The organism is Bradyrhizobium sp. AZCC 2230, from assembly GCF_036924495.1.
In the GTDB taxonomy this organism is placed as follows: Bacteria; Pseudomonadota; Alphaproteobacteria; order Rhizobiales; family Xanthobacteraceae; genus Bradyrhizobium; species Bradyrhizobium rifense.
The window spans coordinates 2,274,670-2,331,726 of sequence record NZ_JAZHRS010000001.1 but is presented as its reverse complement, the minus strand read 5'-3'; the positions used below and the strand labels follow the sequence as shown (position 1 = coordinate 2,331,726).

Genomic DNA, 57,057 nt, shown 5'->3' with positions numbered 1-57,057 from the left:
GGCGGCACTAAGCACGTCAACGAAATCGGACTTTCAGCAGGCGTCGATCTTGCGGGTCGTTGATGGCGGCAAACGCGCGACGATCGGGAAATTGTTTCCGGGCATGCCATGGATCGCTAATGCACCCGTGTTCTTTGTCTTCCTCGGCGACGCCCGGCGGCTGCAACGCATTGGCGAGATGCGGGGCAAGCCAGTTAACAACGGAACGCTTGAAGGTTTCTTCAATGCCAGCGTCGACGCTGCGCTAGCGATGCAGACCATGATCCTCTGCGCCGAGGCGGAAGGCCTTGGCGTCTGTCCCATCAGCGTGATCCGCAACGAGGCGGATAGCGTCGCCGAGGTGCTGGGCTTGCCCGATCTGGTGTTTCCGGTGGCGGGACTTTCCCTCGGTTATCCGCAAGGCGATGGCTTTCTCAGCCTGCGGCTGCCGCGCCGAGCCACCGTCCATCGCGATAGCTACGACGACACGGCACTGGCCGCCGCAGTCGACGACTATGACCGCCGACGGAACGCGATTCACGCCATCCCGAAAGAGCAGCAGCGCGCCAACGCAGAGTTCGGTGAGGCCGCGTTCTATGGCTGGTCGGAAGACAAGGCGCGGCAAGCAGCCAAGGCCGAGGGTGCTGCTTTCCCGCCGTATCTGCGCTCACACGGTTTTAGTTTCGATTGAAGGGGCTGGATTCACGCAAAATCGGTAACTTCGTTCTCTTTGTCTCGACTTGTCATCCATCAGCAAAGGTCGCTTTATCATGTCAAAATCGTCGAATGCGTCCCGTACGTCGTTCTCGCGAAGGTTATTGCTCGGCCTGGTCGCTGCGCTTTTCGTCGTTCCGATGCTGGTTGGAAAAGTCCAGGCCGCGAGCATGGATGAGATCAAGAAGCGCGGCCTGATTGTTGCCACCGAAGACGACTTTCGTCCATTCGAGTTCATCAAGGACGGAAAGCCGACCGGCTTCGACAATGAACTAATCGAGGATCTGAAGAAATACGCGCCGTTCGAGATCAAGCAGCAAATCCTGCCCTGGACTGGAATTCTGGCCGGCGTCAGCACCGGCAAGTACGACGTCGCCATTACCGCGGCGATCATCACCAAGGAGCGCAAGAAGTCGCTCGATTTCACCAGCCCGATCGCCGATGCCACGCATTATTATGTCAAGCGCAAGGACGACAAGAGCATCTCAGCGATCAAGGACCTCAACGGCAAGATAGTTGGCGTCCAGGCCGGCAGCGCACTGCTCGCACGGCTTACCGAACTCAATGGCATGCTGGAGAAGGAGGGCGGCAAGCTCGGCAAGATCGTCGAATACACCTCTTATCCGGAAGCCTATCAGGATCTTGCACTCGGCCGGGTCGACTACGTCGTCAACACCATCATCAATATCAAGACGCTGGTGGCCGAAAAGCCGGCCGTATTCGAGGTCGGGCAGGCCGTATCCGGACCGTCGTTCCCGGCCTGGGCCGTCGCCAAGGACAATGCCGAGCTTGTGGAATTCCTGAACGGCTTCATCGCCAAGGAAAAGGAAAACGGCAGGTTCGCCGAACTGCAGAGGAAGTGGTTTGGCGAATCCTTTCCCAACCTTCCCGTGAAGTTCGAGCCTGAGTTCTAAGGGTTGGAGCGCACGAAAGCGATCCGCCATGACCGCGGGCGACGTCTTGGCCATTCTTCAGGGTGCTGTCACGACAGTGACACTGTCCGTGATCGGCATCCTGATCGGCCTGCCGATCGGGCTCGGCCTGGCATTGATACGCTGGGCCAATGTCCCGGTCGTGGCCAGGGTGGTTACCGTCTATGTCAGTTGCCTGCGCGCGACGCCGCTGGTCACGTTATTGCTCCTGTTGTTTTTCGCGTTGCCGAATATCGGAATTCCCATCGATCCGATCTCGGCGGCGATTCTCGCGCTCGTCATGAATACCTCCGCCTTCAATTGCGAGGTGTGGCGCGCATCATTGGCGAACTTTCCCAGAGATCAATACGAGGCGGCACAATCAGTCGGGATGGGGGCGGCTTTGAGGTTTCGCCGCATTGTGCTGCCGCAGATCGTCAGGGTCAGTCTGCCGGGGCTTGTCAATGAAATGTCACTCCTGATCAAGGTGACGCCGGTCCTTGCGGTGGTCGGTGTCGTCGATATCACACGGGCTGCGGTGCGGATCGGGGCGGAGACTTACGAACCTCTGCCTCCGTTTTTGGTGGCGGTCGCGCTCTACGCGCCGATCGTATTTGTGCTGGTCTATCTGCAGCGCTGGATCGAGCGCCGCCAGGTGGCCGCCGAGGCGGCGGCATGATCCACGATTTCGGCATCGTTTGGACCGAACGTGGCCTGTTGCTCAGCGGGCTCGCCAACACCACAATCCTGTCAGTGCTGGCGGGCGTTGCCGCGCTCCTGCTCGGGTTCGCGCTGACGCCAGCGCTGATGTCAAAATATCGGCCGGTGGCTTGGGCCGCGAGGTGCTTCGTCGACAGTATGCGGTGCGTGCCGTTCCTGCTGTTCGCCTATATCGTTTATTACGGCTTTCCGTCCTTCGGCGTCCGGCTGGACAACTGGACTTCGGGCCTGGTGGCTCTTACGATCTACAACGCAGCCTATATGGCCGAAATTCTGCGCGGCGCCTGGATGGCACAACCGCGGGAGCCGGTCGAGGCCGGCATTGCCTTTGGCTTCTCCGATATCAAGCTGTTCCGCCGCATCATTCTGCCGCCCTTGCTTCTCGCCGCCGGGCCTGTGATCGGCAACCAGGTCATCCAGATCATCAAGGACAGCGCCTTCCTGACCATCATCGCGCTGCCGGAACTCACCCATGCCGCGAGTTCGATCCAGTCACGTCACTATGTTCCGTTTGCGGCCTTTATCACCGCCGTGTTTCTCTATTGGGGTCTCTGCCTGCTGATCGAGGCCGGAGTCGGTGGAATTGGTCGTGCCGCAGATGTGCGGCGCTAGGGGAGGCCATGTCGGACGCGAGCAAGGTTTTGGACGTCGCCGGTGTGTCGAAGTCCTTCGGCGACACCGAGGTGTTGTCCGATGTCAGTTTCAAGGTCGACAAGGGCGAAACGGTGTGCGTGCTCGGTCCCTCGGGTTCCGGCAAGTCGACGCTGCTCCGCTGCATCAACTGGCTCGAGCGACCCAATGCCGGGCAGATTTACCTGAATGGCGCGCAGGTCGGCGTCAGCGGGGCCGGCGTCGTGATGGGCGATCGTGAGCTGTCGCAGATCAGAACCCGTATCGGCATGGTGTTCCAGCATTTCGCATTGTGGCCGCACCTGACCGTCCTGCAAAACCTGATGGAAGCGCCGGTCCAGGTGCAGCACCGGCCGAAGGCGGAAGTGCGCGACGAGGCACTCGCGCTGCTCGCAAAGGTCGGACTTCTTGAGAAGCAGAGCGCCTTTCCGGCAAAATTGTCCGGCGGACAAAAGCAGCGCGTCGGCATCGCCCGGGCGCTGGCGATGCGGCCGGACTTGCTGCTGTTCGACGAGCCGACCAGTGCGCTGGATCCCGAACTGGTCGGCGAAGTGCTCCTGGTGATGCGCGACCTGGCACGCGAGGGCCGGACCATGGTGATCGTAACGCACGAAATGGCGTTCGCGCGCGAAGCCGCAACGCGCATTCTGTTTCTCGACCGGGGCCATGTCATCGAGACCGGCCCGCCGGATCGCTTCTTTTCAAACCCGGAAACCGAACGGGCACGGCAGTTCGTGCAACGTTACGCCGGCGACGCCGCCCGGCGGCAGTGACGATCGGACAGGGAGTTCGGCAGCGATGAATGAATCACGGGTAGAAATCCCGGCCCGCCGCGGCAAGGCGGCGCTGGTTGCGGCCGGCCAGACAGTCACCGTCATCAATACGCATGGCGAACAGGTCGTCGACACCTGGGCGTTCAACCGCGCAGATCTCAGCGAGTTTATGTCGAATGAACACACCCGTGCCCACAGCCTTCATCTGATTCCAAGGCCCGGAGATGTGCTGCGAACCAACCACCGCCGTCCAATCATGACGCTGGTCGAGGACACATCGGGCGGCATTCACGACACGCTGATCGCGGCATGCGACAAACATCGCTACGCATTTCTCGGCGTCGAGGGCTACCACGACAACTGCACCGACAATTTATTTTCCGGAATGAAGGAACTAGGGCTCGTGCCGCCGGAGGTGCCGAGCCCGCTCAATCTGTTCATGAACATTCCATGGTCCACCGATGGTACGCTGGATTTCGCGGCGCCGCCGCGGCCGGTGCCCGGCGGATATGTCCGGCTGCGTGCCGAGATGGATCTGGTGATCGCATTTTCGGCCTGCCCGCAGGATATTCTTCCGATCAATGGCAAGGCGGGAAATCCCGTCGAGGCGCATTTCTGGATCGGCTGACGCATCAGCCGGCCAACCATTTTGAGTTGGGAGCAAGCGAATGATCGCCGCAGAGAAAAAGCGAGAGGCCGCGGAAGTCAATCGGCGTCGCTACGAAGAGCTTCGTGCCGCCGGACAGGAAACGACACCCAAAGCGCTTCCCGTGGCGACCGCGCTGGATGGCGCGCCCATCGATCCCGACGCCATCATCAGCCGTGAAGAGGTCGCTGCCGATTGGTACGCGATCGTCCGACTGCGGCGCGGCGAAGCGCTGCGGATCGTCGATTTGTCCGGCCTCTCCAGCGTTTCCATGATCGGCTGGCGTCAGGAAGACTCGTCCGAGCGGATCAATTGTGCTGATACCGTCAAGGTGCAATGGAGCACCGCCGTGTCGAAGGGGAGAGTGATCCTCACCGATATGGGGCGGGTTCTGGTCTCGCTGATCGAGGATACTAGCGGCGCGCACGACATCATGGTTGGCGGTTCGACGCCGGCAACAACGCTTGCCGCTTACGGCGAGGCCTCCCGCAACACCCAGGAGAATTTCATCGCCGGTGCCGCCAAGATCGGGCTGAGCGTACGGGACATTCCGCCCTGCGTGACGTTCTTCGCGCCGGTTTCACTCGACGATAGCGGCCGCTTCGTCTGGAACCAGCAGCGGAAGCGGCCGGGAGATTTCGTCGATTTGCGCGCGGAGATGAATGCAGTTCTGGTGCTGTCGAATTGCGCGCATCCGCTCGATCTTGCGCGGCCGTCGGTATCGCGGCCGGTGACGCTGGTTCGCCATCGCCTGCGGCCTGCCGGAGCGGATGATCCCTGCCGTACCGGTTCGCCCGAAGCCATGCGGGCTTTCGAATTCACCGACCGGCTATACACCTGAGGAGACTCCGATGACTGCCGACGTTTCCAGCTTACCGCGGGATGTCTCCACGGCGATCTATGTCAGCGATATCGCCGCGGAACGGCCCTGGTCGCGCGTGGTCAAGCGCGGGCAGACCTTGCGTATCGTCGACAGCGAGGGCCAGCAGGCGGTGGACGCCCTGCTGTACTGCGCCGAGGATACCGCGGAACGCTACAGCACGCAGGACACGCTGCGTACCCAGGGCTCTGCCTATGTCGAGCTTGGCACGCGACTGATCTCCAACCATGGCCGCGTGATGGCGCGGATCACGGCAGATACCTGCGGACGTCACGACAGTTCGGCCGGATGCTGCTCCTGCGAAAGTAACGCGGTACGTTTCGGCGAGGAGACCAAATACCAGCACGCCTGCCGCGAGAATTTCATCCTGGAACTGTCAAAATACGGCATGACCAAACGCGACATCGTCGCCAACCTGAACTTCTTCATGAACGTGCCGATCAATCCCGATGGCAAATTCACGGTGGTCGACGGTATCTCCGCGCCTGGAAATTATGTCGATATCACGATGGATCTCGACGTGATCTTCGTTATCTCGAACTGCCCGCAAGTCAACAACCCCTGCAACGGCTTCAATCCGACGCCGATCAGAGTGATCATCTGGGGCAAGGATTGATCTAACGAAGGGACCGCCGTGGCTCTGTATCAAAAGTTCTCGGATTTGACAGACATCAAGTGTGGGCTCCGCCGCGGTTCTTCAAAAGTACTGCCGCCGGACTCACTGATTTGCCATGTGAAGGCCGGCGCTTGATCAGTGGTCCAAGTGGTCGCAGAAACACTTTCTCCCTTTCGGTCGAGCGAGACGATTTACCGAAGCATGCCGAAGAATGAGTGGTCTCGGGTCGTTTCTGCCCTTGCCGTATCGGAATCCCGGGGTTTTGGCTCGACGACGACAGCTTCCGTTAACCGCGCAACTCGGAAATGGTCGTTTTTGAATGTTCCCGTAGTTTTGCGGGCGAGTCTATTAAGCGTTCAGCAGTTCTGCTGTTCCTAAAGTGGCGCCGGCGAAAACGATGAAACCATGTCGGTCTCGATTATCACGCGGCGTGATGTTATTGCTCCGAACTGCGAGAGGCGTCGGCGCGTCGATTTGTGCCACCATTGCGTTAACGTATGCCGTATCGCCCCTGCTATTTGGAGCCGACCCGGATGCCTTGCTGCGCGCGGGCGATGTGACTGTTTCCGTCATCTGCTTCGGCGCAATCGCATGCGCGATGATGGGTGGCGTCATGGGTTATCGCTCAAGTCTGCTTCTGCAGCAGGTCACATTGGCACGGGCTGAGTTATGGCGGATGTCCCGGACTGATCAGCTTACGGGGCTGCTGAATCGGCGCGGCTTTGATGAAGCCGCAATCTCGGCGCTGGAGAAAGCGCACGGAGAGAATTTGCCGGCGGTTGCGCTGATGTGCGACATCGATTGCTTCAAGACGATCAACGACCAATTCGGGCATGAGTTCGGCGACGCTGTGCTGGTCCAGATCGGCGAGGTGTTGAACTCATTTGCCACATCCTGGTGGGCCGGCATGGCGGCGAGGAATTCGTAGCGCTCGTGATCGGAGCGACTTCCGAAGAGGCGATGGCAAACGCGGAGAAGTTGCGCCTGGCGTGTGCCGAGAAGGAAGTGCCAAAGCGAGTGTCGCCAGCGCGACTGCTGCCAACCGAACCCTGCCCGAATTCATCATGATCATCTCCATGCACACGCATAGCGTTGCCATTCGGCGCGAGCCCGAGATAGGACTTGAAGGTCAACTCGTGCCACACCCGCAGTTATGCTTCACGAGGATCTGACCAGCCGGCAGGTCAGCACTCGGATTGCTCGTCAGTGCAGCGGGCTCTCAGCGTGGTTGGCTGGACAGACCTGCCTCCTGGGTCTTGAACACGGCGAGAAGCCAGAACGGCAGAGTCGTGAAGAGACCCACCAATGCGGCAACCGAACGAATATCCTGCGTTTGCCACGGATGGCCAGCGGCATCGGTGATACTGATGGAGTCTGCGCCGAACAACAGGCCCAGAATCGGAGCAATGATGATTGACGTGTAGGCGAACAGCGACGTGGCCCAGTACCCGCTCACTTTCGTATCGGTCGCAATCCGGCGTCTGGCGTACAACGCGAAGCACTGGAAGAACACGTAAACCGTCAGATACCACCCCAGGAAATTGCTGACCGGCACGCCGAAATAGCTCCCGCCGGTGTGCCAAACCCAGCTTCCGTTGATCGTCGACGCCATCGGATCAATGGTGAGGTCCCAGGACACCATGATGAAGCTCGCGATCGCCGGTGTTGCGAACGAGAGCAGGCCGGCCAGACTGCCGTCCTTGTCGCCGAGAATGGCACGCGCCAGCGTCCACGACAGATAGCCCACACCGAAATAGGCCGGCCCGATCAGCAGTGGTACGAGGAACAGCTTGGGTCCCAAGGCATCGCTGTAGTGGTACCAGCCGAACGGAAACCCGGTCAGGATGCTGAGGTTCTCGAATGCATTGCTCACCCCCAGACAGACGACCAGGAAGAACAGGATGCCGCGCCAGCCATAGGTCGCTGCGCCATGCAGCAAACCGAACAGTGTCAGGAACGACGCGAGCAGTGCGCCGCCGACCGCCTGCGGCAGATGCAACACGACGGTCGCGATATGGGATATGACGCTGCCCGCAGCCAGCATCCACAGAAGCGGTGACGTCCAGAGATATGTTGCGGGGTTGGCTGTATCCGTTCGAAGAAGCGCGGTCATCGTTGGGTCCCCATTGCGTAGCCGAACTCCTTCAAATAACGAGGAATGAACAACTCGCGTCCTTTGATCCGGGAGGTCAGCCAGCTACCTACCAGCACCCCGTTGCGCAGGACTGGCAGCGTACTGGCCCCGTTACGCGGGCCGAGAGGCACCAAGATGCCGCGCGTGGGCCAAGGCTTGTACGGTGCGAGAAAATCGATCTTCCGGCCGCCGAGCAGAGCCGCGATGGTTTTTGCGAGCCACGGCACTTGCCTCGTAATTGCCACGATGGTCATCGGATCTCCGGTCGCTGCGGCCTCGCCGAGTGCGAACACGTTGTGCGAGCCTGCAAGCCGCAGCCACTCGTCGACCTCGACGCGACCCTGCGCATCGAAGCTTGTTCCAGGCATCTGTCGGAAAATAGCCGTTTTCGGCCGTGCGCCGAGCGCCGGAAAAACGAGTTGTTCCGCCCCGCCGAGATCTTCGCCCACGGAGCCCATGAAAGGATGATCGAGCGTGGTGAGGTTCGCGACCCGCCGGTTGAAGTGCAGCTGTACGCCCTTCTGCCGCAACTGGGTCGCGAGCGTTGCGGCGAGTTTGTCGGAGTAGCCCGGCATCAGCGATGGCGAACCGGAAACCAGGGTCACCGTCTTGCCGGGGTATGCGCTCGATATCTCGCCGGCGAGTTCGGTGCCCACCGCGCCACCGCCCACGATGGCAATGGTGTTCGCGCTCGTGAGGCTGCGATTGGCCGCCCGAAGACTGTCGGCAAAGGCCTGGATCGATTCGCCCTGCGGCTTGAACGGGCTCGCGTAGCGGGAGCCCGTCGCGACCACGATGATGTCGCCTTCGATGCGATCGCCATTCGCTAGCGTGACCCCGTTGCTCGACGCGTCGCTGACGAGGCCCTGCCGGACGCTGCCGCGGCGGAGCAGACGGTCATACGGAATCACCATGCGATCCAGCAGTGAGGGATCGACGACGCCGCGAATGGCCGCAACGTTGTGAACGAAGCGGTCACGCGCGTCGATCAGCTGGACGTCGGCCAACTTGTCGAGAGCCTTCGAAAGGGCGGTGCCTGCGTACCCGCCGCCGACAATAATTACTCGCTTCACCCTGGCTTCTCGCGTAAATCGGGCCGTGATACTTTCCGATCGGAAAGTCCAGGTTCATAGAAGACTTTCCGTTCGGAAAGTCAAGGGGCGCCCTCGATGCCCCAGGGGTCCGCAATGAATGGTTCCAAAGCATCGGATAATCTCGATGGGCGCGCGCGCATCCTCGCCGCGGCGCTCGAGGTATTCGCCACCTCTGGTTTTGAAGGTTCCAGCCTGCGCGAGATCGCTGCGTACGCCGGCGTGCAACACCAACTCGTCGTCTATCACTTCAAGACGAAGGACGCCTTGTGGCGAGAGACCGTGTCGTCCATTTTTGAGGAAAGCTGGCGGGCGCAGGGACTTTCGTACTGGGCCGACAGAGCTGAGGTTCAAGGGGCGGCCAATTCGCTATGCGAGATGCTGCGGGCGTTCGCCATGTTCACGGCGAGCCGCCCGGAATTGCACAGGTTGTTGTCGTTTGAGGGACATGCCGACAGCGAGCGACTGGACTGGCTGATCGAGACCTACATACGTCCACTTTACGAGATCTCCACCGCCACGATCCGGGCTGCCCAGAGAGCCGGCATGGCGCGCGCCGGCGACCCGGGGCGACTGCACTATGCAGTTATCGGGGTCATCACCACGAGTCTCGTCTTCTCGAAGGAGTACCAGCGCATGACGGGTCTCGATCCCTTCTCACCGGCCGAAGTCGAGAAGTCCATAGAGTTGGCCTGCGATATGCTTGGCCTGCCTGCTCCAAGTGAGCGCCGTCCGAGACAAATGCGAACCAAGGCTCGCGCGACGCGATCGTGACGAAATTCGCGTGTCGTTCGAGAATGTTTAGGGTCCGCAACTCTTCGCGATCGGCCGGTACCATTGCTAGACCAGTGGCTGGCTCTGCCTCGACATGAACGCAGTCGCATATCACTCCGTGCGCCCGCTTCGGTGACGCTGTCGATATCGGTGAGGTATTGAACTCGTTTGCGAAGGGGCTCGATGTCCTGGTGGGGCGGCATGCTGGCGAAGAATTCGTGGCCCTCGCGATCGGAGTGACTTCAGAGGAGGCGATAGCAAAACCGAAGATGTTACGCCTGGTGTGTACTGAGAAGGATGCGTCACGAGCGGGCGCTCTAACGCGGGTGACGATCAGCATCGGCCTGGCCGCCTCGAAAGCGGGCGATAGCCTATCCGAGGTGCTTGGCCACGCTGACCAGGCTCTCTATGCGGCAAAGCGTGACGGCCGCAATCGGATCGCTCGCGTGGATGTGCCAGATGGCGCCATCGCAGCGTAGGGTGTTCGAACAAGGCCTCAGTTCGACACGCGCGGAGTTGGTAGGCAGCCTTTCCGTTAGTATAATAACTAACGAAAGGTTCACCATTTTCATATTCTGCAACCGCGTTGGCTTCCGCGTGTACGCGGCATTCAGATCAATGATCAATGTAATGTAGGGAGCGAAATTCGTTCGGGAACGACGTCATGAGTTCGGACCGAAGCCTTCTGCTGTAAACCATGAGGCCGAGATGCTGGCATTCTTTCGTAGGTCTTCTGGTGCCCGATCTCTGACACCTGAGATTTATGTTGAACTCGTCCGCCTACTTTTTGGGGGGGCGATACCCAACAGTAATCTTCATTGCGGTCCAGATTCTGGTAGGGGCGGTGCTTTGGTTCGAGAGCAGGGATTCGGTAAACGTTGTGCTCGTCACCGTCGCGATACTATGCTCTCTCGCGCGGTTGCTTGTTCTTAAATCATTCGGCCAAACGGTCAGCAATCGGACACTCGACGAACCGACGGCGCGGCTATGGGAGCGCCGCTACGCAACCAGCAGCATCCTGATGTCGATTGCAACCGGTGCGATCGGCGCCCGCTGCTTCCTAGGTAGCGATATTTTAGTGCACATGTTCGCGGCTGGGCTAATGTGCGGTTGCGGGGCGGGAGTAGTTACGCGTCTCTCTGCGAGCCCCCGGTTGGCAATCGTCTCCCTATGCTGCATCTGCATACCATCCACCGTCGCAGCGTTTCTCAATCCGGATATCGTTCACTTCGGGTTGGCCATTCTGTTTTTTAGCTTTTTGGTTGGAAGTCTCGAAGCGATAAAATATCTTTTCAATACGACGGTTGATCAGCTAATTTTGAAGCAGAAATTTTCTCGCCTTGCACATCGCGACCCGCTTACAAATCTCTTCAACCGTCTGATGCTGAGCGACAACATCGAGATTGCACTAAGGAATCTCCAAGCCGAATAGAAAAAATTAGCGCTTCACATCGTCGATTTAGATTATTTCAAAGCGGCGAATGACACATTTGGCCATTTGGCGGGAGACGCGCTTCTAAAAGAAGTTGCTGAACGGCTCACTGATCTCGCACGAAATGGCGACATTGTAGCCCGTATTGGCGGTGATGAATTCGTCATTGTACAAGTCGGCATCCACCATGAAGAAGATGACGGATTTCCGGGCGGTCCCCGCAGCGCCATAACACGCAGCCGGTTCGAGGACTGCATGCGTTGCTCCTCTATGAACACCCCGAATCGAGAGGTCGGAGGCCGAACTGTTGAGAGGCCGAATTCCGCAGGCGCGTGACGCTGAGCGTCGATTAGTTCCGGTAGCCTTCGCGACCTCCTCAAACTTCTACTTGAAAAATTTGCTATATGAATTTGTTATAGGGGGCTTGGATAGGGCAGAGGTATCCCACCGGAGGTGGGCGATATGAGCGTTGATTTCAAGAAGCTCAGCAGCTTCATCAAGATCGTCGACATGGGCAGCATGTCGCGCGCGGCCAACTCGTTGCGGCTGGCGCAACCGGCGTTGAGCCAGCATGTCGCTGCGCTCGAGGCACATTTCAAGCAGAAGTTGCTCCTACGCAGCAACCATGGGGTCGCGCCGACGGAAGCCGGCTTTACTCTGTATCGCCATGCGCAGGCGATGCTAAAGCAGTTGGAGCAGTCCCAGCGCGACGTGACCAAGGCAACCACTTCACTACAAGGACATGTCTCCGTCGGACTTGCCACCTTCAGCGGTGCCGCAAATTTTGCGGGGCCTCTGCTGCTTGCACTCGCCGACAAGCATCCGGATGTCGTGCTCAACATCAGCGACAGCTTTGGCCACGTCCTGAGTGAGCTGGTCATCTCCGGCCGACTCGACATGGCGCTGATCTACAGCTTTGGGGCGATCAAAGGCACACGCCTGCAGCCGTTGTTCCGGGAGGAGTTCTTCCTCGTCGCTCCGCGCTCGCTGAAATTGCCCGGGCGGCCGGATGAACCAGTCGAGCTTGCCGCGTTGCAGGGCATCAAGATGTTGATGCCAAGCAGTTATCATTTCATGCGTAAGCTCATCGAAGCGTCTTTTGCTCACGTCCGTATCGCACCGCGGGTAGCCGCCGAAATTGAGTCCCTGGCGACGCTGCGCGTTGCGCTGAATGCGGGGCTTGGCCCGACTATCCTGCCGAGCTCGGCAGCCGAACAATTCCGGGAATGCGAGAACCTGGTGACGCGCCGCCTGATCCGGCCCGTTATCTCGTCGACGATTTCGCTTTGCCAATCCGATCATCTGCCGCTCTCCGAGGCGGCGCTGGTTGTTCGCGAGATCGTTCTGAAAATGGCGGTGGACTTTGCAACCGCCGGCGACTTGCCGCCGACCAATGGCCCGGCAGGTCGACAACGCGGCTCGCGTCGCGATCCGCTATAAGGATTTATTATAATGGCAGAATGAGATCGAAGAAGCCTACTGTCGACCGATCATTCTAAGCTCCCTTTTGTCGCTGACGGGGACGATTGGACCAAAAGGCTTAAGCTAGGCCGATACCCTTCGCCGATTTGCCAATTAGAAGGTGGGGTCCATGCCAAGTCGTTTCGTTTCCGCAGCCGCGTCGTTCGCACTGACTTGTTTCGTTGTCTTCCCTGCGATGGCGCAATCCGACGTCGTACGTATCGGCATCGTCAGTCCCAATACGGGAGCGGCCGCGCGCTACGGTGCTTTCGCTTGGCGGGGAGCGCAATTGGCCCGCGATGAGATTAATGCAGCGGGTGGCATCAACGGCAAGAAGATCGAGTTGTTCCAGGGCGACAGTCAGTGCATTCCGACCGAAGGCGTATCCTCGGTACAGCGTATGATCGCGCAGGACAAGGTCCGCTTTGTGATCGGGGATGTCTGCAGCTCGGTCACGATCGCCATGCAGCCCGTGGTGGAGAATGCCGGCGTCCTGCTCGTCAATGCTGCTTCGTCCAATCCGGACATTACTTATAAGGCCGGTGTCGGTGGGTATAAATGGTCATTCCGCAACTATCCGACCGACGAGAACCGCGCTTCGGTTGTGCTCAAATATGCAACCGAGCAAAAAAAGATCAAGAAGTTCGCCGTACTCTCCGTCGACAGTGACTATGGCCGTGGCGCGATCGTGCTGACCAAGAAATATCTTGGCGAATTCGGCGCCGAGATCGTTAGCGAGGATTATTACAAGGACAAGGAGGCGGATTTCCGCCCGGTTCTGGCCAATATCCGCCGCTCGGGTGCCGGTGCCATCATCATGTACGGACTCGCCGATACGACGCCGATCATCGCCCGTCAGATGGTCGAGGCCGGACTTGCCGGCAAGGTCATCTTGATCGGCAGTGCCGAATTCAACAATCCCGAAGCGATCAAAATCGCTCCGACAGCGCTGAACGGCGCAGTCGAGGCCGCGGCCTATGTGCCTGAATGGGATACGCCGAAGAACCACGAATTCGTCGCCACTTACCGCAAGGCCTATGCGAGCGAGACGCCCAACGTCCATGCCTATGCTTATTGGGAAACGATGCGGCTGGTGGCCGCCGCAGCGAAGGAAGCCAAGAGCGACAACCAGGACGACATTCGAAAAACGCTTTCGACGATGTCCTATGAGGGTGTCATGGGCAAGGTAACCTTCGACGATCACAACCAAGCCAATCTGCCGATGATCCTGTTTGAGATCATCGACGGAAAGCCTGTGATCAAGGGTACGTTCAATACCCAGATCAAATATTCGGCCCGCTGAGCAGATCACCGCCGTAACGGCAGGAGATATGGATCATGACAGAGTTGCTGATCGAGCAGATCATCAACGGGATCGTCGCGGGCTCTGTTTACGCCCTGGTCGCCGCCGGGATGACGATGATCTTCGGCGTGCTGCGCGCGATCAACTTCGCTCATGGCGAATATTACATGCTGGGCACGTTCTCGGCCTGGTATGTCATTACGAAACTGGACGTCTCCTATCCCGTGGCGATCTTCCTGGCGGTGATCATCACGATGGGCATCGCAGCGGTGATCGGCCGGCTGGTGATGCAGGGGCTCGTCACGGCACCGTTCCAGTCGGGCGTGCTCGCTACGCTCGGCCTGTCGCTGATCCTGCAGAACCTGATCATCATTACCTTCGGGGGTACCTACAAGATCTTTCCCGGCGGCTGGCTCGAGCCTGTTTTCTTCGGCGATATCAGCCTGGCCTGGCAACGCATCATCATCGTCCTGGTGACGATCGGGGTGTTTGTCGCCCTTGAGTTCCTGGTTCGGCGTACCCGCATGGGCAAGGCGATGCGGGCGGTCTCTCAGAACACCGCGTGCTGCCTGGTCAACGGCATCGACATTGAGCGGGTGGTGCTTGGGACCTTTGTCCTCGGTGGCGGGCTGGCGGCTTTGTCCGGCGTGCTGACGGGGCCGATCAACGTCACGGTTTATGGCGGCATGGGTGAAGCCATCACACTGAAGACCTTTGCCGTCATCGTCATGGGCGGCATGGGCAACGTAAGGGGCACGCTGATTGCCGGCTGGATTCTTGGCATCGCCGAAAGCTTTGTAGCTGGCTTCATCGGGCTGCAATATCGCGACGCAGTCGGGTTCGTCATCCTGATCGGCATGCTGATGGTGCGTCCCACCGGCTTCTTCAGCGTTCAGTCCAGGTTCTAAGGAGCAGACGATGACGGCCGACTCGACATCCCTGCAGGCTCCCGGCGCGCGCGTCACCTCGCGGGTAGCCTCGCGCCTGATGGGCATGGCGATCCTCGTTGCACTCCTCGGCGCGCCCTTCGTGCTCGACAATTACTATCTGCACGCGCTCATCATCTCGATGATCTTCCTGCTGCCCGCGCATGGGTTGAATCTGATCGTCGGCTACATGGGCATGCTTTCGCTCGCCCAGGGGGCGTTCTTCGGCATCGGCTCCTATGTTTCGGCCCTGGCTGCGATGCATTTCGGCACGCCCTTCTATGTCAACTTCGTTCTGGCCGGGGTGGTGACGGGGTTGATTGCGTTGCCGCTTGGTATTCCGGCGCTGAGGCTCCGGACCTATTCGTTCGTGATGTGCACGCTCGGCCTTGTCGTCATCGGGGAGGCCGTAGCAAAGAACTGGGTCGGCCTGACGCGTGGTGACATGGGCCTGTCCGGCGTTCCGCAACCAGTGCTCGGTTTCGGCGCGCATCCTTTCACCGTAACCACCATCACAGGGTATTATTATCTCTATCTGGCGATCGCGGTGCTAATGACCGGGCTGTTCTATGCCTTGGTCGTCTCTCCGGCTGGCCGCAGCATGATCGCGATCCGCGACAATGAGATTCAGGCAGAGGCACTCGGCATCCCGACGTGGAGCTATAAGCTCGTTGTCTTCACCATCAGCGCGGCCTTTGCGGGCTTCGGCGGCAGTCTCTACGCCCATTATCTAACGACGGTCAGCCCGCTGACTTTCCAGATGTTCTACTCGACCACGATCCTGATTATCGTGCTCGGCGGCGGAGCGGGGTCGATCCGCGGCGTCGTGGTCGGAAGCATCGTCTTCGTCGCCATCTCCGAGGCGCTGCGCATCTCGCCCGAATACCGCATGGTGATGTACGGCCTCGTGCTGCTATTGCTGGTATTCTGGCTGCCCAGCGGCCTGACGCCGCTCATCGATCGCGGGCTCGCGATGCTGTCGGGATCGCGCAAATGACCTCGCTGTCTCCCGTCCGTGGCAAGCCGCTTCTCGCTGTTCGTGGCCTTCGCAAAAGCTATGGCGCAGTGCAGGCGGTCCGTGGCATCGACCTCGATGTCCGGGAGCGTGAACTCTGCTGCCTCATGGGCCCCAACGGCTCCGGCAAGTCGACCTTCTTCGATTGCGTGACCGGCCTGCAGCAGGCCGATGTAGGCACGGTTCATCTCGACGGCGTCGACATCACCGGCTGGCCGATGCACCGCATTGCGCATGAAGGCAAGATGCTGCGCAGCTTCCAGAAGACGGTGGTCTTCACCACGATGACGCCGGAAGAGAATTTGATCGCGGCCGGGCAGATGTTCGATTTCCCGAGCCTGCTATCGACCTTCTCGCCCGGTCCAGCCTCCCGCCGTCGAGTCGCGCGACTTCGGGAACGCGCCAATCATCTGATCGACATGGTGGGCTTGTCGCATGTGCGCGACCAGGATGCTGGCAGGCTATCGTTCGGGCAGCAGAAATTGCTGCAATTCGCCTCCAGCCTGATGTCGAAGCCAAAGTTGATCTTGCTGGACGAACCGCTCGCAGGCGTCAATCCGGTGCTGATCGAGCGCATCCTCGACAGCATCCGCAATGTGAATCGAGAACTTGGCATCACTTTCATCGTCGTCGAGCACAACATCGACGCGATGATGAGTCTTTGCCAGCGCGTGGTTGTTCTGGACCAGGGCGCGCTGCTTGATCAGGGCGAACCAGAGGCGATCATGCGCAGCCAGAAGGTCGTGGAGGCTTATCTTGGCGGTTGATCCCAATCTTTCGATCGAAGGACTGCGCGCCGGCTACGGTGCGATCGATATCCTCAACGGTGTCGATCTCACCGTGCACCCCGGTGACTTCATCGCGTTGATGGGACCAAACGGCGCCGGCAAGTCGACGCTGCTCATGACCATCTTCGGCATGACCACCTTCAAGCAGGGCATGATCCGCTGGCGCGGCAAGAATATCGGCGGGGCCAAGCCGCAGGCGATCCTTTCCCAGGGCATCGGCATCGTGCCGCAGGGCCGCTGCAATTTTCCGCTGATGAGCGTCGACGAAAATCTGGAGATGGCGGGCTATATCGTTCGCGACCGCGAGGTGAGGGCGGAGCTGGATTATGTCTTCGAGCTGTTTCCCATCCTGAAGGCGCGGCGCTACCAACTCGCCGGCAACCTTTCGGGCGGCGAGCAGCAATTGCTCGAAACCGCTATGGTCGTGCTGCGCAAGCCGGAGATCGTGCTGATCGATGAGCCTTCGGTCGGACTTTCGCCGCAGGCGATCACGATCGTGTTCAACGAGTTGAAGCGCTTGCATGCTGATGGTCGCGCCATACTCCTCGTCGAGCAGAACACGCGCAAGGCGATGGAGGTCGCCGAACGCGCCGTCGTGCTGCGCCTCGGCAAGGTCATCTGGGACGGGCGCAGCAACGACATCACTCACGCCGAACTTGGACAGCTCTTCATGACAGGTCGGATCGGAAACCAGGTTGAGGCATCGACGGGGTCGCCGATTGCTTAGAAAATAACGCGCGGCCCCATCGAGGAGCTGGCACATCCAAGACGCAATTCGACACCGCGCGCATCCGCAGGCCGGAAGCGGGACGGAATAATATTGGCCTGACGAAGCAAGAACGGACACCAGATTATGGCTAGGTTGGCATTCGACACCGGCGGCACCTTCACCGATTTCGCACTCATCGACGATGTCGGCATCCTGCATTTGCACAAGGTGCTGAGCACGCCGGCAAACCCAGCGGCTGCCGTTGTTCAGGGCGTCGGCGAACTCCTGGTGCGACCGGGCGTGCGATCCTCCAAGGACAATCTGCAGATCCTGGGCGCAACCACGGTGGTGACCAATGCGGTGCTAGAGCGTAAGGGTGTGGAGACGGCCTTCCTCACCACGGATGGCTTCGAGGACCTGCTCAGGATTCGCACCGAAGGACGTTATGACCTCTACGATCTGAAGATTGCATATCCCGCGCCGCTGGTACCGCGCGATTGTTGCTTTGGTGTGGTAGAGCGCATGGCAGCGGATGGACGCGCCATCACGCCGCTCGACGAGAGCAGCGTTGGCCTCATCGTCGCGGAATTGAGGGCGCGGGGCGTCACCTCGGTCGCCGTCTGCCTGCTCCATTCCTACAAATTCCCGGAACATGAGCAGAGGGTCGGCGCTCTGCTGGCCGCGGCCGGGCCGGAGCTTTCGGTCTCGCTATCCTCCGATGTCTGCCCGGAAATCCGCGAATATGACCGCGCCTCAACGACGGTGGTCAACGCATACACCCGGCCCCTGATGACGCAGCATGTCGAGCGACTCGAAGCCGATCTGCGCAAGAACGGGATCGTCTCCCGGATGCTTTGGATGACATCCAGCGGCGGCGTTGTGCCGAGCGCTACCGCGTCACGCACACCGGTACGGCTGATCGAATCGGGGCCTGCGGCAGGGGCGGTCGCGGCTGCGGAATATGCACGCCAGGTCGGTGAGGCGAGCGTCATGTCCTTCGACATGGGAGGCACCACTGCCAAGCTCTGCCTGGTGCCGAATGGCGAGCCGATGATCGGCGGGGAACTCGAGATCGCCCGTCACGAGCGCTTCCACCGCGGCAGCGGCTTTCCGCTCAAGATCCAATCGATCCAGATGATCGAGATTGGCGCCGGCGGCGGCTCCATCGCCTCGCGCAACCGCCTCGGCCTGCTTCAGGTTGGACCGCACAGCGCGGGCGCCGTTCCCGGCCCAGCCTGCTACGGGCGCGGCGGTACCAAGCCGACCGTCACCGATGCGGACGTGCTGCTCGGCTATATCGGCGCCGACTCCTTTCTCGGCGGCGAATTCAAGCTCGACGCCGGCAAGGCACGCACCGCAATTGCCGAACTTGCAGAGTCCCTCGGTGTCACGCCAGAGCGCTGCGCTTGGGGCATCCACGATCTCGTCAATGGCACCATGGCGGAAGCGGCGACCATGCACGCGGCCGACTATGGCGTCGATCCAAGTACGCTGCCGGTCATCGCCTTCGGCGGCGCTGGCCCGGTCCATGCCTATGGTGTGGCCTGCAAGCTCAGTGCGAAGAAGGTCGTCTGCCCCGCCGGCGCCGGCGTAACCTCTGCCGTGGGTCTGCTGATTGCGCCGGTCGCGGTGGATGTCTCAGCGAGCCTGCCGATGCGGCTCGACCGCTGGGATGCCGCCGCGGTGCGCGATGTCTTCGCAAGGCTCGAAAAGGACGGCCGCGATGTCGTGCTGCAGGCAGAGGTGGATGCCGACGGCATTTCCTATGCGCGTACAGCGGACCTGCGCTATGTCGGCCAGGGCCACGAAATCAGCGTGGCGCTGCCGCCGCTCGACTTCGGCGCGGATGCCTTCGTCGATGAGCTGTTCGCCCGGTTTGAGGCGAACTATGTCGCGCTATTCGGCCGCACCGTCGCGAACTCACCGGTCGAGGCCATCACCTGGAGGTTGCGCGCCAGCGGGCCCAAGGGCGCGCCTGCAAAAACCGCGACCAAAACTGCCAGGGGTTCCGGGCCGGAAGCACTGAAGGCGCATCGGCCGGTCTATTTCGACGAGACACAGAGCTTTGTTTCAACTCCGGTCTACGATTACTACGCCCTGCTGCAGGACGCCGAAATCAAGGGGCCGGCCATCATCGAGCAGGTGGAATCGACCATCGTCGTCGGCCCGCGCGGTACGGCCCATGTCGATGCCCGCGGCAATCTCATCATGCACATCAAGTGAGGAGCAGGATCATGGCTCGCCAACAGATCGATTTCAACGATCCCATCACGCTCCAGGTTCTTTGGAACCGGCTGATCTTTATCGCCGACCAGGCCGACCGCGCACTGGGGCGCACCGCCTTCTCGCCCGTCGTGCGCGAGAACCACGACTACGTCACCGTGCTGATGGACGCCAAAGGCCGGGCGCTCGCGCAATGCACCTGGGCGATTCCGGTCTTCATCACCTCGCTGCCGATGGCCGCCCAGCATTATTTCCTGCCGGCCTTCCCGCCCGAGACGCTGGAACCGGGTGACGTGCTTCTGACCAATGATCCACTGATCGGCACCGGTCATTTGCCCGACATGGTGATGATCACGCCGATCTTCCACAAGGGAAAGCTGATCGGTTATTCCGGCAGCATCGCCCACATGCCCGATATCGGCGGCCGGCCGTATTCGCCTGATTCCACCGATATCTTCGAGGAGGGCGTGCGCCTCCCGATCCTGAAGCTCTATAAGGCCGGTAAGCCGACGCAGGAGGTTTTCGACATCATCGGCGCCAGCGTGCGCCTGCCGCGCGAGGTGTTGGGCGACATCGAAAGCATGGTCTCGGCCAATGACGTGATGGCCCGCGAACTGGTGCGTTTCCTCGAGGAATACGGGCTCGACGATGTTGAGGATCTGGGCACCGCCATCCACAGTCGGTCGGAAGCCCATATGCGCCGAGCGATCTCGCGCTGGCCGGCCGGCGAATACAGCTCCGAGGTCACGCTCGACGGTTATGACAGCGAGGTCATGCTGAAGTGCAACGTCAAGGTCGAGTCTGGAAGCATCCATGTCGATTACGCCGGAACATCCGCGCAGGTGCTTCACGCCATCAATGTGCGAAAGCATTACCGCTACGCACACACGGTCTATGCGCTGAAATGCCTGCTCGATCCCGAGACGCCGAACAATGAAGGCTGCATGCTGCCGATTACCGATGAGGCGCCGGAGGGCTCGATCCTAAATCCGCGCAACACGGCTGCCGGCAATCTGCGCAATCTCATCGGCCACGTCATTCCGAGTCTGATTTTCCGAGCGCTCGAAAGGATCGTGCCTGACAAGGTTCAGGGCGACAGCGGCGGCGCGCCGATCTGGGGTGTCAACTGCCAGGGCCAGAATGAACTCGGCGAGCAATATGGCGCGGCGCAAAATCTGCACGGTGGGCAGGGCGGACGTTCCACGGCTGACGGCATCGATACGCTCAGCTTCCCCTCCAATTGCCGCATTACCCCGGCCGAAATGTACGAGCTCGCTGTTCCTGCCTTGATCGAATGCAAGGAACTGATCCCCGATTCCGGCGGGCCCGGGCAGTTCCGGGGCGGCCTCGGTCAGCGTCTGGTCTTCCGCAACATCTCGTCAGGGCAGATGAACATCTATCTCGCGAGTGAACATGTGAAGAATCCTTGCTTCGGTGTTGTCGGTGGCAAGGATGGCCGGCCCGGCCATGTACACAAGAATGGCAAGCCTGTCTTCGCCAAGGGCCACATCCCACTCGAGCCCGGCGCGAGGCTGACCGTGGAGTTGCCCGGCGGCGGTGGCTGGGGCGACCCGGCTAACCGCTCGCGCGAACTGATCACCGAGGATCTCCGCCTTGGTCTGGTGACCAGCGAATGCGCGAAAGCCGATTACGGCTATACGGCCAAATGATGCTGCCAGGCTTTACGAGGAGACGACCATGGCAAGACTGAACGGGCGCGTCGCGATCGTGACCGGCGCCGGAACCGGCATCGGACGCGAGATCGCGCGCCAACTGGCGGGGGAGGGTGCCTCTGTGGTCCTTGTCGGCCGCAGGCTCGCGCTTCTGCAGGACGTGGCTGACGCGATCACCGCCGCTGGCGGTCGCGCTTTCGCCCGCGCCGCCGATATCACGCAGGCTGACGCTGTCGAAAGCCTGATCAGCTGGGTGAGTGCGGAGCTCGGTACCGTCGACATCCTCGTCAACAACGCCGGCAGCGCGGTTGGGCCACGCAACCTCGCCTTTATCACACCGCAGGACTGGCAGGCGACGGTCGATGCCAATCTGACCGCAGTCTACCTGTTGTCGCGCGCGGTGCTGCAGCCAATGATCGACAAAGGCGGCGGCACCATCGTCACCGTCTCGTCGGGCGCGGCGCTGCGGCCGAATATGTTGGGCGGAGCTGCTTATGGCGCGGCCAAGGCCGGCGTACGCAACCTGATGGGCTATCTGCACGCAACCTTCCGCAATCAGATGATCCGCGCCACGACGATCACACCGGGCGAGGTCAACACGCCGATTCTCGACGACCGCCCGCGTCCACCCACGGCGGAAGAACGCGCGGCTCTGATGCAGCCAGAAGACGTGGCGCAGGCCGTGCTCCTCGCCTGCACCCTGCCGGCGCGCACGGTGATCGAAGAACTGGTGATCGTCCCGACCAGGATGCGCGACCAGTCCACCGATATCGAACTGGCTCGCTGGTTCGGCGCGCCTGAGGGCACTGGCCCGGCCAAGTCCTGATAACCCGAAGAAGAAACCCAGAAGCAACCGGAGAGAAACGATGATCGGAGCCAAACTGCGCCAGCGCCTAGCGGCGGGCGAGCATATTCTCATGATAAACCCCAACCATGTCTCCTCGGGACTGGCGGCGCGCCTCACCGAGCTGAAGGCAGATGCGATCTTCATAGATTGCGAGCACGGCACGGCAAGCTTCGATGAAGCGCGTGAAATGGCACGGGCGGCGCGCTCTGGCGGCGGCGGCGCGATCCTGCGCCCCGATTCGCATCAGCGCTCGCTCCTGACGCGCTATCTCAATGCCGGGGTCGATGGGTTGATGGTGCCGCTCGTCAATACGGCTGAACAGGCCCGCGCGGTGGTCGCGACTGTACGCCATGCCTGCCCCGCCGATTTCGAGACGAAGCTACTGATCTGCATGGTCGAGACGGTCGAGGCCGTCGGCAATCTCGACGAGATACTTGCGGTCGAAGGCATTGACGTCTTCTTCGTTGGACCAGGCGATCTCTCGCAGTCGATGGGCTTTCTGCCCTCCGTGCCGCGCGGTCAGCCGCGCCCGCGTGAGGTGCTCGACCTCGTCGAGTCGACGTTGGCGCGGATCCGCGCCGCCGGCAAGATCGCCGGCACCCTTGTGATCGAGGACGACATCGAACATTGGTCGCGTTGCGGCGCCCAGCTTCTCTACTGCCATATCGACCCGTTCCTGCGCGACAAGATCGAGACGATGCATGAACTCGCCGCACGCAAGAGCGAACGCCACCCAACCCGGAGTCTGATACCATGATGGCTCTCTCTGAACGCGTAAAGCGCATCAAGGTCTCCCCGACGACGGCAGCGGCCCAGCGTGTCCGCGACCTGAAGGCCCAGGGGCGTGCCATCCTCGATTTGACGATAGGCGAGCCTGATTTCGACACACCGGCCCATATTAGACAGGCTGCGGTCAACGCGATCGCGCGCGGGGAAACCAAGTACACGCCTGCTAATGGCATTGCTCCCCTCCGCGAGGCAATCGCAACCAAGATGACGCAGCGCACCGGCGTGCCCTACACCGCGGACAGGATCACGGTCGGTGGCGGCGGCAAGCAGGTAATCTTTCTGGCGTTGATGGCAACGCTTAATCCAGGTAGCGAGGTCATCATCCCCGCCCCCTATTGGGTATCCTATCCCGACATGGTGCTCGCCAATGATGGCACACCGGTCATCGTGACTTGCCCCCAGCAACAATCCTTCAAGCTCACTCCCTCTCAGCTCGAGGCCGCGATCACGCCAAATACTCGCTGGCTGGTGTTGAACACGCCCGGAAATCCCACCGGTATCGCCTACGACGCGGCCGAGCTGAGAGCGCTCGCCGAGGTGCTGCGCCGTCATCCTCATGTCGGCGTGTTGACCGACGAGATCTATGACGAGGTCTGGTTCAAGCGGGAAACCGCGCCCAGCCTTGTGCAAGCTGTGCCCGATTTCGCCGACCGGGTCTTCATCGTCAATGGCGTCTCCAAGACCTATGCCATGACGGGTTGGCGCATTGGTTACGGGGCCGGTCCCAAGTCCATCATCGACGCCATCAACGTGCTGCAGTCTCAGAGTTCTTCTTGTCCCGCTGCGGCAAGTCAGTTTGCGGCGCTCGCCGCGATCACCGGACCGCAGGATTTCATCGCGGCGAGCGTTGCGGTCTATGCGCGCCGCAGAGATCTCGCTCTCGGTATGCTCAATACGATACCGGGCCTCAACTGCTTGAAACCGGACGGAGGATTCTATCTTTTCCCGAATTGCTCCGCTTTTGTCGGACGCAAGACGCCGGAAGGGACAATCCTGGAAGATGATCGCGCTTTCGTCTTGCATTTGCTGGACGCCGGTAGCGTCGCGGCCGTCCACGGCTCGGCTTATGGTCTACCGGGATATTTTCGCATCTCGATCTCGACTGACGACGGAGTCATCGAGCGCGGTTGCGCGTCCATTGCGGCAGTCTGTCGGGATCTTGCCTGATGGATCGCCGCGTCGGTGGAAGATCCCAATACCTCAGCGAGGATTGTTCTCGTAGGGTAACGCCCGCAACGAAACCGCAACGAATTGGGTGAAACGAGCGTGAACAAAACGGGATGGAAGCGCTCGTCACAGCAAGAAAAATCAACAACTCAGAGGATGTTCGCTGCGTTCGGGACGCAAGGAACTGTGCGCTTGAGACGGCAACCACCAACCAAAATTGCTATCGGTGTTGCGGGTCCGGGATTTGAACCTACGACGTTTTGGTCCGTATGATCGCAAATCCCGTCGCGCGCAACTTTCCACACGACATGGTGACCGAAACTACGATCGCAGTATTGCGGACCTAGACTAGGCACCGGCAAAGCGCAGCACTACTTTGCTTCTGACTTTGACCGGCCTTCCAGTCGCTTGTTCGACGCCAATGGGATCGCTGCAGTGCCCGACCGCCTGACTGCTGGGCCTCGCCTGCCCATAATCAACTTGCGAATTTTCTATCGTATTCAATGACCGCCTCGAGAAGGACCTGCGCTCCCGCCTCGCATTCCGCGAAACTCGTCCATATGGGACGCCGGATCAGGAACGAATCGCACGCGGTCCAGACCGATACCAACACCAATCGGGCAGGGCGCCCGAGTCGGTGAATCATGAGTTAATTTTCCGGCAAATTTCGTCGCTCGGCCACCCCGCGACTCAGTCTATGACGGCTTCGTCGCACGAAAATCCGGGCGCAGACAGATGCCAAATTCGAATGACGTCGCCAGCAACGAGATGCTTTGGGAGCGGGTCGTTTCCCTGCTCGTCGTGGGTGCCAGCGTGTTGGGCGGAAGCACTGTGTTGCCGATACAGGCGCGACCACCTTTACTTCACGGATTTCCATAGAGGTGCAAAACGGGTTTTGACTGCAATCATGGGGCTCGCAACGGCCATTCTGACAACGCGGAATTCTGTGATGATCTCAACGGGCCAAAAACACCGAAAATGTCAGAACGGCCGCTGAAAACACGGCGAGATTTCCCGACTTCCAAGCTGAATACGAGGGTTCGATTCCCTTCACCCGCTCCAGTTGCGATTTCAATAACTTAGCCGGGAATCTTAAACCTCCATTCTGACAATTTTGGACATGTCACGGCTGAAGGCTGTTGCAAGTTCGCGAGCGTTTTCAGACTCTACGTAAAGTTGTTCTAACTTATGATGATCGTCTCCGATAAGCTTTGGGGCAGGTTGCCGATGTCCCTCGAAGAGGAATGATCGCGACTCGCAGATGAGAAGCGAGCTTCGCGTGAGTTGCCGCGGCGGGTTTCGGTCTGTTGCTTGTTATGGTGCTGGACCGTGGGCAAGAAGGGCAGCGCTATTGGCGTTGAAAAAAGCTGGAGCGCGACGGCACCCGTTGGGCAGGACAAGATGCCGTTGAGCCCGGATCCGGTCAGTCGATTGTCTCCCTTCACGCGCCGTCACTGCATCGTCCCTTACCCGACACGTTGTTCGGCGGTCAGCGGCAAACCTGCCAGCTCATGGCGTTGAAGCTTGCCGGTGGTGCTGCGGGGCAACTCCTCGGAGCGCATGAACTGCAGGTAGCGCGGGCGCTTATAGCCGGCTAGCCGCGCGCGACACCAGTGGAGAATTTCGGCACTGTCGGCCGACTGGCCTTCGCGAAGGACGACCACGGCCTTTATTGTCTCGCCCCAATGGGCGTCCGGTACGCCGAACACACACGCTTCTTGAACGGCCGGATGTCGGCTGAGGACGGCCTCGACCTCTGCGGGATAGACATTCTCGCCGCCGGTCTTGATCAGGTATTTCTTGCGGTCGACGAAAGTGAGCGTGCCGTCCTCCTCACGCCGCAACAGGTCGCCGGTATGGAGCCAACCGTCCTTGAACACCTCAGCGTTGGCCGCATCGTCATCGAGATAGCCGGACATGATGCTCGGGCCCCGCACAACGCATTCGCCCGGCTGGCCGACAGGCATCTCGTTCATGTCTTCGTCGACGACGCGGACTTCCATCAACGGCGAGGGCCCGTTTGCGCAGCGACGGCACTTCGCCTGGGCCGGAACAGCCGTGCGCGAGCAGATAGCTGGACTCGCTCTGCCCGAAGGCGTCGTAAAAATCGATGCCGAAGGTCTCCGTCAGCTTCGCGACGACGTTCGGCATCATGTTGGCGTAGCCGATGGCGAAGCGCAGGCTCGACAGATCGTGGGCCGGCCGCTGCGGGTTGTTCATAAAGTCAGTGATCACGCCGGGCAGGAGCAGAGTCCAGCTCAGCCGCTCGCGCGCGATGCGCTCGTACATGGCCGGTATATCGACGCGCTTGAATGTCGCGTAGATGCCGCCGGTGACGAAGGTCGCGTAGAGTGACTCGTCTCCGCCGCAGTGGAAGAGCGGCAGCCAGCCGACGAAACCGTCCTTCTCGGTCAGTCCGAACCATTGAGCAAGACGCAAGCCGCGGGTAGCAGCCGCTCGTTGGCTCACGAGTGCGGCTTTGGGCTGACCGGTCGTGCCACTGGTGAATAGGATGTTGTGGATGTCCGCGCCCTCGGCGATCCGAGGCGGCTCGTCCGCGCTGCTTTCGGTAAGAATGGCCTCGTAATCGTCCAAGCCCTGCACCGGCTCGAATGCGATCCAGTCGCGGACGTTCGGAAAGTCGGACCCAAGGCCTTCGAGCAGCCCCGCCAGCGCACCGGAGGTCAGGACGGCACTGGGACGAGCCTTGCGCAGGCACGGGGCGATCTCATCGGGACGAAGCCGGATGTTCAGCGTCGCAACCGTGATGCCGAGTGCGGCCATGGCCGCATAGCATTCAACATATTCCGGACGTGTCTCCGAGAGGATCGCGATGGTGTCGCCGCGGTCATATCCCTTCGCACGCACGGCATTGGCGAGCCGCCAGGCTCGCTCGCCGACCGCGCGGTAGCGGCGCTGCCGCCTTCCCAGGTGACGGCGGTGCGGTCGGCGAAGACGCGGAATGCGCGTCGGAAAAGAGCGTCGAGCGTGATGTCCGCCGCCATGGCGGCATCGAGCTGCCAGTTGGCTTCGCTGGAAGTCGACTTAGTGGTAATAGGCCGCATAGGTGCGCCTCAGCTTCGCTTTTTCGATCTTGCCCGTGGCCGTCTTGGGCAACTCCGAAACATGGATGACGGCCTTCGGGCATTTGAACGGGCTTAGCCGCTCGCGGACCGCCGAAGGCAGCGTGTTCGCGTCAATGGACCCGCCATTCTGGGTGACGACGACGGCGGTGATCGCTTCGCCCCAGTGCTGGTGCGGCAACCCAATTGCGGCGACTTCAAGCACGTCGGGATGTGCGGCCCGGATCGCGAGCTCGACCTCGATGGACGAGACGTTCTCGCCGCCCGTCTTGATGACATCCTTGAAGCGATCTTCGAACCAGAGAATCCCATCAGAGTCGAAATGGCCGGCATCGCCTGAGTGGAACCAGCCATCGCGGAAAGCTTCCGCGGTTGCCTCGGGATTGTGCAGATAACCCGCCATGGTCTGGGGGCTGCGATAGACGATCTCGCCGGTGCTGCCGGTCGGAAGCAACTCGCCGTTCGGTGCCATGATGGCGACCTGCACGTTGACGGCTGGCGTGCCGACCGCACCGGGATGGCTCAGCTGGTGCTCGGGCTTGAAGAATGTCGAGACCGGGCTCATCTCCGTTTGCCCGAACATAAGGCTGAAGTCGCAGCCGAAGATCTCGATCGCCCGGCGAAGCTCGGCCTCCGGCATTGGCGCCATGGCGTAGACCGTCAGGCGCAGACTACTGACATTGCGGGGATGTGCGAGCTGCCGTTCGACGAGCTGCTGGATCATCATCGGTAGCGCAAAGAGGACGCTGATGCGCTCCCTTTCGATGGCGTCGTGAAGGCCAACAGCGTCGAAGCCGCGCTGGATCACCATCGAGGCGCCGACTGCAATTGCCGGCGTGCAAAGCGCGTTGAGTTGGGCCGTGTGGAAAAGCGGAAGCACCACACTCAGCCGATCGTTCTCGGTCATGCGTGTATCGATCGCGGTCCCGAGCGATTCCAGGTGGATCGCGAGATGGGTGCCGATCACGCCCTTCGGCGCCGAGGTCGTGCCGCTGGTGTAGAGATAGGAGAGGGGAGCGCGGTCCTCGATATTGACATCCGGAATGTCGAAGGACTGATCGGCCGCGAGCGCGTCAAAGTCGAACAGCGGCACGCCGCCGATACCATCGGGAGTCGTAGCGCCTGACGCCTGCCAGTCCATCACGACGATACCGAGCAGCGGTCCCGGACCTTCGACGATAGCGCAGAACTGCTTCAGCAGGCTCGCTTCGACCACGGCAGCGCGAGCGCGTGAGTCCGTCAGGACGTGGCTCAGTTCGTGCTGTCGCCAGAGCAGGTTGATGGGAACGCAGACCAGGCCAAGCCGCGCGCAGGCGAAATAGACGGCGAGGAATTCGGCGCGGTTGCCCGACATCAGGGCAAGTGCGTCGCCTTTCTGGAGGCCGAGCGCGGAAAGACCATGGGCGACCCGGTTGGTCCAAGCGTCGAAGTCGCGATAGGACCAGCGCCTGTCGCCGTCACAGATCATCTCCCGCTCTGGAAACCGCTTCGCGCTCCGGGTGACGAGGTCACCAACATTGACACGGTGGATCAGGTGACTGCTCACGGCGGTCTGACCTTGCTGCAAAACTGATTGCGGGCGAGCATATCCCGATGCCGATCTTGAAACGTCCATTCGTCAGCTCCTTAGATTCGCTGCGGCGGCAACTACGGCTCTATCAGGACGATCGCTAACCTTGTTCTTGGGGTCCATGAGTTTCGCTCCTTGATTGTTCCAGGCTCTCATCCGGGCGCATAGAGGTTGCCGAGACGCATGCCGCCATCGCAGTGGATCGCGGTTCCGGTCACGAAGCTGGCCGCCTCGCTGCACAGCCACGCCACAGCATTACCGATGTCGATGCGCTGCCCGAAGCGCGACAGCGCCAGGGCGCTGCGAATGAGCTCTGCGAGTTCAGCGTCGGTCGCAAGGCGCGCCAGGCCTTCGGTGTCGGCGATGGGACCGGGCGAGACGGCGTTGACCCTGATGCCCTCCGCGCCCCATTCGAGCGCCAGGCAGCGGGTCAGCATCTCGATTCCGGCCTTGGCCGAGCAGGCATGGGCTTGCATCGGCATGGCGCGCTCGGCCTGGGGGGCTGTGATGTTGACCAGCACCGCTCCCGGTCGCTTGAGGTGAGGATAAGCGGCCGAGAGCACATTGAAGGTACCGATGAGGTCTATGTCGATGACCGTCTTGAAGGCATTGGCCGACATCTTGGCCGCCGGCACGAAGAAATTGCCCGCGGCACCGGATAAAACGATGTCGATCGGTCCCTTGGCGTCGGCGACCTCGGTCATGATCGCCTGCATGGCGGTTGCCTCGCGTACGTCGCCGGCATGATGGGTCACGTCGACACCATCGGCGCGCAGGGCATCGGCCGCCGCCGCGATTCGCTCAGGCGAGCGGCTGACGATCGCGATCTGCGCGCCGAGCGAACCCAGTCGGTGGGCAACACCCAGGTTGATGCCGCTCGATGCGCCCACCACGACCGCGTTACGGCCGGACAAGCATCGGGGGTCAAGGGCCATGCTGCACTTCCTGATTATAGCGGGTGAAGACGGCCTTGGTGCGTGTGAGCGGCGTCGAGAGCGCTGCCCTCACATCCGCGCGGCCCGCGAGCGCCACGATTTCTCGAGTCTCCTCGTCGAGATGGGTTGCAAGGCTGTTCGTTGCGGCGGCGTCTGTCAGCCGCCCAATGGCTGCATAAGCCGCGGTCGGCCCTTCCGCGAGTTCTCTTGCAAGATCAAGCGCGGCCGCGTCCAACCGGTCGTCAGAAACTGTGCGGTCTGCGAGGCCAAGCATGACGACTTCGTCGGCCGATATGAAGCGGGCGTCCATGAGAAGGGTGCGGGCGCGGCGCACGCCCAGCGCACGGGTCAGAAAGTAGCTTACGCCTGCATCGCTGCTCAGTCCAAGTCTGGAGTAGCCTGTCGAGAAACGGGCATTTTCCGAGCAGAGGAGATAATCGGAGGAGAGGGCGAGGCCAAAACCTCCCCCCATGGTATGACCACGAGCTGCCGCGATGATGGGGACGCCGATGCCAATCAGGCGCAGCTGGGCTGCGTGAAAGTCGTGCGCCATTCGGCCGAGTTCAGCGGCAACATCGCTCCCGGCGGCAAGCAGATGCTTGAGATCGCCGCCTAAGGAGAAATTCGCGCCCTCGGCGGTGATGAGAACCGATCGAGGTTCGACCGCCCGCACGGCATCCACGGCGGCGCCCAGGTCAGCGATCAATGTGGCGTTGATCGCATTGCCGGCATCGGGCCGCGCCAGGATGATCCGGGCGATGTTGCCCAGATGCTCGACGCGAACCAGAGGCACGCTCGGCGTCCCGCCGGGAGGCAGCTTGTATCGTGTGCTCGCGAAAGTCATTCCATCCTCTCCATGCTGGCGGGGTTGGCGGCCTGCTCCTCATATGATCCTTGTTTTTCTGTCCCCCCAATAGCGGTCGCGCAGCACATTCTTGTAGAGCTTGCCGGTGGGCAGACGAGGGAGTGCGCCCTCGAAGTCGATCGAACGCGGACACTTCTGGTGCGACAGATGCGTCCTGCAGAAGTTCATCAACTCATTCACCAGATCGGAGTTGGGCTCGACGCCAGGCACGACTTGGACCACAGCCTTTACTTCTTCGCCGAGATCCTCGTTCGGAACACCAAATACTGCCGCATCCGCGACCTTGGGATGTGTAATGAGGAGGTTCTCGCATTCCTGCGGATAGATATTGACCCCGCCAGAAACAATCATGAAGGTGGCACGATCGGTCAGATAGAGAAATCCGTCGTCGTCGACATAGCCTATATCGCCGACCGTGCTCATGGAGCCGTCCTGCGATCGCGCCTCCCTGGTCTTCGCCGTTTCGTTGAAGTATTCGAACGGCGTCGCGGTCTTGAACCAAAGCGTGCCCGGCGTTTCCTTCGGGCAGGGCTGCATGTTGTCGTCCAGCACGTGAAGTTCGCCGAGCAGAACCTTGCCGACGGTACCGCGATGAGCCAGCCATTGCTCGCTGTCGCAGGCGGCGAATCCGAGACCCTCGGTCGCGCCGTAATACTCATGAATGATCGGTCCCCACCACGCGATCATCCGCTCCTTCACTTGGACCGGACAAGGCGCGGCGGCGTGGATTATCACCTCGAGCGACGACAGATCGTAACGCGATCGCGTGGCCTCGGGCAGTTTCAGCATGCGCGAGAACATCGTCGGCACGAGCTGGCTGTGGGTCGGCTTATACCTCTCGACCAGTTGCAGGTAGTGCTCCGGATCGAACCGTTCCATGATGATTGCGGTACCACCGTTGCGGATCACAAGGTTGACGGACGCCTGCGGTGCCGCATGGTAAAGCGGGGCGGGGGACAGATACACGAGCCCCTCCCTGTAGCGCCACAGCTTTTGAAGAAAATCAAACAGTGGCAATTGCTGCGACGGTGGCTGGTCGGGCAATGGGCGTAGAATACCTTTTGGCCTGCCGGTTGTCCCCGACGAGTACGACATGGCCGTGCCAATTGTCTCGCCTGCAATCGGCGTGGCGGGAAAGCCGGTGGTGGCCTCGTCGAGATTGAGGATACGGTCGCCGTCGCCCGAGCCGTCCACCACCAGCACGGCTTCAACCTTCGGGCACTGGCCGATTGCTGTGAGCGCGGTCGCGCGAGTCTCTTCGGATACAATTAGGACTCTGGATTCGCTGTTGTTGACGATGTAAGCGAGCTCGCTTGCGGTCAGAAACGAGTTGACGCAGGTGAAGTAGAGTCCCGCGCGCTCGCCCGCGCCGCAGCTTTCGACATAGCGGTCGTTGTTCTCCATGAAGATGGCGTAGTGATCGAGACGCATGAGCCCGCGGCTGCGAAGAAAGTGCGCGAGGCGGTTGGTGCGTTGTTCCAGCTCGGCGTACGTTACGGCGACGCCGGTTTGCGCCATAATGAACGCCGGCTGATTGGCTCGAGTGTTGGCATGCACACCTGGATACATCGGATGTTGCTCCCTGATGATTGTTGTGCCGAATTATTTTCGGTCTATTGTTCTGGTAAGCGCGCTATTGGCGAGCAAGGCAGTGGCTTTCTAAGGGTCCTCGTCTGTGAAATAAGATGGCTTTCCTGTGGTCCAGGTCTCTCCCCAAAGCTGGCCGCCACCGTCCACCGTTAACGTTTCGCCGGTCACGAATCCGCCGGAAGGACCTGCGAGATAGGCACAGGCTTCGGCGACGTCCCATGGCGAGCCTGCGCGCATCATCGGGTTCGATCGGGGGTAGGCGGCTCGCGCCTCGGGCGTATAGACCTTCCAGCCCTCGGTCTCGATCGCGCCGGGGGCTACGCAATTAACCCGGATATTCAGGGGGGCCCATTCGACGGCAACGCTGCGCGAAAGGCCAATAACGCCGGATCTCGCGGCGATCGTGTGCGCGATGCCGTAGAGGCCGTGCGTCGTGACGACCACAATGTTGACGATGCTGCCTGGATATTTGTTGTCGCGCCAGTGTTGAGCGGCGGCCTGCATCATGTACCAGGTGCCGTTCAGATTGGTATTGATGACGGCATTCCAGCCCTTTACGGAAAAATCGATAGCCGGCTGAGGAAACTGCCCGCCCGCGCTGTTGATGAGGCCGTCGACGCGGCCATGCGTCTTCCAGACCGCATCGAACAAAGCTTTGACTGCGTCGGGATCCTTGATATCGGCCGCGTATGCGGATGCCTTCAGCTTCCGTCCTGTCAGGGTCGATACGAGAGCATCGAGCCTTTCCTGGTTACGGCCAACCAAGACGACATGCGCGCCAAGCCGTGCGAACAGCCACGCGATGGCGCGACCAATTCCCCCGGCGCCGCCGGACAAGACCACGACCATGTCTTTGAGGACATCGGACGCGAACGCAGTGCGATGCACCGCAAGCTCATCGTCCGTCAGCCCGAGTATATCCGGCCGTTCCTTCGCCTGACTATCAGCCATGGGTGGCCATATCCTTGAGCAACTCGCCCGCGATTATCATCTTTCGGACTTCTGTCGTTCCTGCGCCGATCTCCAATAGCTTGATCGAACGGAATAGCCGGTTGATCTCCGATTCCCAGATGTAGCCGCTGCCGCCATGGATCTGAACTGCCTTGTCGAGGACTGCGTGGCAGGCCTCTGCAGCGTACATCACCGAGGCCGCCGTCAGCATGTGGATGTCGCCGCGTCCGCCACCGCCGACTTCGAGCGGCGCGGCTTCCGCCAACGTGCGATAGGTGAAGGTCCGCATGGTTTCGACCTGAACGTACATCTCTGCCAGCATTGACTGAACCATCTGGAAGGATCCGATGGGCTTGCCGAACTGCTGGCGGGTCTGTGCGTAGTCGATGGAGAGCTGCAGCGCCCGTTCTGAAATGCCTAGGCACAAGGGTGAGATCATCGCCCGTTCAAGATCGAGCCCGCTCATCACGATTGACACACCGCGATCTTCGTCGCCAACGAGGTTCTCTGCGGGCACCCGGCAGTCTTCGAACACGAGCTCGGCGGTCTGGCTGCCGCGATAGCCCATTTTGGTCAGTTTCTGTGCGACCTTGAATCCAGGAAAGCCCTTTTCGACGATGAAGGCGGAAATGCCTTGGGCGCCTTTTGAGCGATCGGTCTTGGCGTAGACCAGGATGACGTCGGCGACGGGTCCATTGGTGATGTAGATCTTGCCTCCGTTGAGGAGGTAAGAGTCTCCATCGCGCCGCGCAGTGGTGCGCATCGATCCCAGCGCGTCGGAGCCGGCCCCCAGTTCGGTGAGGCCCAGCGCGCCGATTTTCCGGCCCGTGCAGAGGTCCGGCAGATATTTGCGGCGCTGCTGTTCGTTGCCGTTGCGATAGATATTGTTGGCGCACAGATTGTCGTGCGCCACCCAGGATAGCGCCATCGCATGGTTCCAGCGTGAGAAGCCCTGCAGCACTAGGCCGGCCGCCAGAAGGTCCAGACCAGCGCCGCCGTATTCTTCGGGGATAGTGGCACCGAAAAAGCCGTTATCGCCGATCACGCGGAACGCTTCGTCCGGCCACCATTCTTCACGGTCCATCCGTTCGGAAAGCGGATATAGCTCCTTGCGTGCGAAACGATCGGCCTGATCGAGGACGGCCTGCTGCTCTTCGTCGAGGGCAAACATCGACGCACGATTATCGCCACTCAAGTCGGCTTGGGACGTGGTCATGCGGCGGCTTCCTCCAAGTTTGACGGAATCCTGCTCTCTGGATCATCTCTGGTTTTATAATGAATATAATTCATTTTGGTACGTGTCAACGGTTGACGCACAAAAAAATGAATGGTATTCATTATAAACGGCCAGCCCCGTCTCTGAGGGTCGCGATTGTTGGCCGCGCGATCCTTAGGCTGGTTACGATCCAGTTTCGTCATCACGGATCTGGAAAATCCCCGGAGTGCGACATGCCCGCAATAAGCGCCGAACGAATGCAGGATCGTTACGACGCTATCCTCGATGCAGCCAAGCGTGCTTTTGCCGAAAAAGGTTATGAGGGCGCCTCGATCGCCGACATTGCGCGCATCGCGCAGATATCCGACGGTCTTGCCTATCGCTATTTCCGCAACAAGCGGGACCTTCTCTTTGCCGTGCTGCAGAGGTTCTACGAACGGATTTTGGTCGACCTCGAGACGCAGGTATTCAGCCACGATCGCTTTCGCGATCGTCTGGAAGCGCTGATCAAGCGGCATATCCAAGTGTTTGTTTCTGACACCGACCTCTGCCGATTGTTCATCGCCGAGGTGCGGGTCGCGAGCGACTACGAAGGCTCGCCTATCCAGGAGCTGAACCGGCGCTACACCTCAGTGCTGATCCGTATCGTCAAGGAAGCCGTCAAGACCGGAGAGGTCAAGCCGGACGTAAATCCAAAACTGCTTCGGGATGTTCTGTTCGGCGCGATCGAGCATCTTGCCTGGCGGCATGTCAACGGCAGGGGGCAGCTCAAGGTTGCCCAGACTGGGCGTGAGCTGACCACTATGCTCACCGCCGGCATTTGCGTAGACGAGTAGCTTATCAATGGCTGCTATTTCCTTTCCGTTCGAGACCGTCCTGATTGCCAACAGGGGCGAGATTGCCGTCCGCATCATTGGCTCGTTGCGCAAGCTTGGTCTGCGCGCTGCCATCGTCTATCACGAGGTCGATGCTGCAACGCCGGCAGTAGCGCTCGCCGATGTCGCTTTCAAGATCTCGGGGCGGACGCCGGTATCTGCTTATCTCGATGCCGAGCAGATCGTAACGGCTGCCCGCACTGTTGGTGCCGGCGCACTGCATCCAGGCTACGGCTTCCTGTCGGAAAATCCCGGTTTTGCGCGCGCGGTTGCCGCGGCAGGCATCGCCTTCATCGGCCCATCGCCCGAGGCGATCGAACTGATGGGCGACAAGATCCGCGCGCGCAATTTTGTCGAAGGCAATGGCTTTCCGGTCGCTCCCTCCGCCATCGAGGAGAGTGATCCCCCGACATTTCTCGCGCGGGCACGGTCCATCGGGGTGCCGCTCCTGGTCAAGCCCTCCGCTGGCGGCGGTGGCAAGGGAATGCGAATTGTTCGCGATCTCGATCTGCTGGAGGATGCAGTCGCTCAGGCGCGCAGTGAGGGGCAACGATACTTCGGCGATGGTCGTCTCTATATCGAACGTTATGTCGAAAAGCCACGGCATATCGAGGTCCAGGTTCTGGGCGATGCTTTCGGTAATGTGGTGCATCTGTTTGAACGAGAATGTTCGGTGCAGCGGCGATTCCAGAAGATCATCGAGGAAACGCCGTCACCAGCTCTCTCGCCGCAGATGCGCCAGAGGATATGCGAAACCGCGGCGGGCATCGCTCGCGCCGCCGGATATCGCAATGCGGGCACGGTTGAATTCATTTTTGGAGGGGGAGAGTTTTACTTCCTTGAGATGAACACGCGTCTGCAAGTCGAGCATCGGGTGACCGAGATGATTACGGGCGTTGATCTGGTGGCCGAGCAGATCGCGATTGCGGCGAACCGCCCGCTATCGTTCCGTCAGCCCGATATCTCCGCGCAAGGTCACGCCATCGAGGCCAGGCTCTATGCCGAATCTCCTGAGCGAGGCTTTTCGCCAACCTCCGGCAAGGTGCTGATGCTGGATTATCCTCACGAACAAGGCGTACGTGTCGACAGCGGCATCGCACAGGGGCAGTCGATCACGACAGCCTTCGATCCTATGCTGGCCAAAGTAATCGTTCATGCGCCGACACGCGATGCCGCCGTCGCCAAGGCAATAAGAGCGGTTCAGGATGTCGTGCTGCTAGGATGCGAGACCAACGCCGCCTTTCTGGCTCGCGTTCTCGGCGACGCCGGCTTTCGGAGCGGGGAAGTGCACACCGGCTATCTAGACGAAAACCCGACGATCGCGTCTGGGATTGATGGCGATCCAGACGAGGTGACCAAACTATTGGCGGTAGCTGCGCTGGCGATGCGGCCGGTGCGGGATGTGGCGGATGCAGTCCCCGCCCTCCACGCCGCTATCGGGGGCTGGAGAAACTGACATGTTTCACAAGTTCGACCTCGGCGGGGTAACGCACGAGTTGTGGCTCGCTCCGTCAGCCAATGGATACTGTCTGCATATTCCAAATGGTTGGAGCGGCCCGGTTGCCCTTGCGGAGGAGGGGACCGGCCGTGGCCGCCTGACCGTTGCCGGGACAAGCGAGGCGGTGGCATTCGCGGTCGACGGCGACGTGATCCATATCCACATGCGCGGCCGGACTTGTTCTTTACGCTATGTCGATCCGCTCCGCGCTCTTGCCTCCGTAGATGGTGACGATGGTCACAACGTCGCGCGTGCGCCAATGCCGGGAACTGTCGTCGCACTAAAGGTCGCTCCGGGCGATGCCGTGACTGCCGGCACCGTCCTGATCGTGATCGAGAGCATGAAGCTGGAGACCCAGATTCGCGCCTCGCAGGGCGGGATTGTCGAACGTCTGCACGTCAAGGATGGCGACAGCTTTGATCGCGACGCGATCCTAGTCACGCTTTCTCAAGGAAACTGATGAAATGCAACGCATCGTTTCGTTGACCGACACCCGAGCGCAGGAATTTCGAACCAACGATGTTCATAATCGCCGGCTTGCCGCTGAGCTCAAGGAACGACAGCAGGCGGCGAGATTCGCCAGGCCTGAGCGCGATCTTGAACGTCTGCGTCGGCAGAACAAGATGTTCGTACGAGATCGAATCCAGGCGCTGCTCGATCCGGGTACCCCGTTCCTGGAGCTGTCGACCCTTGCAGGCAACAAGGCCTACGACAACGAAGTGCCCGGTGCCGCCCAGGTGGTTGGCATCGGCATCGTCTCCGGACGGGAGGTCATCGTTCACGCCGATGACGCCAGCGTGAAGGGCGGAGCCTGGTATCCACTTTCGGTTAAGAAGATTGTCCGTGCTCTCGATGTCGCGATTGAGAACCGTCTGCCGGTCGTCCATCTCTGCGACAGTGCGGGCGGCTTTCTCCCGCTTCAGGCCGAATTCTTCGCCGACCGCTACTATGCCGGCCGAATCTTCCGCAATCAGTCGGTCCTGTCGAAGATGGGAGTTCCGCAGGTAGCTGTCGTTATGGGCCACTGTACCGCCGGGGGCGCCTATGTTCCGGCACTCAGCGACTACAATATTATCGTGCAGGGAACGGGCGCGATTTTTCTGGCCGGACCACCACTTGTGAAGGCGGCGACCGGCGAGGAAGTATCTGTCGAGGAACTGGGCGGCGCGGACATGCACACCAGCGTGTCCGGCACCGGCGATTATTTTGCCAGCTCCGAAATGCAGGCGCTTGCCATTGCTCGCGACATCGTCGCCCGCTTCAACCGTATCCCCAAGGCGGCAGTCGACCACGTTGCGCCGGAACCGCCCGCCTACGATCCGTCAGAGCTTTACGGGATCATTCCAAATGACCCGCGCGTGCAATTCGACATGCGCGAGATTATTGCGCGCTTGGTGGATGGCAGCCGTTTCCACGAATACCAGCCGCGTTATGGCCAAACGCTGGTTTGCGGCTTTGCGCGACTCCACGGCTATCAAATCGGAATTCTTGCCAATAACGGCGTCCTGTTCAGCGACAGCGCACTAAAGGGCGCGCATTTCATTCAGCTCTGCGACAAGAATCGAACCCCGCTGTTATTTCTACAGAACATCACCGGCTTCATGGTCGGGCGCGACTACGAGCGCCGCGGCATTACTAAGGATGGTGCCAAGCTTATCATGGCGGTAGCCGGGGCCGCGGTGCCGAAGTTCACGGTCGTCTGCAACGGTTCCTATGGCGCTGGCACCTATGGCATGTCGGGACGCGCCTTCGATCCGCGCTTCATGTTTACCTGGCCGCAATCGCAAATATCCGTGATGGGCGCCGAACAAGCCGCCGGCGTTCTCACCGATATCAAGGCCAAGCAAGTTGCCCGCAATGGCGAACGTCTGTCCGAGTCCGAGCTCGCGGCAATCCGCGAACCCATCCTGGAGGATTATCGCGAGCGGTCGAGTGCCTATTATGCGACATCGGAGCTATGGGACGACGGCATTCTTGACCCTGTTGACACGCGCAATGCGCTTGCGATTGCACTCAGCGCTGCTCTGAACGCGCCGATCGAAGCGCCGCACTACGGCGTGTTCCGAATGTAGGGTTGAGGATTCGCGCCGATGGTCGATCATTTCCCCACCAACGCGACCGACACGGTGCTCAGATGCGCCGGCACGTGCCGGTCTTTGATATCAAGAACCTGATGTTCAAGCATCCCGTGCTTTCGACCGCGATCGTAGGCTATCCGGACCCGCGGCTGGGCGAACGGGCCTGCGCCTTCGTGGTGCTGCGTCCCGGCCAGACGTTCGATTTGTCGGACGTCCAGGCGCTGATGGCGGAGCACAGGGTTGCGAAGCAATACTGGCCGGAGCGCGTCGAGATCGTCGCCGATCTGCCGAAGACACCGGCTGGAAAAGTGCAGAAATACCAGCTCCGCGAGCTAGCGAAGGCTTTTGCGGACGCACCGCACAAGGCCAGTGCGTGTGTTGACGGCTCAGGGATTGCGCCTGCGTCGCGTTCCCGGGCGGCGCATCCTTGCGATGCAGGGTCAGGAGTTTGGCAACGGTATGCCTGCAGGCTTAGCGCGCCACTTGATCCTCTCTATCTTGGCCGTCGCTCGATAGCGTCTATATGACACGCCAGATCAGGAGCGAATCGTTGGCGGTCCAAACCGACACCAACACCAAGCGGGCAGGGCGTCCGAGTCGGCGAACCATGGGTTACAGGCGCTACCACCGCAAGATTTCTTGACTTCCAAGCTGAATACGAGGGTTCGATTCCCTTCACCCGCTCCAGCTTTTCAAGGACTTAGCGAGAGGGTCGGATTTCATTCTGACAGATGGGCTGCTTTACACGTTCTGATGCTCGCTCTCCGATCGACTGTTTCGCGTGTCTCTTGAGACGATGTCGTATTCCCGCACAGCTCTAGACCGACTGCGATGCGATCTCATCAAAACCGAATATCTTGGTTTGGAGAAGAGGTCCTGAGCGCGCGTGTGGAAATCGGCCACGTTGGCGTAGAAATAGGACAGGCCGGACACGGCCTGCGAAGATTTGCGCCCGTGTTGCTGATACGGGCTCTACCCCAATATTTCGTGAGTTTACGCAGGAGGAGAACAAGCTTTGGGTGCAGTTTCGGGTTCGGCTCAAAACGTGCCTGGATAGGCGCCGCCGTCGATCAGGATGTTTTGCCCGGTGATGTAGCCGGCATGTGCCGAGCAGAGGAACGCGCAGGTGGCGCCGAACTCGTCCGGATGGCCGAAGCGCCTGGCCGGATTGCTGGTTCTGATCTCCTCGGTCACTTCAGTTACATCGCGCGACGAATTGTTGGCGAGCGCTGCGAGGTTGGATTTCAAGCGATCGGTGTCGAACGTGCCGGGAAGGAGATTGTTGAGGGTCACATTGTGCTCGGCAATGGAGCGCGCCAGACCCGCGGCGAAGCCGGTCAGGCCGTTACGGGCGCCATTCGACAGCGCAAGCATCGCGACCGGCGCCTTGACCGCGTGGGAGGTGATGTTGACGATCCGGCCGAACCTTCGCGCGATCATGCCATCGACCGTGGCCTTGATTAGCGCGATCGGCGCCAGCATGTTGCCGTCGATCGCCTTGATCCAGTCGTCGCGCCCGAAATTCCTGAAATCGCCGGGTGGCGGTCGGCCGCCGTTGTTGATGAGAATGTCAGGATCGGGGCAGGCGGCGAGAATGGCCTCGCGGCCTTCGCTGCTCGTGACGTCAGCTAGGACGATCCTGGGCCGACGGTGGCTTACCCGCGCAATGTCATCGGCGGCGCTCTCGAGCACGTCGCGCCGTCGTGCGACAATCGTGACCTCGACGCCTTCACGCGCCAGCGCCATGGCGGACGCCTTGCCCAGGCCCTGGCTGGCGGCGCACACGATGGCCCTGCGGCCTCTCAATCCCAGATCCATGGTCCCTCGTGAGGTCTGCCCGCTGCCCGGGGCGTTTCGATCGCGCTCATTTGCCCGGCAATGTCATGCCGGCGGGTTTGGAGCCCCACATGCAAAAGCTGGTCGGCTCGAAGCCGAATTGCCGCGGCCGGTGTGTCGCTTCATTCGCGATCTCATCGACGCCGACGGAATATTCGAAGATCATGCCGTCCGGTCCCTTGAAATAGAGGAACCGCGCGCCGGACGTCGGATGCCGACCCGGGCCGAACACAATTGGCACGCGCCTATCGTTCAAAAAGTAGTAGGAGCGCAGCACGTCGTCATTGCTCTCGACCTGGTGATTGATGTGTTGGATACCCGCCTGGGGGGCCCGCACCAGCGCAATGGTGTGATGAATTGCACTCACGCGCATCAAGGGGATGTCGCCGATGCGGTCGCTGACACGGGCATTGCAGACCTGGGTCCAGAATCGCTCGTCGCGGGCCGGGTCGGTTGAATTCAGGCCGATATGGCTGAAGCCGGCGATGCCGGCGTCACGGCTGGCGAAATAGCGCCGTCCATTGCGCTCCGGGCGCACCACCAACTCGATATGATTGCCGGTCGGGTCGCGAAAGCCGATAAAGGCCTTCACCTTGCGCTGCTCGGCTTCCTGCGCGGTACCTGCATGGACGGCATGACCAAGCAGTTCCAGCGTCACCGCCGCGTCTTGCAGGCTGGCTTCATCCTCCACCTCGAAGCCGACGCTCTGCTCGCGTGGATCTCCTTCCGAATAGCACAGCGTGTGCGCACGCTCGTCGGAGCGGAGATACAGGGCTTTTTTGCCTCGCTCTGCGATCTGGAGGCCAAGGCAGGCGGTGGAAAAGCCCTCTGCTTGCTCCAGATCGGGTGAACCGAGGCGGACGTAGCTCACATCCTTCAGCTGGATCATGCGTCTCTCCTGTTCGGCTCGGTTTGCGCGCTCAGTTCGGGCACGCCCTTGCTTTCGCCGCCCCAATTGCAAAGCGACGTGGCGGCAAGGGGAAATTGTCGGGCCACCCGCGGCTTGTCGCCGACCTCGGCCATGCCGTTGACATAGGACAGGATCAACCCGTCGGGGCCTTCGACATGCAGGAAGATCTGGTGCGAGGCGGACTGGCGGCCGGGCCCTTGCACGATCCTCGCCTGGTTGTCCTGCATGAAGTAGCTGTTCTGCATGATCTGATCGAGCGCTTCGACCTCGAAGGCGGCGTAGAGCAGGCCGTTTCGCCGTGACGGATAGAGCGCGATGCGATGATGCAGATGATCGATCCTGAGGTAAGCGATATCGCCGACCCAGTCGGTCACCTCGGCGCCGAGCAGGTGCCAGAACGCGAGGTCGCGGACATGATCGGTGCTGCGCAGGCCGACACCCTGGAGCTCGACGATGCCGGCATCGCGCGGCGGAAAATAGCGCCGGCCGCTCCGGGTGGGGCGGGTGACGAGATCAATGCGATTGCCGGAGGCGTCGTCCGCAAGCAAAGCCGACTGGACATATCGCCGCCTGCATTCCTCCGGGCTTGCCGGCCTCACGGCAAAATCCTGCGCGTGCAGCCGCTCGCCGATCACTTGCAGCGCGGCGTCATCCCAGACCTCGATGCCGATGCTGGTGCCGTCGCGCTGATCGCGGCTCAGACTCACGGTGCGGAAGCGATCGTCGGAGCGGAAGGCCAGGTCGTCGTCGTGGCCGGCAACCTGCTGAAGGCCGAAGATGTCGGAAACGAACCGGGCACAGGCCTGCGGTTCGCTGACGGCGTGGCGGACATAGCAGACCGACGTGATGAGCGGCGTGCTTCGGTTTGCGGCTTGCCTGCTCATCGCGGCCGGCTCCGATTCTGTTGGGATTCGAGGAAGACCTTGATCATCTGCCGCCAGAGCTCGAACAGATGGTCAAACCATTTCGGATCGTTGTCCCAGAGCGTGCGCAGCGCCATGCCGCGGACGACACCGAGGGTGAGTGCCACGACATCGGCCGCGACTGCGGGGGGAACGTTGCCGGCTGCCAGCGCCTCCGCCCAGGCAGCCTCGACCGGACGGCGCGCCTTGCGCGAGATATCGAGGATCTTCTTGCGCACCGCCTGGTCGGTTGATGTCGACAGCACGATGTCGATCGCGACCATGAAATGCTGGCTGAAGAAGAACTCCTTGGCGTCCTCGATCACGGCCTCGATCAGGTCGCGCGGGCGATTGACGGCGGCTGCGCGACGGCGGCTGAGGATCTGCGCCTGCTCGAAGACATATTCGAGCGTGGCGACGACGAGCGAATCCTTGGTCGGGAAATGATGCAGCTGGGCGCCGCGAGAGACGCCGGCCTCGGCGGCAACTTCAGCGGTGCGAAATCGCGCATAGCCGCGACGCCGGATCAGGTTGGCCGCGGCCTTCAGAATGCGCAGGCGGGTCTCGGCGGTCCGCTCCGCCTGGGTGCGCCGGCGCGGCGGCGCCAACGATCGGCGCGCGGATTTGAACGGGGCGGGCGAGCGGTTGGGGAGGTTCGGCATGTCAGACCTCAATCTGGACGTTCCCGTCGACGACCGTGACGGGATAGGTCTTCAGGGCAATCTCGCAGGGCATGCCGGTCGGCTCGCCGGTGGTGACGTCGAACGTTCCGAAGTGGAAGGTGCACTCAACGATCTTGCCGATGATGATGCCTTCCTCCGCCAGCGACGCCTCGCCATGCGTGCACAGGTCGGCGGTGGCGTAGATGGTGCCGGCCACGCGATAGAGCGCGACATTGGTGCCGTCGGGCAGGGGCGCCTGCTTGATCTCACCCTCGACGACCTCGTCGGCAGCGCAGAGAATGACCGTTTCAGCCATGAGCAAGACCTAGAGCATGGTGCTGCCGCCGTTGACGCTGATGACCTGGCCGGTCACGAACGACGCTTCGGCGGAGGCGAGATAGGAAACCATCGAGGCGACTTCCTCCATCTCGGCCGGACGGCCCATGGGGATGACGCTGACGAATTTTGCAGCAAGCGCCGGATCGCTCCTGGTGATCGCGACCATCTGCGGCGTGTTCACCGCGCAGGGGGCCACCGTGTTCACGGTGATGCCGTCTTTTGCGAACTCGCGCGCCATGCCGGTGGTGAGGCCATGCACGCCGCCCTTGGCGGCGTTGTAGGCGGCGTGATCCCACAGCCCGTTGCGGACCGAATCGGCGCCGAGATGGATGATACGGCCGTAGCCCTGCTTGCGCATCGGCGCGATCGCGTACCAGGAGCACCACAGCACGGTCCACAAATTGCGGTCGATCGTGGCCTTGAGCGTCTCCGGCGTGTGCTCGGCGAACGGCTTGATGATGCCGCCCCCGGCGTTGTTGACGAGGATGTCGAGGCGGCCGAACCGTTCGGAGGCCAGCTTGATGGTCTTTTCGGCGACGCCCTGTTCGGAGAGATCGCCGGCCTGGGTCGCAACCTCCGCGTCGAATTGGCTGGTGAGATGCGCCGCGGCCTGCTTCAGCCCGGCCTCGTCAAGGTCGGCGAGAACCAGCCTAGCTCCGTCCTTCGCCAATCGCTCCGCAATCGCAAGGCCGATGCCCTTTGCAGCACCGGTGACCACGGCAATATTATTCCTGAGCTTCTTGTCCACGATCGGCGTTCCCTACAGGATGATGCTGACGCGCCCCTGCGTGCGCAGGCCTTCGCTATCAAGCAAGCAGCGCTTCTCCTTGATCCGCAGCCGGCCGTTTTCCGCAACGAGCCGATAGCGGGTGCTGCCGAAATAGGTATCGGTGATGCCGTCCTTGGTCCGATAGGTGATGAAGGCCGCGGCAACTTCTATTTCATCCTCGCTACGCCCCCGGATTCGCACATTGCTCACGAGATGCCGTGTGCGGGAGTGCGGAAACTCCGCATGCGCGGTGCGCTTCATCAGCCGCTTGACGCGCTCACTGAGGCGGAAGCGGTCGTCGGCGACGTAGAACAGGGTCTTGTCGGGCGAAGAATCGGCGGGAACGTCGGTCGACGGCACGTAGTAGATCGCATCGTCCGTGAACAGCTCGAGCCATTCGGGCAGGCGCCATTCGTCGAGCAGCTCGGCCTCGACAAACAGGAAGTCCTCGACATCGGCACGCGAGATATTCTGCATGTGCGCATCCTCCTCACGCCGATGCCGCGAAGACGTGCTTGTTCCAGTTCGACCAGAACGCCCGCATTTGTAGCTCGTCGTCGTACGCCGGCGTTTCCTTGCCCATGCCCTTGGAGATGTCGTTCCATTGCGCCTCGGTGGCGTTGCGGAAACCGCGCTGGCACTGCTCGAGCGCCTCGACATCATCGGGGGTCGCGAAACCGCCGGGGCCGAGGAATTCAAGGAAGTTGAACAGGCGGTATTTGCGTGCCCAATCAGTCTCCTCCTTTGGCGCCAGCGCCCAGGCGCTCACCGTCATGAAATCGGGGGCCTGCGGATAATAGGTACGGATGGTCACGGCCATGATGTCGTTGACCACGAGGTTGGGGAAGACGAACAGGTTGCGATTGTAGAGCGCGATCCGTTTGGCGCGCTCTTCGCCGAACCGCGCGACCAGGCCCTGGTAAAGCCGGTCGATCTCGCGCTTGCCGTCGTCGCCCCACATCGGGACCCATTGTGCGACGGGGCGTCCCCACGGCGCCTTGTATTCCAGCACGGCATGTCCGTTGCCGAGATCGCGCGCGGCGCCTTCCAGCGGCACCGGCGCCAGCCCGCCATTGGTGGCCTTGAGGTAATCGAAATAGGTCGCGTGCGTGGTGAGCGCGTGATAGCCGTCGATCGAGTTCTCGGTGAGCAGCTTCCAGTTGGCGCGCATGGAATATTCCTGCGTGCCGCCGACGATGGTCATGCCCATCTCGGCCTGGTCGGCGATCACATCGAGATATTCCTTCACGGCGCCAAGATAGCTATCCAGCGTCTCGGCATTCCTGTCGAAGCAGACGAAGCAGAAATCGCGAAAAGTCTCGAACCGCGGGACCTGCTGCATGTTGGACGTGCTGCGCTCCTTGAAATCGGGCGCATAGGAGGCTTCGCCCGGCTGGCTGCGCAGTGCGCCGTCGAGGCCGAACACCCAGCCGTGATAGAAGCACTGGAAGGACTTTGCGTTGCCGTGCTTCTCGCGGCAGACCTGCGCGCCGCGATGCGGACAGGTGTTGAACATGGCGCGCAAGGTCCCTTTGGCGTCGCGCGCGAACAGGATGCTGCGGCCGCCAACCTGGCGGGTGACGAAATCTCCGGGCTTGGGCAGTTCGGAGGCGTGACCGAGATAGAGCCAGCATTTTTCGAAGATGCGCGCGCGCTCGGCTTCGAGGATGTCGGGATCGACAAACGCTTGCCGCGAGACCTTGAAGATCTGCCTGGTCTCGTCAATCATGAGCGCGGTGTTCATGCGTTCGAACGCGTTCATTGCACTCCCTCCCTCGAAATTCTCATTGTGACCTCAATGCGGTCTGGAGGTCGTACCCCGGCGACTCCAGATCGCCGCGCGACGGCTTGGCGTTGGCGGCGATGATCCGCCTGAGCATCGCCATGTCCTTGGCGGCGTTCACCGCGAGCCCGCCGACCACCTCGGTGCCGCGCACTGCGATGATTGAGAATTTTGCGCTGGCCGGATCGCCGCGCGCGATGTGGTCGGCATCGCGCATGTCGCCGACGACCTGGATGTCGAGGTCATACTGGTCGGTCCAGAACCATGGGGGGGCGTTGTACGCGTTGATCTCGCCGATCATGTTGGCCGCCACTGCAATGGCCTGGTTCTGTGCATTCGCCCAGGTCTCGACGCGGATCGCGCGGCCATGGCACCGGCTCCATTGCAGGGCGGCGTCGCCGGCACAGAATACGTCTGAAACGGCGGTACGGCCGTTGGCGTCGACCGCAATGCCGTCAGCGCTGGGCAGCCCGAGCCGTGTGGCGAGATCGCCCGACGGGGTGACGCCGATACCGGCTAAAACCAGATCGGCAGGGATCTCCGTACCATTGCCCAGCCGAACGGAATGAGACGTGCTGCCGGTCACCGTCGAGCCGAACACGAACTGGACGCCGTGACTGCGGTGCCTGTCGGCAACGAGAGCGCTGACCGAGGCAGGAAACGCGCGGGCAAGCAGCCGCGGCTCGCTTTCGATCACCGTAACAAGGCAGCCGCTCTTCGCTGCCGCGCAGGCCGCTTCCAGCCCAACAACGCCGCCGCCGACGATGACGATGCGCGCGCGGGCTGCGATATGACGACGAAAACGGAGAGCATCCTCGACGTTGCGCAAATACTGGACGTGGAGCGGTCCGCCATCCAGCGCCGCGAGCCGTCGCGGACGGGTGCCGGTCGCGAGCAGAAGCCGGTCGAAAGCAAAGCTACGGCCGTCGGCGGTGGACACGATACGGCGGTCGGCGTCGCAATCGGTGGCCGCCGTGCCGGTCTCGAGACGCACGCCCAGCGCTTCGTTCCAGTCGCGCGGCTGCTTGATATAGGCGACCGGCGCATCGGCGGACAGCAACATGGCCTTGGACAGCTGCGGCCGTTCGTAGGGAGGGTGGGGCTCGTCGCCGATCATCGTGATGGCGCCCTTGAAACCGCGCCCGCGCAGTGCCTCCCGCGGCACGCGCGCCGGCCTGGCCGGCTCCTGCGATCACGATGTTCTCGATCGTTCGCGCCACGCTCGCTTCGCTCCCTGATGCATCGTCGACGGCATCTTGTTGGATCGTGCACTAGCATACGAATATAGGATTGCATAGAAAATAAAAACAGTCCAACCTGCTTGTAAGTTGGTGACGACGCTCTGGCCGAGTTCTTGGCAGGGCGTGCGCCGCAAAAAGACATCGAGGAAACGTCTTGGTCGAAGCGATCGACACCCATACCCATTTCGTTCCGCGGCGCATCCCGGCAGAGCCGGGCCGCAATCCGCTCTGGCCGTCGATCGAGCTCAAGGACACATCCGCCGCCGTCATGGTCGGCGGCAAGGTATTTCGGATGATCGATTCTCGCAGCTGGGATGCGCGCCGAAGGCTGGACGACATGGCGCTCGACGACGTCGATGTGCAGGTCGTCTCGCCGATGCCGGAACTGCTGTCGCATTGGTTTCCCCCTGGCGACGCCGACGCGCTTTGTCGCTACGTGAATGAGGGGATCGCGGCGCTCTGCGCCGATCATCCCCGGCAGTTCATCGGGATCGGCATGGTGCCTATGCAGGATGTTGCGCTTGCGGTGCGGCGCATCGACAGCATCAGGTCACTCGGTCTGCGCGGTTTCGAGATCGGAACGCATATCAATGGAATGGCGCTCGGCGACGCGCGCCTGAACGACGTCTATGCAGCCGCCGAGCAAGCTGGATTGGTGCTTATGATCCATCCGCTGCATCCGCTCGGGCTCGATCGGATGGACGGCCGCCCGGAGCTTGCGGCCGTGGCGGCATTTCCGCTGGAGACGGCCTTTGCCGCCGTTTCGCTCATGACGCATGGCGTGCTTGAGCGCTTTCCGAAGCTGCGGATACTGCTCAGCCATGGTGGCGGCGCGCTGTCCTGGATGCTGCCGCGATTGCATCACGCTTACGCGATGGGCCCGACGTTGCAGAGTCTTTTCGCAAAGGATCCGACCGAGATCGTTCGATCGTTCTATTACGACACGATCCTGTATGACGGGCCGGCGCTGCGATATCTGGCCGACAAGGTCGGCAAGGACCGGCTCGTCGTCGGGTCGGACTATCCGTTCACGATCAAGCAGGACAAGCCCGCGCAGTTCGCCGAGCGGGCCTTGTCCGTTGGGCGCGAAGCACTCTGCGCCAACGCAAGGCGGCTGTTCGTGCTCGTCCAGGGCTAACGGGAGGGACCGTTGGGAAGCTGTTATTCCTATCGCCAGTTCTGCTCGCTCGGGCCGTTACCGCCGCGCACGCCGGCGCGGCCGGACCCGCAGGTGCCGAAGGACCGCAAGCTCGGCCCGTGCTCGCACGGCAAGATCGGCGCATTCTATTTCTACACCGAGGGCTCCCAAGATGATCCCGCCTTTGGATTTTGCGAGATCGAGCTATCGGTTCAACGTCTCGCGGACAAAAAGGTGCGGCTCGAACTCTACTGCATCGCCGACGGCTACCAGAGCGCGCGTGGCGTGGGCGCACGACATCCGCTGAAGATCGCAGTGCTTGCCGGAGAAGAAATCCTGGGCACCGCGAGCTGGCATTTCCCGAATGTGATCTCCGGCCACGCCGATCCCATGCATTTTGCGGTGGACCTTGAGATTGATGATGAACGTTTTGCGCAGATCGATCGCGTCGAGCTGAGCCGGACCAGCGGCGAGTCGGAACCGTGCGGGTAGATCGGCTTCAGAGATCACCTGCGATGCGGATGCGCCGGGACGCTGGAGCTCGGCCTGCAAACGGCTGTTCTCTGAAGTAGTAAAGTAGAGTACGATCAGAACAAATCGGATTGCGGTTCGCGCCGGGCCCCGGCGTGGAAACGTCAGGCGTCTCGAACTCAGGAGTATCCATGCGGCGTCGCATTGCAATCGCAATATGGCTTGTTGCTACATTGACCGGAGCGGCGGATTGGCGGCAGGCGTCGGCGGAATCCTACCCGTCGCGCCGCATCAACCTGATCGTTCCGTTCCCCGCGGGCAGCGCGACGGATGCCGTGACGCGGCGCCTGGCCGAAAGTATTCGCATCGAGACAGGCATGACGGTTCTGGTCGAGAACAAGCCCGGCGCCGACGGTAATCTTGCCGCGCTCGCGGTTTTGAAGGCGGAGGCCGACGGCTACACAGTCTTCGTCACCACGAACTCGACCCAGGCGGCTAACATCAGCCTGTTCAACACGATGCCCTACGACCCCAAGGCGGACTTTGCGCCGGTGGCCGGGATCATGACCATTCCGATGATGCTCGCGGTGAAGCCGGGGTTTCCGGCAAAGACCGTCGCCGAATTCATCGCCCTGGCGAAGTCGCGGCAAAGGCCGCTCTCGTTCGGCAGTGGCAACACGTCGAGCCGGGGTGCCGCAGAACTGTTTCGTTCCCGCGCCGGCATCGAGATGCAGCATGTCCCGTACCGCGGCATGCCGCAGGCGCTGACGGATGTGCTGCGGGCGAGGTCGATTGCGTGTTCGCCGATCCCGCCAGTGCGCAGGGTCTGATCCAGGATGGCCGGTTGCGGGTGCTTGCGGTGACGAGCAGCGAGCGGCTGGCGGGCCTGCCTGATGTCCCGACGCTCGCGCAGACCGGCCTGTCCGGGGCGGAGTTGAGCGCCTGGGTTGGAGTCTTCGTGCGGTCCGGGACGCCCTCTGATGTCGTGGCAAAGCTCGGTCAGATCGTGCTCGGGTTCGTCAACAACAAGGACACCGCGGCCTATCTGGAGTCCGTCGGCGCCAAGCCGTTTCCGGCCAGCCCCGATGAACTCGGAAAGTTCGAGGAGGCCGACACGCGGCGTTGGGCCGAAATCGTCGAGATTGCGAAGATCGAGAAGAAATAACTCAATCGCGCACGGCTATCGTGCCGCGATCAAGCACGACCACATCGCGTTCGACCACCCGGGAGCGGAAACGGATTTGGCCGCCGATGGTGAAGAACTCCGTGCGGATCGTTTCTCCTGGAAACACCGGACGGCTGAAGCGGACCGACAGCGATCCGAGACGATCGGGCCTGCCATTCGCGAGTGTTGCAAGAACCGCGCGCGTTGCGATGCCGAGCGTGCACAGGCCGTGCAGGATCGGTCGTTCAAAGCCGGCCTTCCCGGCGGCCTCGGGATCAGCGTGAATCGGATTGTAGTCACCGCTCAGCCGGTAGATCAGCGCGCTTTGCGGCAGCGTGGCGATGTCCAGGGTTTGCGAGGGCGTTTGTTCGGGCAGGGCGCTGGCCTCGGTCGGAACACTGCCGAAGCTGCCGCAGCCGCCGTCTCCACGCAGGAACAGCACGCTGCGGATGGTTGCCAGCTTCACGCCTGCGATAGCATCGTTGAGCGTCTTGACGAGGTGAAGAATGGCGCCTTTCCCGGTGCCCTTGTCCGCCACCGCTGCGATCTCGTAGCCGGCCGTGACCGTTCCTTCCGGCGGAATTGGATGATGGATCTCGAAGCTCTGCTCGCCGTGCAGGAGTCTGAGCCAATCGATGCCGAGCTCCGGCCGTTTGGCCCAGAAGCCGGGATGCGCCAGCACGCAGCACATCGAAGGGACCGCGTGCAGGTCGCGCTCGTACACGAAATTGAGCTGCGCCTGGTCGAGCGGTTCGGAACCATATCCGAGACCCAGCGCGTACAGCATCGTGTCACGGCGAGAATAGCTGTGCGTGACGGGTTCAAAACGGAAATTCCTGGCGGCATCGAGGTTCAAGGCGTCCTCCCTAATTGGGCTCAGCACGCATGCCGGCGCGACCGTTCACGATTGCGCCAATGGCGGTTGCAAAGATGTTCTATCATATAGTACACAAGTGTACGAAATAGAAGCGGTCGGTGCCGGGTGTGCCGACGGGGAGTGACGCCATGGTTTGCAGCGCTGGCCAATCGGGCCATGGGACCTCGCGAGGAGTCGGCAGTCGCGGTGTTGCGTGGGCAACCGCCCTGGTCCTGGCCGGCGTGCTCGCGACACAAGCTGCGGCCGGCGAGAAGAAATACGGCCCGGGCGTCAGTGACACCGAGATCAGGATCGGCAACACCTCGCCCTATAGCGGCCCGGCCTCCGCCTTCAGCATGGTCGCCAAGACCGAGGAGGCCTACTTCCGCAAGATCAATGCGGAAGGCGGCATCAACGGGCGGCGCATCGTCTTCCTGTCCTATGACGACGCCTATTCGCCGCCCAAGACGGTCGAGCAGACGCGGCGGCTGGTCGAGAGCGACGAGGTTCTGCTGGTTTTCAACGCGATGGGCACCGCGGCCAACTCGGCCGTACAAAAATATCTCAATGCCAGAAAAGTGCCGCAGCTCTTCGTATCGAGCGGGGCGGACAAGTGGAACGATCCACAGAACTTCCCCTGGACGATGGGATTCACCCCGAGCTACGAAACCGAAGGCTTCATCTACGCCAAATTTGTGCTGGAGCAGCGTCCCGGCGCGAAGGTCGCGATCCTGTTCCAGAACGATGACTTCGGGAAGGATTATCTCAAGGGGATCAAGCGGGGTCTCGGCGACAAGGCCGCGTCAAAGATCGTGGCGGAAGAGGCGTTCGACGTGTCGGAGCCGACCATCGACTCCCATCTGGTCAAGCTGCGATCGACCGGCGCGGACGTATTGTTCGACATTGCGACGCCGAAATTTGGAGCGCAGGCGATCAAGAAGGTGTCGGAGCTCGGCTGGAAGCCGCTGCACTTTCTCAGCTACGTCTCGGCCTCGATCGGCAGCGTGATCAAGCCCGCAGGATTTGAGAACGCGCAGGGGCTGATCTCGGCGGCCTACTTCAAGGATCCGAACGATCCGGCATGGAAGGACGATACTGGCTTCAAGGATCTCAGCGGATTCCTGGACGGCTATTTTCCCGGCGCCGATCGCAGCGATACGCTGATCGTGAACGGTTACAACACGGCGCAAGCGCTGGTCTACCTGCTGAAGCAATGCGGCGACGATCTCACGCGCGACAGCGTGATGCGGCACGCCGCCAGTCTGAAGGACGTCGAATTGGGAATGCTGCTTCCCGGCATCCGCCTCAATACCTCGCCGGGCGATTTCGCTCCGGTCAAGCAATGGCAGTTGATGCGCTTCGAAGGGACGAATTGGCATCTGTTCGGCGACGTCATGAGCGGCGACGCGAAGAACTAGAGAGGAGACGAGAAATGGGACGACTATGTGCCGGACGGGTCGCGATCGTCACGGGAGGCGGCCGCGGGCTCGGGCGCGAATACGCGCTGATGCTGGCGGAGCAGGGCGCCAAGGTGGTCGTCAACGACCTCGGCAGCACGGCTGCGGGAGAGGGCGCCGATCTTTCACCGGCGCAGCAGGTCGTCGAGGACATCAAGCGCAATGGCGGCGAAGCCATCGTGAACGGCAACGACGTCAGCGACTGGGCCGGCGCCAAGGCGCTGATCGACGACGCGATCAACACATTCGGCCGGCTCGACGTCCTCATCAACAACGCCGGCATCCTGCGTGACCGCATGATGGTCAACATGACCGAAGCTGAGTGGGACGCGGTGATCAAGGTGCATCTCAAGGGCACCTTCGCGCCGTCGCACCATGCCGCGCAATACTGGCGGCAGGAGGCCAAGACGCGCGGTGCACCGGTCAGCGCCCGTCTGATCAACACCTCGTCGGCTTCCGGCTTGTTCGGCAATGTCGGCCAGAGCAATTACGGAGCTGCCAAGGCGGGCATCGCGGCGTTCACCATCATCAGCGCCACGGAGCTCCGGCAGTACGGCATCACGGTCAACGCGATCGCGCCGCGGGCGCAGACGCGGATGACCGAGGGACTGAGAGAGCGCACCGAGGAGGAGATCAAGCGACGTAGCCCGCGTTGGGTCGCCCCGATCGTGGTCTGGCTCGCCAGTGAGGAGTCACAGGATGTGACCGGCCGCGTATTTGAGGCCGGCGACGGGATTCTCAAGGTCGCCGAAGGCTGGCATGCCGGCCCGGGAATCGACCCGGTCGAAGATCCCAGCGAACTCGGCCCTCAGGTCATGGAATTGATGCGGAAAGCTCGCCCTAACGCCGACATCTGGGGACGCGACATCGTCTCATGAGACGTCCACGAACTCCTCCCGGAGCACCTCAGGCGGGTGGCAGGCCTCAGGCGGCCGCCCGCCGCTTTTTCCGGGTCTTGGATGGCTGCGCATCCTCCTCCACGTCCGCTTCGCCGTCGGTCTCCGTGCCGCCCGACATGGCGAGGAGGTTGTGCTTCATGGCAAGCAGCGCGTCGGAGGCCGCCTCGAGTTGCTTCCGGTCGATCCCGTTGACGATCCTGGCGTTGAATTTGTCAGTCTCCTTACGGAGCTTCTCCAGGAAGCCGCGCGCTTGCTTGGTCACATAGACGCGCTTGACCCGCCGGTCGACGGGATCGGCCTGGCGTATCACAAAGCCGGACGACTCCAGGCGGTCGATCAGGGCTCCGACGGCGACCTTGCCGACATCGAGCTCGTTGGCGAGCTGCACCTGGGGAAGCCCGTCCTTGCGCGAGATGAACGCCAGCACCCACCATTGCGAGCGGGTGATCCCGAGCGGCGCCAGCGCGCGGTCGAACATCATCCTCCTGAGCCGCGAGACATCGTGGATGAGATATCCAAGACGCAGATCCCAATCGGGCAGTTCAACCATCGATGTTTCCCTTGAGACGAGTCGCGGCCGGAGGTTCAACTAATACCATACACCAGCGTATTTTAAAGGGAAGGCTATGAAATGAGCGTGGAAACGGCTTTGCAGCGCCGCGGGCGGCGACCGATTTACAAAAGAAGTACGCTAGTGTATTAAATCGGTCCGGGCGCGGCGCTTGTGCTGTCCAGCCGGGACGCGCCGAACCGCAACGAAAATCGACCGCAGGAAGGGAGCCGCCCATGTTCGACGCCGCCGTGCTCAAGGGAAAGCGCATCCTGATTACGGGTGGAGGAACCGGCCTCGGCAAGGAGATGGCGATCGGCTTCGCCGCTCATGGTGCCCACGTCTACATCTGCGGACGGCGCAAGGACGTCCTCGACCAGGCCGCCCAGGAGATTGGCACGCGAACGGGAGGGCAGGCGACCGCACTGCTCGCCAATGTGCGTGAACCCGACAGCATCGAAGCGATGATGACCAGCGTCTGGGCGGATGGCCCGCTCACGGGCCTCGTCAACAACGCCGGCGCCAATTTCCTGGCGCCGACCGAGACGCTGTCGCCGCGCGGCTATGAGGCAGTCCGCTCGACGGTGATGGACGGCTCGTTCTACACCTCGCTCGCCTGCGGCAAGCGGTGGATCGCCGCGGGGCTGCCTGGCGTGATCATCAGCAACCTCGTCACCTGGGTTTGGACCGGTTCGGCCTTTGTCGTGCCGGCGGCGATGGCGAAGGCGGCGGTCCATGCCATGACGATGTCGCTCGCGGTCGAGTGGGGGCCGAAGAACATTCGCGTCAACGCGATCGCGCCCGGACCTTTTCCGACCGAAGGGGCCTGGGACAAGCTCAACCCGCTGGCGGAGACCGGCGTCGGTGCAACGCAGGCCAGCGAGGTGCCGCTGCGTCGCTTCGGCAAGATGGACGAGCTGCGCAATCTCCTGATCTTCCTGATGTCGGACGGCTGTAGCTACATCACCGGCGATACGATCAGCATCGATGGCGGTCATCATCTGGCCGCGCCCAGCACGTTTGCCGGGCTGTCAAAACTGTCGCCCGCCGATTGGCAGCGTGCGCGCGAGGCGATCCAGGCATCGGTGCAAAAGGAAAAGCAGGCTCGGTCGATCTGAGCCTCGGTGGGCGGAAAGATCTGCAAGCGCTTTGTCGTGAAGGGAGGAATGCCGATGGGACTGGCCATATCGACCAAGAGTTTCGAATGTACCATCAATAATGGGCTCGCCCATATCATTCTAGATCAGCCCACCCGTGGCAATCCAATCGACGGTGATTTCTGTCGCGAGTTTGGCCTGGCTATCGCGGAGTTGAGCGAGCGCGCCGATGCGCGGGCGGTGCTGCTGTCCGCGCGCGGCCGGCTGTTCAGCGTCGGCGGCGACCTGATGTCGCTGGTGAAGCAGGGAGACGCGCTGCCGGGAACGATCAAGGCCTGGACCGCCGACATTCATGTTGCGATCGCAAGGATGGTCCGGATGCGCGCGCCGGTCGTCGCTGCCGTTCACGGCAATGTCGCGGGCGGCAGCGTGTCGCTGATGGCGGCCGCGGACCTCGTGGTGATGGCGGAATCGGCGCGGATCTCGGCGGCGTTCTCCAAAATCGGTTTCAGTCCGGACAGCGGGTCGACCACCATGCTCACACGCAGGATCGGCGTCGCGCGCGCAAGACGATTTTTTTTGCTCGGTGAGACGTTCGATGCCGCGACGGCGCTGTCGCTCGGCCTCGTCGACTTCGTCGTTCCGGATGATGCAGTACCGTCCGAGGCAGCGCGGATCGCGAAGGAGCTCGCTGCCGGTCCGACCGAGGCGTTTGGTGCGATCAAGCGGCTGTTCGCCCAGACCAACGATCGATCGTTCGAAAGCCAGCTCGAGGAGGAGGCGCAGACGCTCGCCGCGATTTCGAGAACCGCGGATGCGCGGGAAGGCGTCAGGGCTTTCGTCGAGAAACGCAAGCCGGTGTTTACCGGGACGTGACGCTCGCGGTGGCGGAGCGACAATCTGACAATTGGCAGCAGATCGTACGCGCCAATAAGGTACACCGATAAACCAAATTAATCCGGCGCGAAGTCGGACATGACGCGACACTGCAGGAGGGAGAAATGACCGTGGCCGCCGCCCTACGAGACGCGCCTCACGCCAGCTTTCGCGAAGCCGGCTATTGGCTCGACAAAAGTGTCGATCAATTGCTGACCGAGGCCGCCGCGAGAGCGCCCGACAAAGTCGCGATCGTCGCCGACCGGGCGGATCGCGAACAGGCGCCGAGATTCACCTACGCGGGGCTGGCAACGCTCGCGGATCGCGCCGCGAGCTCGTTGCTACGGCTCGGAGTTGGCCGCGGCGATGTCGTTACTGTGCAACTGCCCAATTGGTGGGAATTCGTGGTCACGGCATTCGCCTGCGCCAAGATCGGCGCAGTGATGAACCCGGTGATGCCAATCCTGCGCGAGCGCGAGCTGCTCTACATCCTGAATTTCTGCGAGGCGAAGGTCTTTATCGTGCCGAAGAGCTATCGCGGGTTCGACTATGCCGCGATGGCGCAAGGGATGCGCCCCGATCTGCCCCATCTCAAGCACGTCATCGTCGCCGACGGCGAGGACGAGACCGGCTTTGAGCGTATGCTGCTGTCGTCCGAGCCCGGCAGGCTTCGAGCGGGCCTGCGTCCGGACGACATGGCCGTGCTGATGTTCACCTCGGGCACGACGGGTGAGCCCAAGGGCGTCATGCACACCTCGAATTCGCTGATTGCCTGCTGCAAGGCGCTGTCGGGGCGGTTCGGACTCGATGCGGGCGACGTGCTGCTGGTCGCCTCTCCGGTCGGCCACATGACGGGCTACGCCGCGATCGTGCTGCTCTCGGTCTATCTCGGCGGCACGATGATCCTTCAGGACATCTGGGAAGCCAAGCGCGGCGTCAACCTGATGGCTCGCGAAGGCGTTACCTATACGGCAGCTTCGACACCGTTCCTCAGCGACATCTGCGATGCCGTCAAGGCCGGAGCTCCCGATCCGAGCAGCCTGCGCTCCTTCCTGTGCGGCGGCGCTCCGATCCCGTCCGTCCTGATCGGGCGCGCGGCCGACGAACTCGGCTTCACAGTCTGCTCGCTGTGGGGCATGACCGAGGTCCTGTCCGGCACGCTCACCGAGCCCGCCCGCGCTGCGGAGAAATCGGCACACACGGATGGCCGGGCACAGGACGGGATGGAAGTCAGGATCGTCGAT

At 61.5% G+C, this 57,057-nt stretch carries 56 protein-coding genes and 2 pseudogenes (2 of these 58 cut by a window edge); 37 read left to right on the top strand and 21 right to left on the bottom strand.

Annotated elements, in window-relative coordinates:
- From V1280_RS11375 to V1280_RS11335, 9 genes are all read left to right on the top strand, one after another.
- Positions 1–670, top strand: the 3' portion of a protein-coding gene (locus V1280_RS11375) for a nitroreductase family protein (protein ID WP_334523164.1). 86 nt of this gene lie to the left of the window's left edge; 670 of the gene's 756 nt are visible here — the last part of the coding sequence; its start codon lies off the left edge, out of view; its stop codon occupies positions 668–670.
- A 79-nt stretch (positions 671–749) separates the two neighbouring features.
- On the top strand, positions 750–1,607 hold the full coding sequence (locus V1280_RS11370) for a transporter substrate-binding domain-containing protein (protein WP_334523162.1): 858 nt from the start codon (positions 750–752) through the stop codon (positions 1,605–1,607).
- Between the two features lie 28 nt (positions 1,608–1,635).
- The gene (locus tag V1280_RS11365) at positions 1,636–2,283 is read left to right on the top strand and encodes an amino acid ABC transporter permease (protein WP_334517865.1); all 648 of its coding nucleotides are present in this window, start codon (positions 1,636–1,638) and stop codon (positions 2,281–2,283) included.
- The gene (locus V1280_RS11360) at positions 2,280–2,936 is read left to right on the top strand and encodes an amino acid ABC transporter permease (protein ID WP_334517867.1); all 657 of its coding nucleotides are present in this window, start codon (positions 2,280–2,282) and stop codon (positions 2,934–2,936) included. The genes V1280_RS11365 and V1280_RS11360 overlap by 4 nt, the downstream gene beginning before the upstream one ends.
- An 8-nt stretch (positions 2,937–2,944) precedes the next feature.
- Positions 2,945–3,727 (top strand): amino acid ABC transporter ATP-binding protein, encoded by a 783-nt coding sequence (locus V1280_RS11355; protein WP_334517869.1) that lies wholly within the window; start codon positions 2,945–2,947, stop codon positions 3,725–3,727.
- A gap of 25 nt (positions 3,728–3,752) precedes the next feature.
- Entirely contained in the window at positions 3,753–4,355 is a 603-nt protein-coding gene (locus V1280_RS11350; protein WP_334517871.1) for an urea carboxylase-associated family protein, read from the top strand.
- Between the two features lie 40 nt (positions 4,356–4,395).
- On the top strand, positions 4,396–5,214 hold the full coding sequence (locus V1280_RS11345) for an urea amidolyase associated protein UAAP1 (RefSeq protein WP_334517872.1): 819 nt from the start codon (positions 4,396–4,398) through the stop codon (positions 5,212–5,214).
- A 10-nt stretch (positions 5,215–5,224) separates the two neighbouring features.
- The gene (locus V1280_RS11340; RefSeq protein WP_334523160.1) at positions 5,225–5,869 is read left to right on the top strand and encodes an urea amidolyase associated protein UAAP2; all 645 of its coding nucleotides are present in this window, start codon (positions 5,225–5,227) and stop codon (positions 5,867–5,869) included.
- A gap of 433 nt (positions 5,870–6,302) precedes the next feature.
- Positions 6,303–6,797 carry a GGDEF domain-containing protein gene (locus V1280_RS11335; protein ID WP_334523158.1) on the top strand — a complete coding sequence of 165 codons (495 nt, stop codon included), beginning with the start codon at positions 6,303–6,305 and terminating at the stop codon, positions 6,795–6,797.
- 291 nt (positions 6,798–7,088) lie between these two features.
- On the opposite strand, the gene V1280_RS11330 is transcribed toward V1280_RS11335, so the two are convergent.
- Together V1280_RS11330 and V1280_RS11325 are read right to left on the bottom strand one after the other, a co-directional pair.
- Positions 7,089–7,982, bottom strand: coding sequence for a carotenoid biosynthesis protein (locus tag V1280_RS11330; protein ID WP_334523156.1), 894 nt, complete (start codon positions 7,980–7,982; stop codon positions 7,089–7,091).
- Positions 7,979–9,010: an NAD(P)/FAD-dependent oxidoreductase gene (locus V1280_RS11325; RefSeq protein ID WP_334523153.1), complete on the bottom strand. Its 1,032-nt coding sequence runs from the start codon at positions 9,008–9,010 to the stop codon at positions 7,979–7,981. Before V1280_RS11325 ends, V1280_RS11330 begins: the two co-directional genes overlap by 4 nt.
- Before the next feature lie 180 nt (positions 9,011–9,190).
- On the opposite strand from V1280_RS11325, the gene V1280_RS11320 reads away from it, so the two are divergent.
- The 15 genes from V1280_RS11320 to V1280_RS11255 all read left to right on the top strand — a co-directional run bounded on the left by V1280_RS11320 (position 9,191) and on the right by V1280_RS11255 (position 24,201).
- Positions 9,191–9,868, top strand: a complete 678-nt coding sequence (locus V1280_RS11320) for a TetR/AcrR family transcriptional regulator (RefSeq protein ID WP_334523150.1) — start codon at positions 9,191–9,193, stop codon at positions 9,866–9,868.
- Between the two features lie 110 nt (positions 9,869–9,978).
- Positions 9,979–10,347, top strand: a complete 369-nt coding sequence (locus tag V1280_RS11315) for a GGDEF domain-containing protein (protein WP_334538267.1) — start codon at positions 9,979–9,981, stop codon at positions 10,345–10,347.
- Between the two features lie 401 nt (positions 10,348–10,748).
- Positions 10,749–11,300: a hypothetical protein gene (locus V1280_RS11310; RefSeq protein ID WP_334523149.1), complete on the top strand. Its 552-nt coding sequence runs from the start codon at positions 10,749–10,751 to the stop codon at positions 11,298–11,300.
- A gap of 18 nt (positions 11,301–11,318) precedes the next feature.
- Positions 11,319–11,636: a GGDEF domain-containing protein gene (locus tag V1280_RS46760; RefSeq protein ID WP_442895225.1), complete on the top strand. Its 318-nt coding sequence runs from the start codon at positions 11,319–11,321 to the stop codon at positions 11,634–11,636.
- Between the two features lie 126 nt (positions 11,637–11,762).
- Entirely contained in the window at positions 11,763–12,740 is a 978-nt protein-coding gene (locus tag V1280_RS11305) for a LysR substrate-binding domain-containing protein (RefSeq protein ID WP_334523146.1), read from the top strand.
- A gap of 217 nt (positions 12,741–12,957) precedes the next feature.
- Entirely contained in the window at positions 12,958–14,064 is a 1,107-nt protein-coding gene (locus V1280_RS11300) for an ABC transporter substrate-binding protein (RefSeq protein WP_334538265.1), read from the top strand.
- 35 nt (positions 14,065–14,099) lie between these two features.
- On the top strand, positions 14,100–14,972 hold the full coding sequence (locus V1280_RS11295; protein ID WP_334523144.1) for a branched-chain amino acid ABC transporter permease: 873 nt from the start codon (positions 14,100–14,102) through the stop codon (positions 14,970–14,972).
- Between the two features lie 79 nt (positions 14,973–15,051).
- Positions 15,052–15,987 (top strand): branched-chain amino acid ABC transporter permease, encoded by a 936-nt coding sequence (locus V1280_RS11290; protein ID WP_334538264.1) that lies wholly within the window; start codon positions 15,052–15,054, stop codon positions 15,985–15,987.
- Positions 15,984–16,772, top strand: a complete 789-nt coding sequence (locus tag V1280_RS11285) for an ABC transporter ATP-binding protein (protein ID WP_334523140.1) — start codon at positions 15,984–15,986, stop codon at positions 16,770–16,772. Before V1280_RS11290 ends, V1280_RS11285 begins: the two co-directional genes overlap by 4 nt.
- Positions 16,762–17,520: a branched-chain amino acid ABC transporter ATP-binding protein gene (locus V1280_RS11280; RefSeq protein ID WP_334523137.1), complete on the top strand. Its 759-nt coding sequence runs from the start codon at positions 16,762–16,764 to the stop codon at positions 17,518–17,520. The genes V1280_RS11285 and V1280_RS11280 overlap by 11 nt, the downstream gene beginning before the upstream one ends.
- Before the next feature lie 126 nt (positions 17,521–17,646).
- A complete protein-coding gene (locus V1280_RS11275; RefSeq protein ID WP_334523134.1) occupies positions 17,647–19,725 on the top strand; it encodes a hydantoinase/oxoprolinase family protein in 2,079 nt (692 codons plus the stop codon).
- Between the two features lie 11 nt (positions 19,726–19,736).
- Positions 19,737–21,395: a hydantoinase B/oxoprolinase family protein gene (locus V1280_RS11270; protein WP_334523131.1), complete on the top strand. Its 1,659-nt coding sequence runs from the start codon at positions 19,737–19,739 to the stop codon at positions 21,393–21,395.
- A gap of 28 nt (positions 21,396–21,423) precedes the next feature.
- Positions 21,424–22,224, top strand: a complete 801-nt coding sequence (locus V1280_RS11265; RefSeq protein WP_334523128.1) for an SDR family oxidoreductase — start codon at positions 21,424–21,426, stop codon at positions 22,222–22,224.
- A 40-nt stretch (positions 22,225–22,264) separates the two neighbouring features.
- Complete coding sequence (locus V1280_RS11260) at positions 22,265–23,002, top strand: HpcH/HpaI aldolase family protein (protein ID WP_334523126.1); 738 nt, start codon at positions 22,265–22,267, stop codon at positions 23,000–23,002.
- A complete protein-coding gene (locus tag V1280_RS11255) occupies positions 22,999–24,201 on the top strand; it encodes an aspartate transaminase (RefSeq protein ID WP_334523123.1) in 1,203 nt (400 codons plus the stop codon). Before V1280_RS11260 ends, V1280_RS11255 begins: the two co-directional genes overlap by 4 nt.
- A gap of 1,466 nt (positions 24,202–25,667) precedes the next feature.
- On the opposite strand, the gene V1280_RS11250 is transcribed toward V1280_RS11255, so the two are convergent.
- From V1280_RS11250 to V1280_RS11215, 8 genes and pseudogenes are all read right to left on the bottom strand, one after another.
- Complete coding sequence (locus tag V1280_RS11250) at positions 25,668–26,120, bottom strand: class I adenylate-forming enzyme family protein (RefSeq protein ID WP_334523120.1); 453 nt, start codon at positions 26,118–26,120, stop codon at positions 25,668–25,670.
- Positions 26,121–26,271: 151 nt separating this feature from the next.
- Positions 26,272–27,165: pseudogene (locus V1280_RS11245) on the bottom strand (AMP-binding protein); the annotation flags it as partial.
- 81 nt (positions 27,166–27,246) lie between these two features.
- Positions 27,247–28,830 (bottom strand): class I adenylate-forming enzyme family protein, encoded by a 1,584-nt coding sequence (locus V1280_RS11240; RefSeq protein ID WP_334523117.1) that lies wholly within the window; start codon positions 28,828–28,830, stop codon positions 27,247–27,249.
- Positions 28,831–29,006: 176 nt separating this feature from the next.
- Positions 29,007–29,789 (bottom strand): SDR family oxidoreductase, encoded by a 783-nt coding sequence (locus tag V1280_RS11235; protein ID WP_334523114.1) that lies wholly within the window; start codon positions 29,787–29,789, stop codon positions 29,007–29,009.
- Positions 29,779–30,633 carry an enoyl-CoA hydratase/isomerase family protein gene (locus V1280_RS11230; protein ID WP_334523111.1) on the bottom strand — a complete coding sequence of 285 codons (855 nt, stop codon included), beginning with the start codon at positions 30,631–30,633 and terminating at the stop codon, positions 29,779–29,781. Before V1280_RS11230 ends, V1280_RS11235 begins: the two co-directional genes overlap by 11 nt.
- 39 nt (positions 30,634–30,672) lie before the next feature.
- Positions 30,673–32,223: an AMP-binding protein gene (locus V1280_RS11225; protein WP_334523107.1), complete on the bottom strand. Its 1,551-nt coding sequence runs from the start codon at positions 32,221–32,223 to the stop codon at positions 30,673–30,675.
- 90 nt (positions 32,224–32,313) lie between these two features.
- Entirely contained in the window at positions 32,314–33,195 is an 882-nt protein-coding gene (locus tag V1280_RS11220) for an SDR family oxidoreductase (RefSeq protein ID WP_334523104.1), read from the bottom strand.
- Complete coding sequence (locus tag V1280_RS11215) at positions 33,188–34,411, bottom strand: acyl-CoA dehydrogenase family protein (RefSeq protein ID WP_334523101.1); 1,224 nt, start codon at positions 34,409–34,411, stop codon at positions 33,188–33,190. The genes V1280_RS11220 and V1280_RS11215 overlap by 8 nt, the downstream gene beginning before the upstream one ends.
- A 257-nt stretch (positions 34,412–34,668) precedes the next feature.
- On the opposite strand from V1280_RS11215, the gene V1280_RS11210 reads away from it, so the two are divergent.
- From V1280_RS11210 to V1280_RS11190, 5 genes are all read left to right on the top strand, one after another.
- A complete protein-coding gene (locus V1280_RS11210) occupies positions 34,669–35,247 on the top strand; it encodes a TetR/AcrR family transcriptional regulator (RefSeq protein WP_334523098.1) in 579 nt (192 codons plus the stop codon).
- Between the two features lie 7 nt (positions 35,248–35,254).
- Entirely contained in the window at positions 35,255–36,742 is a 1,488-nt protein-coding gene (locus tag V1280_RS11205) for an acetyl-CoA carboxylase biotin carboxylase subunit (protein ID WP_334523096.1), read from the top strand.
- A 1-nt stretch (position 36,743) separates the two neighbouring features.
- Positions 36,744–37,244, top strand: a complete 501-nt coding sequence (locus V1280_RS11200; protein WP_334523093.1) for an acetyl-CoA carboxylase biotin carboxyl carrier protein subunit — start codon at positions 36,744–36,746, stop codon at positions 37,242–37,244.
- 4 nt (positions 37,245–37,248) lie between these two features.
- Positions 37,249–38,856 (top strand): acyl-CoA carboxylase subunit beta, encoded by a 1,608-nt coding sequence (locus tag V1280_RS11195; RefSeq protein WP_334523089.1) that lies wholly within the window; start codon positions 37,249–37,251, stop codon positions 38,854–38,856.
- Between the two features lie 62 nt (positions 38,857–38,918).
- Positions 38,919–39,389: an AMP-binding enzyme gene (locus V1280_RS11190; RefSeq protein WP_334523086.1), complete on the top strand. Its 471-nt coding sequence runs from the start codon at positions 38,919–38,921 to the stop codon at positions 39,387–39,389.
- Between the two features lie 511 nt (positions 39,390–39,900).
- Here V1280_RS11190 and V1280_RS11185 read toward each other — a convergent pair.
- Genes V1280_RS11185 through V1280_RS11145 form a run of 9 tightly spaced genes read right to left on the bottom strand, consistent with a single transcriptional unit; the run spans position 39,901 to position 47,228 of the window.
- Positions 39,901–40,680 (bottom strand): SDR family oxidoreductase, encoded by a 780-nt coding sequence (locus V1280_RS11185; protein WP_334523083.1) that lies wholly within the window; start codon positions 40,678–40,680, stop codon positions 39,901–39,903.
- Positions 40,681–40,726: 46 nt separating this feature from the next.
- Positions 40,727–41,587 carry a VOC family protein gene (locus V1280_RS11180; protein ID WP_334523080.1) on the bottom strand — a complete coding sequence of 287 codons (861 nt, stop codon included), beginning with the start codon at positions 41,585–41,587 and terminating at the stop codon, positions 40,727–40,729.
- A complete protein-coding gene (locus V1280_RS11175) occupies positions 41,584–42,492 on the bottom strand; it encodes an oxidoreductase (protein ID WP_334523077.1) in 909 nt (302 codons plus the stop codon). Before V1280_RS11175 ends, V1280_RS11180 begins: the two co-directional genes overlap by 4 nt.
- Entirely contained in the window at positions 42,489–43,172 is a 684-nt protein-coding gene (locus tag V1280_RS11170; protein ID WP_334523074.1) for a TetR/AcrR family transcriptional regulator, read from the bottom strand. Before V1280_RS11170 ends, V1280_RS11175 begins: the two co-directional genes overlap by 4 nt.
- 1 nt (position 43,173) lies before the next feature.
- Complete coding sequence (locus V1280_RS11165) at positions 43,174–43,488, bottom strand: non-heme iron oxygenase ferredoxin subunit (RefSeq protein ID WP_334523072.1); 315 nt, start codon at positions 43,486–43,488, stop codon at positions 43,174–43,176.
- A gap of 9 nt (positions 43,489–43,497) precedes the next feature.
- On the bottom strand, positions 43,498–44,259 hold the full coding sequence (locus V1280_RS11160; protein WP_334523069.1) for an SDR family oxidoreductase: 762 nt from the start codon (positions 44,257–44,259) through the stop codon (positions 43,498–43,500).
- A gap of 12 nt (positions 44,260–44,271) precedes the next feature.
- Positions 44,272–44,757, bottom strand: a complete 486-nt coding sequence (locus tag V1280_RS11155) for an aromatic-ring-hydroxylating dioxygenase subunit beta (RefSeq protein WP_334523067.1) — start codon at positions 44,755–44,757, stop codon at positions 44,272–44,274.
- 13 nt (positions 44,758–44,770) lie between these two features.
- Positions 44,771–46,042, bottom strand: coding sequence for an aromatic ring-hydroxylating oxygenase subunit alpha (locus V1280_RS11150; protein WP_334523065.1), 1,272 nt, complete (start codon positions 46,040–46,042; stop codon positions 44,771–44,773).
- Positions 46,043–46,064: 22 nt separating this feature from the next.
- Positions 46,065–47,228: an NAD(P)/FAD-dependent oxidoreductase gene (locus V1280_RS11145; protein ID WP_334523062.1), complete on the bottom strand. Its 1,164-nt coding sequence runs from the start codon at positions 47,226–47,228 to the stop codon at positions 46,065–46,067.
- A 230-nt stretch (positions 47,229–47,458) separates the two neighbouring features.
- Here V1280_RS11145 and V1280_RS11140 point away from each other — a divergent pair, with 230 nt between their 5' ends.
- The 3 genes and pseudogenes from V1280_RS11140 to V1280_RS11130 all read left to right on the top strand — a co-directional run bounded on the left by V1280_RS11140 (position 47,459) and on the right by V1280_RS11130 (position 50,078).
- Positions 47,459–48,442: an amidohydrolase family protein gene (locus V1280_RS11140; RefSeq protein ID WP_334523059.1), complete on the top strand. Its 984-nt coding sequence runs from the start codon at positions 47,459–47,461 to the stop codon at positions 48,440–48,442.
- Between the two features lie 12 nt (positions 48,443–48,454).
- Positions 48,455–48,934 (top strand): hypothetical protein, encoded by a 480-nt coding sequence (locus V1280_RS11135; RefSeq protein WP_334523056.1) that lies wholly within the window; start codon positions 48,455–48,457, stop codon positions 48,932–48,934.
- Between the two features lie 170 nt (positions 48,935–49,104).
- Positions 49,105–50,078 (top strand): annotated as a pseudogene (locus V1280_RS11130) (Bug family tripartite tricarboxylate transporter substrate binding protein).
- 1 nt (position 50,079) lies between these two features.
- Here the strand turns inward: V1280_RS11130 and V1280_RS11120 are convergent.
- A complete protein-coding gene (locus tag V1280_RS11120) occupies positions 50,080–50,934 on the bottom strand; it encodes a MaoC/PaaZ C-terminal domain-containing protein (RefSeq protein WP_334523048.1) in 855 nt (284 codons plus the stop codon).
- A gap of 149 nt (positions 50,935–51,083) precedes the next feature.
- Between V1280_RS11120 and V1280_RS11115 the strand changes: the two genes are divergently transcribed.
- The gene (locus V1280_RS11115) at positions 51,084–52,352 is read left to right on the top strand and encodes an ABC transporter substrate-binding protein (RefSeq protein ID WP_334523045.1); all 1,269 of its coding nucleotides are present in this window, start codon (positions 51,084–51,086) and stop codon (positions 52,350–52,352) included.
- Positions 52,353–52,366: 14 nt separating this feature from the next.
- The gene (locus tag V1280_RS11110; protein ID WP_334523043.1) at positions 52,367–53,269 is read left to right on the top strand and encodes an SDR family oxidoreductase; all 903 of its coding nucleotides are present in this window, start codon (positions 52,367–52,369) and stop codon (positions 53,267–53,269) included.
- 46 nt (positions 53,270–53,315) lie between these two features.
- Here V1280_RS11110 and V1280_RS11105 read toward each other — a convergent pair whose 3' ends face one another.
- Positions 53,316–53,840 carry a MarR family winged helix-turn-helix transcriptional regulator gene (locus V1280_RS11105; RefSeq protein WP_247389993.1) on the bottom strand — a complete coding sequence of 175 codons (525 nt, stop codon included), beginning with the start codon at positions 53,838–53,840 and terminating at the stop codon, positions 53,316–53,318.
- A gap of 236 nt (positions 53,841–54,076) precedes the next feature.
- On the opposite strand from V1280_RS11105, the gene V1280_RS11100 reads away from it, so the two are divergent.
- The 3 genes from V1280_RS11100 to V1280_RS11090 all read left to right on the top strand — a co-directional run.
- Entirely contained in the window at positions 54,077–54,958 is an 882-nt protein-coding gene (locus V1280_RS11100) for an SDR family oxidoreductase (protein ID WP_334523037.1), read from the top strand.
- Positions 54,959–55,012: 54 nt separating this feature from the next.
- Positions 55,013–55,813, top strand: a complete 801-nt coding sequence (locus V1280_RS11095) for an enoyl-CoA hydratase/isomerase family protein (RefSeq protein ID WP_334523034.1) — start codon at positions 55,013–55,015, stop codon at positions 55,811–55,813.
- Between the two features lie 125 nt (positions 55,814–55,938).
- Positions 55,939–57,057, top strand: the 5' portion of a protein-coding gene (locus V1280_RS11090; RefSeq protein WP_334523031.1) for an AMP-binding protein. Its footprint extends 507 nt past the window's final position; the window shows 1,119 of its 1,626 coding nt (coding positions 1–1,119); its start codon is at positions 55,939–55,941; its stop codon lies off the right edge, out of view.

Excerpts from the sequence above, each read along its gene's own strand:
- V1280_RS11370 (WP_334523162.1), top strand. The coding sequence starts at position 750 with ATGTCAAAATCGTCGAATGCGTCCCGTACGTCGTTCTCGCGAAGGTTA.
- V1280_RS11365 (WP_334517865.1), top strand. The coding sequence starts at position 1,636 with ATGACCGCGGGCGACGTCTTGGCCATTCTTCAGGGTGCTGTCACGACA.
- V1280_RS11360 (WP_334517867.1), top strand. The coding sequence starts at position 2,280 with ATGATCCACGATTTCGGCATCGTTTGGACCGAACGTGGCCTGTTGCTC.
- V1280_RS11355 (WP_334517869.1), top strand. The coding sequence starts at position 2,945 with ATGTCGGACGCGAGCAAGGTTTTGGACGTCGCCGGTGTGTCGAAGTCC.
- V1280_RS11350 (WP_334517871.1), top strand. The coding sequence starts at position 3,753 with ATGAATGAATCACGGGTAGAAATCCCGGCCCGCCGCGGCAAGGCGGCG.
- V1280_RS11345 (WP_334517872.1), top strand. The coding sequence starts at position 4,396 with ATGATCGCCGCAGAGAAAAAGCGAGAGGCCGCGGAAGTCAATCGGCGT.
- V1280_RS11340 (WP_334523160.1), top strand. The coding sequence starts at position 5,225 with ATGACTGCCGACGTTTCCAGCTTACCGCGGGATGTCTCCACGGCGATC.
- V1280_RS11335 (WP_334523158.1), top strand. The coding sequence starts at position 6,303 with ATGTTATTGCTCCGAACTGCGAGAGGCGTCGGCGCGTCGATTTGTGCC.
- V1280_RS11330 (WP_334523156.1), bottom strand. The coding sequence starts at position 7,982 with ATGACCGCGCTTCTTCGAACGGATACAGCCAACCCCGCAACATATCTC.
- V1280_RS11320 (WP_334523150.1), top strand. The coding sequence starts at position 9,191 with ATGAATGGTTCCAAAGCATCGGATAATCTCGATGGGCGCGCGCGCATC.
- V1280_RS11305 (WP_334523146.1), top strand. The coding sequence starts at position 11,763 with ATGAGCGTTGATTTCAAGAAGCTCAGCAGCTTCATCAAGATCGTCGAC.
- V1280_RS11300 (WP_334538265.1), top strand. The coding sequence starts at position 12,958 with ATGGCGCAATCCGACGTCGTACGTATCGGCATCGTCAGTCCCAATACG.
- V1280_RS11295 (WP_334523144.1), top strand. The coding sequence starts at position 14,100 with ATGACAGAGTTGCTGATCGAGCAGATCATCAACGGGATCGTCGCGGGC.
- V1280_RS11290 (WP_334538264.1), top strand. The coding sequence starts at position 15,052 with ATGGGCATGGCGATCCTCGTTGCACTCCTCGGCGCGCCCTTCGTGCTC.
- V1280_RS11285 (WP_334523140.1), top strand. The coding sequence starts at position 15,984 with ATGACCTCGCTGTCTCCCGTCCGTGGCAAGCCGCTTCTCGCTGTTCGT.
- V1280_RS11275 (WP_334523134.1), top strand. The coding sequence starts at position 17,647 with ATGGCTAGGTTGGCATTCGACACCGGCGGCACCTTCACCGATTTCGCA.
- V1280_RS11270 (WP_334523131.1), top strand. The coding sequence starts at position 19,737 with ATGGCTCGCCAACAGATCGATTTCAACGATCCCATCACGCTCCAGGTT.
- V1280_RS11265 (WP_334523128.1), top strand. The coding sequence starts at position 21,424 with ATGGCAAGACTGAACGGGCGCGTCGCGATCGTGACCGGCGCCGGAACC.
- V1280_RS11260 (WP_334523126.1), top strand. The coding sequence starts at position 22,265 with ATGATCGGAGCCAAACTGCGCCAGCGCCTAGCGGCGGGCGAGCATATT.
- V1280_RS11255 (WP_334523123.1), top strand. The coding sequence starts at position 22,999 with ATGATGGCTCTCTCTGAACGCGTAAAGCGCATCAAGGTCTCCCCGACG.
- V1280_RS11250 (WP_334523120.1), bottom strand. The coding sequence starts at position 26,120 with ATGTCCGGCTATCTCGATGACGATGCGGCCAACGCTGAGGTGTTCAAG.
- V1280_RS11235 (WP_334523114.1), bottom strand. The coding sequence starts at position 29,789 with ATGGCCCTTGACCCCCGATGCTTGTCCGGCCGTAACGCGGTCGTGGTG.
- V1280_RS11230 (WP_334523111.1), bottom strand. The coding sequence starts at position 30,633 with ATGACTTTCGCGAGCACACGATACAAGCTGCCTCCCGGCGGGACGCCG.
- V1280_RS11225 (WP_334523107.1), bottom strand. The coding sequence starts at position 32,223 with ATGTATCCAGGTGTGCATGCCAACACTCGAGCCAATCAGCCGGCGTTC.
- V1280_RS11220 (WP_334523104.1), bottom strand. The coding sequence starts at position 33,195 with ATGGCTGATAGTCAGGCGAAGGAACGGCCGGATATACTCGGGCTGACG.
- V1280_RS11215 (WP_334523101.1), bottom strand. The coding sequence starts at position 34,411 with ATGACCACGTCCCAAGCCGACTTGAGTGGCGATAATCGTGCGTCGATG.
- V1280_RS11210 (WP_334523098.1), top strand. The coding sequence starts at position 34,669 with ATGCAGGATCGTTACGACGCTATCCTCGATGCAGCCAAGCGTGCTTTT.
- V1280_RS11205 (WP_334523096.1), top strand. The coding sequence starts at position 35,255 with ATGGCTGCTATTTCCTTTCCGTTCGAGACCGTCCTGATTGCCAACAGG.
- V1280_RS11200 (WP_334523093.1), top strand. The coding sequence starts at position 36,744 with ATGTTTCACAAGTTCGACCTCGGCGGGGTAACGCACGAGTTGTGGCTC.
- V1280_RS11195 (WP_334523089.1), top strand. The coding sequence starts at position 37,249 with ATGCAACGCATCGTTTCGTTGACCGACACCCGAGCGCAGGAATTTCGA.
- V1280_RS11190 (WP_334523086.1), top strand. The coding sequence starts at position 38,919 with ATGCGCCGGCACGTGCCGGTCTTTGATATCAAGAACCTGATGTTCAAG.
- V1280_RS11185 (WP_334523083.1), bottom strand. The coding sequence starts at position 40,680 with ATGGATCTGGGATTGAGAGGCCGCAGGGCCATCGTGTGCGCCGCCAGC.
- V1280_RS11180 (WP_334523080.1), bottom strand. The coding sequence starts at position 41,587 with ATGATCCAGCTGAAGGATGTGAGCTACGTCCGCCTCGGTTCACCCGAT.
- V1280_RS11175 (WP_334523077.1), bottom strand. The coding sequence starts at position 42,492 with ATGAGCAGGCAAGCCGCAAACCGAAGCACGCCGCTCATCACGTCGGTC.
- V1280_RS11170 (WP_334523074.1), bottom strand. The coding sequence starts at position 43,172 with ATGCCGAACCTCCCCAACCGCTCGCCCGCCCCGTTCAAATCCGCGCGC.
- V1280_RS11165 (WP_334523072.1), bottom strand. The coding sequence starts at position 43,488 with ATGGCTGAAACGGTCATTCTCTGCGCTGCCGACGAGGTCGTCGAGGGT.
- V1280_RS11155 (WP_334523067.1), bottom strand. The coding sequence starts at position 44,757 with ATGCAGAATATCTCGCGTGCCGATGTCGAGGACTTCCTGTTTGTCGAG.
- V1280_RS11150 (WP_334523065.1), bottom strand. The coding sequence starts at position 46,042 with ATGAACGCGTTCGAACGCATGAACACCGCGCTCATGATTGACGAGACC.
- V1280_RS11115 (WP_334523045.1), top strand. The coding sequence starts at position 51,084 with ATGGTTTGCAGCGCTGGCCAATCGGGCCATGGGACCTCGCGAGGAGTC.
- V1280_RS11110 (WP_334523043.1), top strand. The coding sequence starts at position 52,367 with ATGGGACGACTATGTGCCGGACGGGTCGCGATCGTCACGGGAGGCGGC.
- V1280_RS11105 (WP_247389993.1), bottom strand. The coding sequence starts at position 53,840 with ATGGTTGAACTGCCCGATTGGGATCTGCGTCTTGGATATCTCATCCAC.
- V1280_RS11100 (WP_334523037.1), top strand. The coding sequence starts at position 54,077 with ATGTTCGACGCCGCCGTGCTCAAGGGAAAGCGCATCCTGATTACGGGT.
- V1280_RS11095 (WP_334523034.1), top strand. The coding sequence starts at position 55,013 with ATGGGACTGGCCATATCGACCAAGAGTTTCGAATGTACCATCAATAAT.